The organism is Ruania zhangjianzhongii, assembly GCF_008000995.1.
Classification (GTDB): domain Bacteria; phylum Actinomycetota; class Actinomycetes; order Actinomycetales; family Beutenbergiaceae; genus Ruania; species Ruania zhangjianzhongii.
On record NZ_CP042828.1, the window covers coordinates 282,058 to 339,307 of the forward strand.

54 protein-coding genes (2 of these 54 running past the window's edge) are annotated in these 57,250 nt (G+C 68.5%); 24 read left to right on the plus strand and 30 right to left on the minus strand.

Translation table 11 applies throughout. The features are described 5' to 3' along the window. From FU260_RS01505 to FU260_RS01540, 8 genes are all read right to left on the minus strand, one after another. Window positions 1–174, minus strand: partial view of an ABC transporter ATP-binding protein gene (locus FU260_RS01505; protein WP_147919259.1) — the 5' end (the start) only. It extends 627 nt beyond the left edge of the window; only the first 174 of its 801 coding nucleotides appear in the window; it begins with the start codon at window positions 172–174; its stop codon lies beyond the left edge, outside the window. After that, window positions 171–1,496, minus strand: a complete 1,326-nt coding sequence (locus FU260_RS01510; RefSeq protein WP_147915455.1) for an ABC transporter substrate-binding protein — start codon at window positions 1,494–1,496, stop codon at window positions 171–173. Before FU260_RS01510 ends, FU260_RS01505 begins: the two co-directional genes overlap by 4 nt. Before the next feature lie 4 nt (window positions 1,497–1,500). After that, complete coding sequence (locus FU260_RS01515; RefSeq protein ID WP_147915456.1) at window positions 1,501–2,502, minus strand: branched-chain amino acid ABC transporter permease; 1,002 nt, start codon at window positions 2,500–2,502, stop codon at window positions 1,501–1,503. Continuing rightward, window positions 2,499–3,365, minus strand: coding sequence for a branched-chain amino acid ABC transporter permease (locus FU260_RS01520; protein WP_147915457.1), 867 nt, complete (start codon window positions 3,363–3,365; stop codon window positions 2,499–2,501). Before FU260_RS01520 ends, FU260_RS01515 begins: the two co-directional genes overlap by 4 nt. A 72-nt stretch (window positions 3,366–3,437) precedes the next feature. Then, complete coding sequence (locus tag FU260_RS01525; RefSeq protein ID WP_147915458.1) at window positions 3,438–3,803, minus strand: hypothetical protein; 366 nt, start codon at window positions 3,801–3,803, stop codon at window positions 3,438–3,440. Beyond that, window positions 3,800–4,777: a DODA-type extradiol aromatic ring-opening family dioxygenase gene (locus FU260_RS01530; protein WP_147915459.1), complete on the minus strand. Its 978-nt coding sequence runs from the start codon at window positions 4,775–4,777 to the stop codon at window positions 3,800–3,802. The genes FU260_RS01525 and FU260_RS01530 overlap by 4 nt, the downstream gene beginning before the upstream one ends. Before the next feature lie 42 nt (window positions 4,778–4,819). Then, on the minus strand, window positions 4,820–5,638 hold the full coding sequence (locus FU260_RS01535; RefSeq protein WP_147915460.1) for a citryl-CoA lyase: 819 nt from the start codon (window positions 5,636–5,638) through the stop codon (window positions 4,820–4,822). Beyond that, the gene (locus tag FU260_RS01540; protein ID WP_147915461.1) at window positions 5,638–6,843 is read right to left on the minus strand and encodes a CaiB/BaiF CoA transferase family protein; all 1,206 of its coding nucleotides are present in this window, start codon (window positions 6,841–6,843) and stop codon (window positions 5,638–5,640) included. Before FU260_RS01540 ends, FU260_RS01535 begins: the two co-directional genes overlap by 1 nt. A 258-nt stretch (window positions 6,844–7,101) precedes the next feature. Between FU260_RS01540 and FU260_RS01545 the strand changes: the two genes are divergently transcribed. From FU260_RS01545 to FU260_RS01580, 8 genes are all read left to right on the plus strand, one after another. Continuing rightward, the gene (locus FU260_RS01545; RefSeq protein WP_210418173.1) at window positions 7,102–8,562 is read left to right on the plus strand and encodes an amidohydrolase family protein; all 1,461 of its coding nucleotides are present in this window, start codon (window positions 7,102–7,104) and stop codon (window positions 8,560–8,562) included. Window positions 8,563–8,621: 59 nt separating this feature from the next. Further along, the gene (locus tag FU260_RS01550) at window positions 8,622–9,416 is read left to right on the plus strand and encodes an IclR family transcriptional regulator domain-containing protein (protein ID WP_147915463.1); all 795 of its coding nucleotides are present in this window, start codon (window positions 8,622–8,624) and stop codon (window positions 9,414–9,416) included. 577 nt (window positions 9,417–9,993) lie between these two features. Continuing rightward, window positions 9,994–12,684 carry a DUF7507 domain-containing protein gene (locus tag FU260_RS01555; protein ID WP_168211603.1) on the plus strand — a complete coding sequence of 897 codons (2,691 nt, stop codon included), beginning with the start codon at window positions 9,994–9,996 and terminating at the stop codon, window positions 12,682–12,684. Between the two features lie 92 nt (window positions 12,685–12,776). Beyond that, window positions 12,777–13,409: an alternate-type signal peptide domain-containing protein gene (locus FU260_RS01560; RefSeq protein WP_147915465.1), complete on the plus strand. Its 633-nt coding sequence runs from the start codon at window positions 12,777–12,779 to the stop codon at window positions 13,407–13,409. An 82-nt stretch (window positions 13,410–13,491) separates the two neighbouring features. Then, a complete protein-coding gene (locus tag FU260_RS01565; RefSeq protein WP_147915466.1) occupies window positions 13,492–14,082 on the plus strand; it encodes a signal peptidase I in 591 nt (196 codons plus the stop codon). A gap of 34 nt (window positions 14,083–14,116) precedes the next feature. Beyond that, on the plus strand, window positions 14,117–14,719 hold the full coding sequence (locus FU260_RS01570) for a hypothetical protein (protein WP_147915467.1): 603 nt from the start codon (window positions 14,117–14,119) through the stop codon (window positions 14,717–14,719). Beyond that, window positions 14,716–15,465 (plus strand): hypothetical protein, encoded by a 750-nt coding sequence (locus FU260_RS01575; RefSeq protein WP_147915468.1) that lies wholly within the window; start codon window positions 14,716–14,718, stop codon window positions 15,463–15,465. Before FU260_RS01570 ends, FU260_RS01575 begins: the two co-directional genes overlap by 4 nt. Before the next feature lie 3 nt (window positions 15,466–15,468). Further along, window positions 15,469–16,317, plus strand: a complete 849-nt coding sequence (locus FU260_RS01580) for a hypothetical protein (protein ID WP_147915469.1) — start codon at window positions 15,469–15,471, stop codon at window positions 16,315–16,317. Between the two features lie 263 nt (window positions 16,318–16,580). On the opposite strand, the gene FU260_RS01585 is transcribed toward FU260_RS01580, so the two are convergent. From FU260_RS01585 to FU260_RS01605, 5 genes are all read right to left on the minus strand, one after another. Next, complete coding sequence (locus FU260_RS01585) at window positions 16,581–16,910, minus strand: L-rhamnose mutarotase (protein ID WP_147915470.1); 330 nt, start codon at window positions 16,908–16,910, stop codon at window positions 16,581–16,583. A 53-nt stretch (window positions 16,911–16,963) separates the two neighbouring features. Then, a complete protein-coding gene (locus tag FU260_RS01590) occupies window positions 16,964–17,923 on the minus strand; it encodes an aldo/keto reductase (protein ID WP_147915471.1) in 960 nt (319 codons plus the stop codon). After that, window positions 17,923–18,813 carry an amidohydrolase family protein gene (locus FU260_RS01595; RefSeq protein ID WP_147919260.1) on the minus strand — a complete coding sequence of 297 codons (891 nt, stop codon included), beginning with the start codon at window positions 18,811–18,813 and terminating at the stop codon, window positions 17,923–17,925. The genes FU260_RS01590 and FU260_RS01595 overlap by 1 nt, the downstream gene beginning before the upstream one ends. A 2-nt stretch (window positions 18,814–18,815) precedes the next feature. Then, entirely contained in the window at window positions 18,816–19,613 is a 798-nt protein-coding gene (locus FU260_RS01600) for an SDR family NAD(P)-dependent oxidoreductase (RefSeq protein WP_147915472.1), read from the minus strand. Window positions 19,614–19,698: 85 nt separating this feature from the next. Further along, window positions 19,699–20,547 (minus strand): fumarylacetoacetate hydrolase family protein, encoded by an 849-nt coding sequence (locus tag FU260_RS01605; RefSeq protein WP_147915473.1) that lies wholly within the window; start codon window positions 20,545–20,547, stop codon window positions 19,699–19,701. Window positions 20,548–20,664: 117 nt separating this feature from the next. On the opposite strand from FU260_RS01605, the gene FU260_RS01610 reads away from it, so the two are divergent. Together FU260_RS01610 and FU260_RS01615 are read left to right on the plus strand one after the other, a co-directional pair. After that, on the plus strand, window positions 20,665–21,357 hold the full coding sequence (locus tag FU260_RS01610; RefSeq protein ID WP_147915474.1) for a FadR/GntR family transcriptional regulator: 693 nt from the start codon (window positions 20,665–20,667) through the stop codon (window positions 21,355–21,357). Between the two features lie 146 nt (window positions 21,358–21,503). Then, a complete protein-coding gene (locus FU260_RS01615) occupies window positions 21,504–22,448 on the plus strand; it encodes a nucleoside hydrolase (RefSeq protein WP_235912140.1) in 945 nt (314 codons plus the stop codon). Window positions 22,449–22,509: 61 nt separating this feature from the next. Here the strand turns inward: FU260_RS01615 and FU260_RS01620 are convergent, their stop codons facing one another. Then, window positions 22,510–24,666: a GMC oxidoreductase gene (locus tag FU260_RS01620; RefSeq protein WP_147915476.1), complete on the minus strand. Its 2,157-nt coding sequence runs from the start codon at window positions 24,664–24,666 to the stop codon at window positions 22,510–22,512. 84 nt (window positions 24,667–24,750) lie between these two features. After that, on the minus strand, window positions 24,751–25,719 hold the full coding sequence (locus FU260_RS01625) for an AraC family transcriptional regulator (protein ID WP_147915477.1): 969 nt from the start codon (window positions 25,717–25,719) through the stop codon (window positions 24,751–24,753). Window positions 25,720–25,861: 142 nt separating this feature from the next. On the opposite strand from FU260_RS01625, the gene FU260_RS01630 reads away from it, so the two are divergent. Continuing rightward, on the plus strand, window positions 25,862–26,686 hold the full coding sequence (locus FU260_RS01630; RefSeq protein WP_147915478.1) for an NAD(P)H-dependent oxidoreductase: 825 nt from the start codon (window positions 25,862–25,864) through the stop codon (window positions 26,684–26,686). A gap of 37 nt (window positions 26,687–26,723) precedes the next feature. Here the strand turns inward: FU260_RS01630 and FU260_RS01635 are convergent, their stop codons facing one another. Next, window positions 26,724–27,098, minus strand: coding sequence for a winged helix-turn-helix transcriptional regulator (locus FU260_RS01635; RefSeq protein ID WP_147915479.1), 375 nt, complete (start codon window positions 27,096–27,098; stop codon window positions 26,724–26,726). 77 nt (window positions 27,099–27,175) lie between these two features. Between FU260_RS01635 and FU260_RS01640 the strand changes: the two genes are divergently transcribed. Next, window positions 27,176–27,586: a RidA family protein gene (locus tag FU260_RS01640; RefSeq protein ID WP_147915480.1), complete on the plus strand. Its 411-nt coding sequence runs from the start codon at window positions 27,176–27,178 to the stop codon at window positions 27,584–27,586. Window positions 27,587–27,686: 100 nt separating this feature from the next. Here FU260_RS01640 and FU260_RS01645 read toward each other — a convergent pair whose 3' ends face one another. Continuing rightward, the gene (locus FU260_RS01645; RefSeq protein ID WP_147915481.1) at window positions 27,687–28,634 is read right to left on the minus strand and encodes a DUF4352 domain-containing protein; all 948 of its coding nucleotides are present in this window, start codon (window positions 28,632–28,634) and stop codon (window positions 27,687–27,689) included. A 104-nt stretch (window positions 28,635–28,738) separates the two neighbouring features. Next, entirely contained in the window at window positions 28,739–29,536 is a 798-nt protein-coding gene (locus FU260_RS01650) for a DUF4352 domain-containing protein (protein ID WP_235912141.1), read from the minus strand. A 172-nt stretch (window positions 29,537–29,708) separates the two neighbouring features. On the opposite strand from FU260_RS01650, the gene FU260_RS01655 reads away from it, so the two are divergent. The 7 genes from FU260_RS01655 (at window position 29,709) to FU260_RS01685 (ending at window position 38,008) form a co-directional block, all read left to right on the plus strand. Next, a complete protein-coding gene (locus FU260_RS01655; protein ID WP_147915482.1) occupies window positions 29,709–30,917 on the plus strand; it encodes a sensor histidine kinase in 1,209 nt (402 codons plus the stop codon). A 137-nt stretch (window positions 30,918–31,054) separates the two neighbouring features. After that, complete coding sequence (locus tag FU260_RS01660; protein ID WP_235912142.1) at window positions 31,055–32,317, plus strand: extracellular solute-binding protein; 1,263 nt, start codon at window positions 31,055–31,057, stop codon at window positions 32,315–32,317. Beyond that, complete coding sequence (locus FU260_RS01665; RefSeq protein WP_147915484.1) at window positions 32,314–33,270, plus strand: carbohydrate ABC transporter permease; 957 nt, start codon at window positions 32,314–32,316, stop codon at window positions 33,268–33,270. The genes FU260_RS01660 and FU260_RS01665 overlap by 4 nt, the downstream gene beginning before the upstream one ends. After that, window positions 33,270–34,118 (plus strand): carbohydrate ABC transporter permease, encoded by an 849-nt coding sequence (locus tag FU260_RS01670; RefSeq protein ID WP_413038326.1) that lies wholly within the window; start codon window positions 33,270–33,272, stop codon window positions 34,116–34,118. Before FU260_RS01665 ends, FU260_RS01670 begins: the two co-directional genes overlap by 1 nt. A gap of 27 nt (window positions 34,119–34,145) precedes the next feature. After that, on the plus strand, window positions 34,146–35,441 hold the full coding sequence (locus tag FU260_RS01675) for an ABC transporter ATP-binding protein (protein WP_147915486.1): 1,296 nt from the start codon (window positions 34,146–34,148) through the stop codon (window positions 35,439–35,441). Window positions 35,442–35,484: 43 nt separating this feature from the next. Then, window positions 35,485–36,150, plus strand: a complete 666-nt coding sequence (locus FU260_RS01680) for a response regulator (protein ID WP_147915487.1) — start codon at window positions 35,485–35,487, stop codon at window positions 36,148–36,150. Window positions 36,151–36,241: 91 nt separating this feature from the next. Then, a complete protein-coding gene (locus tag FU260_RS01685; RefSeq protein WP_147915488.1) occupies window positions 36,242–38,008 on the plus strand; it encodes an RNA-binding domain-containing protein in 1,767 nt (588 codons plus the stop codon). Between the two features lie 24 nt (window positions 38,009–38,032). Here FU260_RS01685 and FU260_RS01690 read toward each other — a convergent pair whose 3' ends face one another. Then, the gene (locus tag FU260_RS01690; protein ID WP_147915489.1) at window positions 38,033–38,911 is read right to left on the minus strand and encodes an NAD(P)-dependent oxidoreductase; all 879 of its coding nucleotides are present in this window, start codon (window positions 38,909–38,911) and stop codon (window positions 38,033–38,035) included. A 170-nt stretch (window positions 38,912–39,081) separates the two neighbouring features. Here FU260_RS01690 and FU260_RS01695 point away from each other — a divergent pair, with 170 nt between their 5' ends. Together FU260_RS01695 and FU260_RS01700 are read left to right on the plus strand one after the other, a co-directional pair. Further along, on the plus strand, window positions 39,082–40,131 hold the full coding sequence (locus tag FU260_RS01695) for a D-2-hydroxyacid dehydrogenase (RefSeq protein WP_147915490.1): 1,050 nt from the start codon (window positions 39,082–39,084) through the stop codon (window positions 40,129–40,131). Between the two features lie 11 nt (window positions 40,132–40,142). Beyond that, window positions 40,143–40,952, plus strand: a complete 810-nt coding sequence (locus FU260_RS01700; RefSeq protein WP_147915491.1) for an IclR family transcriptional regulator — start codon at window positions 40,143–40,145, stop codon at window positions 40,950–40,952. A gap of 134 nt (window positions 40,953–41,086) precedes the next feature. On the opposite strand, the gene FU260_RS01705 is transcribed toward FU260_RS01700, so the two are convergent. From FU260_RS01705 to FU260_RS01750, 10 genes are all read right to left on the minus strand, one after another. After that, window positions 41,087–41,956, minus strand: a complete 870-nt coding sequence (locus tag FU260_RS01705) for a sugar phosphate isomerase/epimerase family protein (protein WP_147915492.1) — start codon at window positions 41,954–41,956, stop codon at window positions 41,087–41,089. Window positions 41,957–42,004: 48 nt separating this feature from the next. Continuing rightward, a complete protein-coding gene (locus FU260_RS01710; protein ID WP_147915493.1) occupies window positions 42,005–43,129 on the minus strand; it encodes an ABC transporter permease in 1,125 nt (374 codons plus the stop codon). Next, entirely contained in the window at window positions 43,126–44,133 is a 1,008-nt protein-coding gene (locus tag FU260_RS01715) for an ABC transporter permease (protein WP_147915494.1), read from the minus strand. The genes FU260_RS01710 and FU260_RS01715 overlap by 4 nt, the downstream gene beginning before the upstream one ends. Then, a complete protein-coding gene (locus FU260_RS01720) occupies window positions 44,130–45,632 on the minus strand; it encodes a sugar ABC transporter ATP-binding protein (RefSeq protein WP_147915495.1) in 1,503 nt (500 codons plus the stop codon). The genes FU260_RS01715 and FU260_RS01720 overlap by 4 nt, the downstream gene beginning before the upstream one ends. A 96-nt stretch (window positions 45,633–45,728) precedes the next feature. Continuing rightward, the gene (locus FU260_RS01725; protein WP_147915496.1) at window positions 45,729–46,769 is read right to left on the minus strand and encodes an autoinducer 2 ABC transporter substrate-binding protein; all 1,041 of its coding nucleotides are present in this window, start codon (window positions 46,767–46,769) and stop codon (window positions 45,729–45,731) included. Further along, window positions 46,766–47,605 carry a DeoR/GlpR family DNA-binding transcription regulator gene (locus FU260_RS01730; protein WP_168211604.1) on the minus strand — a complete coding sequence of 280 codons (840 nt, stop codon included), beginning with the start codon at window positions 47,603–47,605 and terminating at the stop codon, window positions 46,766–46,768. The genes FU260_RS01725 and FU260_RS01730 overlap by 4 nt, the downstream gene beginning before the upstream one ends. A 281-nt stretch (window positions 47,606–47,886) precedes the next feature. Next, window positions 47,887–49,623, minus strand: coding sequence for a glycerol-3-phosphate dehydrogenase/oxidase (locus FU260_RS01735; RefSeq protein WP_235912143.1), 1,737 nt, complete (start codon window positions 49,621–49,623; stop codon window positions 47,887–47,889). A 159-nt stretch (window positions 49,624–49,782) separates the two neighbouring features. Then, window positions 49,783–51,042, minus strand: a complete 1,260-nt coding sequence (locus FU260_RS01740; protein ID WP_147915498.1) for a sugar ABC transporter permease — start codon at window positions 51,040–51,042, stop codon at window positions 49,783–49,785. Next, a complete protein-coding gene (locus FU260_RS01745; protein ID WP_147915499.1) occupies window positions 51,042–51,860 on the minus strand; it encodes an ATP-binding cassette domain-containing protein in 819 nt (272 codons plus the stop codon). Before FU260_RS01745 ends, FU260_RS01740 begins: the two co-directional genes overlap by 1 nt. A 31-nt stretch (window positions 51,861–51,891) precedes the next feature. After that, window positions 51,892–52,971 carry an ABC transporter substrate-binding protein gene (locus FU260_RS01750; protein WP_147915500.1) on the minus strand — a complete coding sequence of 360 codons (1,080 nt, stop codon included), beginning with the start codon at window positions 52,969–52,971 and terminating at the stop codon, window positions 51,892–51,894. Window positions 52,972–53,165: 194 nt separating this feature from the next. Between FU260_RS01750 and FU260_RS01755 the strand changes: the two genes are divergently transcribed. From FU260_RS01755 to FU260_RS01765, 3 genes are all read left to right on the plus strand, one after another. Then, window positions 53,166–54,149 (plus strand): sugar-binding transcriptional regulator, encoded by a 984-nt coding sequence (locus tag FU260_RS01755; protein WP_147915501.1) that lies wholly within the window; start codon window positions 53,166–53,168, stop codon window positions 54,147–54,149. A gap of 74 nt (window positions 54,150–54,223) precedes the next feature. After that, complete coding sequence (locus FU260_RS01760) at window positions 54,224–55,045, plus strand: DeoR/GlpR family DNA-binding transcription regulator (protein ID WP_147915502.1); 822 nt, start codon at window positions 54,224–54,226, stop codon at window positions 55,043–55,045. Between the two features lie 475 nt (window positions 55,046–55,520). Beyond that, a complete protein-coding gene (locus FU260_RS01765) occupies window positions 55,521–56,612 on the plus strand; it encodes a phage baseplate protein (protein WP_147915503.1) in 1,092 nt (363 codons plus the stop codon). A gap of 73 nt (window positions 56,613–56,685) precedes the next feature. On the opposite strand, the gene FU260_RS01770 is transcribed toward FU260_RS01765, so the two are convergent. Beyond that, a protein-coding gene (locus FU260_RS01770; protein ID WP_168211605.1) for a glycerophosphodiester phosphodiesterase crosses the window boundary here: on the minus strand, window positions 56,686–57,250 show its 3' portion. 149 nt of this gene lie beyond the right edge of the window; only the last 565 of its 714 coding nucleotides appear in the window; its start codon lies beyond the right edge, outside the window — the gene reads right to left on this strand; its stop codon occupies window positions 56,686–56,688.

Here is a 57,250-nt window from a genome sequence, read left to right on the forward strand (position 1 = left end):
GCCGTTCGGGCCGATCACGGCCAGGCGGCCACCGACCGGGACGGTGACGGACACGTGGTCGACCACGGTGAGGGCGCCGAAGGACTTGGTGAGGCCAGTCAGCTCCAGAGCCGCCGCCACCTTCCGCGGCGCGGGGCCGGGTGGCGGCGGCCCCGCAGCCGTGGCGGCGCTCATTGGCCGGTCACGCTCTGCGAGAACGGTGGGTTGTCCAGGTACTCCTCGGGATCGTAGGTCCAGAACTGGCTGACCCCTTCGAATGTCTCGTTGACCGTGTTCCAGAGGGCGCCGTCCTCGCGCAGTTCGACCTCGCGGATGAACACCGGGCCGACCATGTTGTTGTACTCGTCGAAACTGATGCTGCCCATCGCGCTGTCCTCCAGGGTGACCTCGCGCATCGCGGTGACCAGGTCCTCACCAGTGGGGGCGGCCGAGGCCTCGGCGAGCACTTCGGCGAGCACTTCGGCGGCGGTGTAGCTGGCCGCCGCGTACACCGAGGGGATCCCTGAGTACTGCTGCAGGTAGGCCTCGGTAAAGGCCGCAGTGCCGGGCGAGTCCGAGCCTGCGGCGAAGTAGCTGACCGAGTGCAGCCCGACGGCGCTCTCGCCCATGTCGCTGAGCACGGTCTGGTCGGCCCCGCAGCAGTTCAGCAGCACCGGGATCTGGTTGAACAGGTCGAAGTCGTTGCCGGCGCGGATGAAGTTGGCGCCATCGTTGCCGCCACTGGTCCCGGCGAACACGACGTCCGCCCCGGAGCCGATCAGTTCAGTGACATAGGTACTCATGTCTGTGGCCGTAGCCGGGTACCAGAGCTGGTCCACGACCTCGCCGCCGGCGTCGGTGAAGGCGCTGACGAAACCGCCGCAGTTCTCCCAGCCGAAGGCGTAGTCGGGGCAGATGGTGGCTGCAGTGCGGTGCCCCTCGTCGTGGGCCCACTGACCGCCGGGGAACGTCGCCTGGCTGCCGGCCAGCGCACCGACGCGCAGGACGTGCGGGTTGCGCTCTCGTTGAGTGAGGTCGTCAGCCGCGGTCTGGGCGATGTTGGCCACGCCCTGCTGGTCGAGGTAGTCGGCTACTGCCAGCCCGTTGTTGGCGAGGATGGGTCCGACGACGACGTCGACATCCTCCTCGGTGACCAGCCGCTGGGCCTTGGTCAGTGCAGTCTCGGGGTTGCTGGCGTCATCCTCGACGATCGTGCGCACCTCGAAGCCGCCGACAGTGGATCCGTTCTCCTCCCAGTACAGGTCCCAGCCCTGCTGCATGTACGAGCCCATGTTGGCGGCGAAGCCGGTGGAGGAGACCAGCAGGCCCACGGTGAACGGCTCGGCGTCGGAAGCGGCTGGGTCCTCGCCCGGCCCCTCGGATCCCGCGGAAGCGTCTGGATCGTCGTTCTGGGCAAGGCTTTCGCTCGGTGCGCAGCCGGCAGCCACCACCGCTAGGACGGCGAGGGCGGCGGCAGCGGTTGCTGCTCTCGGCCGACTTCTGTTGATCACTCGCATCTGTCTACCTTTCCGGGTGGTTGCTGCTGAGGACGTGCGGGTCGGCTGGGTGAGCCGCCTCCTCGTCGGGCACGGGAGGGGTGCGGTCTCGCTGCCGGCGCCGGCGCAGGCTGCCGACCAGGCCGGACGGCGCGAAGATGACGGCGAGAATGAACAGCAGGCCGAGGATGAGCTGCCAGCGCTCGACGTAGCTGGACAGGATGTGCTCGATCGCTACCACGATGCCAGCGCCGACGAGCGGCCCGAGGGTGGTGCCGAGCCCACCGAGCACGATCATCACCACCGCGAGCGCCGACCGGACGACACCGGCGGAGTCCGGGCTGATGAACTCGGTGTTCCAGACCGTCAGTACCCCGGCGAGGCCGGCGACCAGCCCGGAGAGGACGATCGCAGTGAACTTGTAGGCCGCGATGTTGTACCCGAGCGAACGCAGCCGAGAGTCGCTGTCCTTGACCCCGCGGAGCACCAGCCCGAACGGAGAACGGGAGACGAGCATCAGGGCGAGCAGAGTGAGGACGAACATGAGCAGGACCAGGAAGTAGTACTGCCAGTACTCGGCAACCGCTGCTGGGCGGCGGATACCGGTGAGTCCGTTGTCCCCACCGGTCACCGACGACCAGCGGAATGCGACCCCGTAGCAGACCATCCCAGCCGCGAGCGTGACCATCAGGAAGTAGATGCCTTTGGTGCGCATCGAGATCAAGCCGTAGATCACGCTGGTCAGGAGGGTCAGGCCGAGCGCGAGTAACAGCTGGGTGGCCAGGCTGTGCCCGGCGCGGCTCGACCAGGCGACGCCGTAACCTGCGGCAGCGGCAATCCCGGCGTGCCCCATGGACACCAGTCCGGCCTGGCCGGCGAGCAGGTTGACGGCCATCGCCAGCAGCGCCGCGGTCAGCACCAGGGTGACCAGCGAGACGTAATAGCTGGGCAGGACGTACGGGAGTGTGAACGCGAGCACGAGCGCGGCAAGGATGGAACCGAGCTTGATCGCCGTCGCCCGCCTCATGCGACTCTCCCGAAGAGGCCTGCTGGCCGGAGCACCAACACCAGGGCCATCGGTGCGAAGATGGTGAAGTAGGACAGCTCCGGGATCCACACCTTGGCGAAGGTGTCGATCAGCCCGATCAGGATGGCGCCGATCACCGCACCTTTGATGCTGCCCAGGCCGCCGATGATCACCACCACCATCGCGAACAGCAGGATGTCGATCCCGGTATCGGGGCTGAGGCTGAGCATCCCCGCTCCGATCGCACCAGCCAGCCCGGCGAGGACGGCTCCGACGACGAACACACCGGTGAAGACTCGGTCGATGTTGATGCCCATCGCTGCCGCGGTCTCCCGGTCGTCAACGCCGGCGCGCACGATCGCGCCGACCGTGGAGTAGCGCTGCAGCAGGAAGAGCGCGATCCCCACGATGATCGTCACCCCGATCACGAACAGCCGGTACCAGGGGTAGGCGAACGAGCCGATCACCAGCGCCCCCGACGGCGCTCCGCGTGCGGCAGGTAGTGCCATCGGGCCGCCCTCGAAGGACATCAGCAGAAGGTCGGAGAGTACGAACAGCACGCCGACGGTGAGCAGGACCTCCGGCATCTCCTGCCCACGGATCCGGCGGAGCAGACCAGTCTCGGTGACCAGGCCGGTGGCCGCGGTGGCCGCTGTCCCGGCGAGGACTCCGATCCAGAAGCTCCCGGTGAGACCGACGGTGAACACTGCCACGTAGGCACCGACGAGGTAGAAGGCACCGTGGGCGAGGTTGGCGATCCGCATCAGCCCGAAGACCAAGGTGAAGCCACTGGCCATCAGGAACAGGAGCGCACCGAAGCTCAGACCGTTGAGGGTCTGTTGCGCCAACGCGATCAGGTCCATCGATCAACCTCTTTGTGTCTGCTGGACGGGCTCCGGCAGTGCCTCAGACGGCACCTGCGGCGGAGAAGTAGCTCAGAGCGCCACTGACGGGTAGTCCTTTCCGAGCCAGTGGGAGAGCTTGGTGGCCATCTCCTGCTGGAACGCCAGTGGACCCTTCTCCCGGGCGTACTCCTCGTCATAGAGCGCGATGAAGAGGGTCAGGTTGAGGAAGAAGTGCACGCCGTACTCGAACAGCCACACGTAGTCGTGCGTGGCCAAAGCCTCGCGCTCCTCGTCGGTGAAGGACAGCCAGCTGGTCTGCTCGGCAGCGTTCAGCCAGCAGCCGACCTCCTTCTCCCACTTCTCGATGCTTCCCCGCGGGTCGTTCTTGTACCGTTCCACCCACTCCGGGTCCCGGTCGATCGTGTACAGGAACTTGTTCACGTAGTACTTGCTCATACCGGCGCACCTTCCTTCGCCTGGCCGGTATCGCCGACAGCCCCGCCACCGGCGTAGACCGGTCCGGTGCTCCCGCCCGAGACCGCCGCTGCCGCGGCCGCCGCTGCCGTCATCGACTCGGTCGGATTCGGGTACCAGGTCATGAACATCTCCCGGGTGTGGAACAGGTCGAGCTGGTCCACGTACGCGGCCTCAGTGTCCGGGCCGGCGATGCCCATCATCAGCAGCAGGTCCATAAACCCGTGCGTGGCGTTGCCGGCTCCGGCCATCGAGGCATGCGTGACGTTCGCCAGGACCGCGTCCACATTTCCGGTGGACAGCCACTCGATCGCATTCGCGTCGAACTCGGGATCCGGGCCGTGCTCGCCGAACTGCCGTGGCCCGCCCAGCTCCAGGGAGAGGTGCCCGGTGCCGATCGCAGCCACCTTGAGGTCGGAGTCCCAGGAGTCGATGATCTGCCGCACCGCGCGCCCCACCTGCCAGAACCTGCGCGGGGACGGCATCGGTGGCACGAAGATGTTCGTGTACAGCGGCACGACCGGGAGATCCGCCTCCGGCCGCACGGTGATGATCGGGCAGATGATCGAGTGGTCGATCTTCAGCTCGTGGCTCACCGCGAAGTCGAAGTCGGCATCCATCAGGCCCTGATGCATGAACTCGGACAGCTCCGGGTGCCCGGGCAGCGTGTACCTCGGCAGGCCGAACTCGCGCACCTCGTTGTAGAAGGTGGCGTCGTAGGTCGCCTGTTTGCCGATCAGGAACTGCGGGTAGTTGTCCAGGAAGAACTGGTGGAAGTGGTCGGCGCCGACCATCACCAGCACGTCGGGCTCGGCCGCGGTGAGGGTCTCTCGGTAGGCCTCGACCTTGCGGCGCCACTGCGCCGCGTACGGCGGCTGCTCCTCCGGTGGGGAGGTGGTCGCCTTGTAGTAGAAGGGGTGGTGCGTGCTGGCCAGCACTGCGGTGAGCTCAGCCATACCTGCTCCTCGGTGCGTTCTCGAAACGGTGAGACGGAAGTATCAGTCGGGTGCGCCGTCGTCGGCGTGATAGACCGCGTGACGGTCCACGTGCATGTACACATCATTGGCGATCGGGGTGCGGCGCTCCTCGGCGAGCTGCCCGAGCAGCCCCGCGGTGCGGGCGAGCAGGGCGAAGCCGCGCAGCAGGTCCACCGGCAGGCCCAAGTCGGCGAACGCGGCCCCGCACACCCCCGCCCCGTTCAGCGGCAGCGGCTTACCGAGCGCGGTCTCGCTCATCCGCCCGACCGCCTCGAAGAGGCGCAGATGCGCTCCCCGGGCGCCGGACTCCTCGGCGATCGCGATCAGCCGGGGCGTGCGCGGGTCGCCGCTCTTGTGCACCGGGTGGCCCAGGCCCGGCACCAGGCGTCCGTCGGCACGACGATCGCGGATGGCGGCCAGGGCGAGCTCGTCCCAGCCTGCGTCGTCGGTGGGCAGATCGCCGGAGTGGGCGGCGAGCGCATCGGCGAGGAATCGGCCAGTGTCCTCGGTGACGCCGAGGAACCGGGATCCGCCACCGAGCAAACCGGCGGCGATCGCCCCCTGCAGCGACTCCGGGGCGGACAGGTAGGTGAGCCGGGCGGCGATGGCGGTGGGGGTGAACCCGTGATCAGCCAGCGCCACCAGCGCGGCCTCGAAGACCCGCAGCTCACCAGGGCTCGGCCGGCGCATCGCGACCAGCCAGAAGGCGAGCTCACCGAAGCTCACCTCGCCCATCAGTTCCCCTGCCAAGTCGTGCCCGAGCAGGTGGATCTCCTCCGCGGTCGAGGTGCCGAGCGCGGTCGGGTACTGCCCAGTGGGGTGCTGCTGATCGGTGGCCATCAGTGCCCTCCCGCCGGTGTGGCGGCCGGCCGGGTGGCGAGCCAGTCCCGGACCTCGTCGGTGTGCTCGCCCAGGCGCGGCGGCGGCAGGTCGTAACGCGGGGGAGTGGCGGAGAAGGTGACCGGGTGGCGCACTCCGGGGACCGCGTCGTCGCCGGAACCTACCTGCACCACCGGGTCGAGGCCGAGCTTCTTCGCGTACTCCACCCCCTCGGCGATGGAGTTGATCGGCCCGCTCGGTACGCCCGCGGCGTTCAGCCGCTCGAACCAGTGCTCGGCCGACTGGGTGCCCAGCCGTTCCACCAGCAGGGGGCGGAGCTCCTCGCGATTGGCGGTGCGGTCGCCGTTCTCTGCGAATCTGGCGTCGTCGGCCACCTCGCCGATGCCGAGCACCTCGCACAGCTTGCGGAACTGGGAGTTGTTGCCGGCGGTGATGATCAGGTCCGCGTCCGCCGTCGGGAGCGGCTCGTACGGGAACAGGCTCGGGTGGGCGTTACCCATCCGGTGCGGGGTGACGCCGCCGCCCACGTAGGCCATCGTCTGGTTCACCAGACCACTCATGGCCGAGGCCATCAGGCTCGCTTCCAGGTGCTGACCCTGCCCGGTGGCGTCCCGGTGCCGCAGCGCGGCCAGGATCGCGATCGTGGAGTGCAGCCCGGACATCACGTCGAACACCGAGATGCCCGCCCGGTACGGCGGCCCGCCCGGGTCCCCGGTCAGGCTCATCAGCCCGGACATCGCCTGAACGATCAGGTCGTAGCCGGGCAGATGAGCACCTTCGGCGCTGCCGAACCCGCTGATCGAGGAGTAGATGATCGCGGGATTGCGGTCGGCCACGGCGGTGTAGTCCAGGCCGAACTTCGCCAGCCCACCGGGGCGGAAGTTCTCGATCATCACGTCCGCTGCGGCCGTCAGCGCATGGGCAGTGGCCAGATCCTCGGGGTCCTTGAAGTCCAGCACCACCGACTTCTTGTTCCGGTTGATCGAGGCGTAGTAGGTGGCCACACCGTCGGGGCGGACCGGCGGCACCCAGGTGCGGGTGTCATCCCCGCCGGGACCCTCCACCTTGATCACCGTGGCACCCAGGTCGGCGAGCAGCATCGTGGCGTACGGGCCGGCCAGGATGCGGGAGAAGTCGGCGACCACCACGCCGTGCAGGGGGCCATGGCCGGCTGGTGTGCCGGCGCCCCCGGGGGTGCTGGTCATGGAGGTCCTTCCCATCGTTGGAGAGCCCTCGGTCACCGTGGAACAGGTCGACGGCGTCCGTCAAGCGGACAGGTGTCCGTTGATGTGATTCTGGGCTGCTCGGCGAGCCCTGTCAAGAGTGTCCGCCCTGACCTGCGGACCGCGGACCAGGCCACGGGGCACCTCTTGACATCGGTCTGGAGCGAGGCGATAGTACGAACGTGGCCGCTGGGCGGACATCTGTCCGAAGTGGCGTGACCTGCGACGATGGAGGTACCCGTGGAAACCAACGATGGCCGACCGGCTGATCTGCCGACCGATCGCCCGGTGCTGTTCCGGGGTGGAACCGTGCTGACCATGGACGATGCGCACACCGTGCTGACCGACGCGGACGTGCTCGTCGTCGACAAGGTGATCGCCGCCGTCGGGCAGCGCCTGGACGTGCCCGAGGGCACAGTGGAGATCGATGCCCGGGGAGGCATCGTGATGCCGGGCATGATCGACACACACCGGCACCTGTGGCAGACCGCGATGCGCGGCTATGGCGCGGACTGGACGCTGACTCAGTACTTCGTCTGGTACTACCTCGAGCACGGGATGAAGTTCCGGCCCGAGGATGTCTACGCCGGCAATCTGCTCGGTGGCCTGGAGGCGCTCGACGCGGGCGTGACCACCACGGTGGACTGGTCGCACGGGCTGCGCACCATCGACCACGCCGAAGCCGCAGTGGACGCCCTGGAGGAGGTGCCCGGCCGGTTCGTGTTCGGCTACGGCAACATCTTCGCCGGACCGTGGGAGTGGGCCACCGCGCCGGAGTTCAGCAACTTCGTGCAACGCCGGCTGCGCGGCAGCGACATGCTCGGCTTCCAGATGGCTTTCGACGTCACCGGTGACCCGGCCTTCCCGGAGAAGGCGGCGTTCGAGGTCGCCCGCGAGCTCGGTGCCGGAGTGACCACGCACGCAGGGGTCTGGGGTGCCACCAACGACGACGGCATCCGGCTGATGCACGAGCACGGATTCATGACGCCGGAGACGGTGTACGTGCACTCGGCGACCCTGAGCGACGACTCCTACCAGCGCATCGCCGCCACCGGCGGATCGGTCTCAGTCTCCAGCGAGTCCGAGTCCAGCTGCGGACAGGGCTACCCCTCCAGCTGGGCGATCCGCGCGCACGGCATCCCGGTGTCGTTGTCGATGGACACCAGCGTGTGGTGGAGCGGGGACCTGTTCTCCGCGATGCGTGCCACCCTCGCCTCCGACCGGGCCCGGGAGCACCTGGAGGCGCACGCGAACGGGGATACGGTCACCAACATCGCGCTGCGCGCCGAGCAGGTGGTCGACTGGGCCACTCGCGGTGGAGCGAAGACGCTCGGACTGGACGCGATCACCGGCAGCCTCGAGGTGGGCAAGAAGGCCGACGTGGTGCTGCTCAAGAACGACAGCTCGCCAGCGATGTTCCCGCTGCTGAACCCGTACGGGCACGTGGCCTTCCAGGCGCAGCGCGCCGATGTGCACACCGTGGTGGTCGATGGGCGGGTGGTCAAGCACGAGCACCGGCTGCTCGGTGACCACGTGGCCGGAGCCCGGCGCAGCATCGAGGACACGGTCGGCTACCTGCAGTCCACCCTCGGTGCTGAGGGGTGGGCCGAGGGGATGAGCCCGGACATCCCGGAGACGAAGATTCTGGACAACCCGTACATGTACACCGAGTACCGCAGCGCCGCTACCCGCGGGCAGTGAGGGAGCCGATCCGAGGACTACGCTTCACCTCAGCAGCCGGCGCATCGATTGGAGAGCACATGGCGCGGGAGGGGCGTGGCCCGGATTTCATCGAGGCGCTGTCGCGTGGGCTGGACGTGCTGCGCGCGTTCGACGCCGAGCGGCCGGTGCTCTCGTTGAGCGAGGTGGCCCAGCGGGCCGGTCTGGCCCGGCCCACGGCGCGGCGGATCCTGCTCACCCTGGTCGAGCTCGGCTACGTGCGCTCGGCCGATGGCGGGAACTCGCTGACCCCGCGGGTGCTCGAGTTGGGGATGGCGTACGTGAGCTCGCTCGGGCTGTGGGACCTGGCACGCCCGCATATGAAGGACCTGGTGGCGCAGACGCACGAGTCCTCCTCGATGTCCCAGCTCGACGGGTCGGACATCGTCTACATGGCGCGGGTGGCAGTGCCGAAGCTGATCGCGCTCCGGGTGGATATCGGCACTCGGTTCCCGGCAGCTCGCACCTCCCAGGGAAAGGTGCTGCTGGCCTGGAAAGATCGGGATGAGGTGGAGGCGATCCTGGCGCTGCCGACCCGGTCCGGCCTGCCGCCGGAGCCGGCAGTGGCGGATTTCGAGCAGCATCTCGCGCTGGTCCGCGAGCAGGGCTATGCGTATGCGGATGAAGAGTTGGCACCGGGCATCCGGTCCGTGGCCGTTCCGGTACGAGATGGCGACGGCGTAGTGCGGGCGGCAATGAACGTCACCGTACACGCCGCTGAAACTAGTGGGGATGTGGTGCTCGGGGAGCACCTGCCACATCTGATCGAAGCGGGCGAGCGGGTCAGTCGCGACTGGGCGGCTTGGCAGGCGCGGCCGATCGTCGACATGGTCTGATTCAGAAAGACTGCTTACTTCTGGACAATTTTCACTTCGCCATAATGCCATTATCGCGAAGTATTTCCTTTGTGTATTAGCGTAAAGACCGATTCATTGTCGCGGCCAACGGCGGCCATTTGCGGCGAAATTCGGTTCTGAGGTCCCCGGTGCGCCCGGGGTGAGGCCGCTGCCGCGTGCCTCGGGGCGACCCCCGCTGGACAGGGTGAGCCGATCGCGACCGGGGTCGCCCACGATCGGCTGTCTCGAAGTGCGGTCACCATGGCGACGGGGTCGTGAGGTCGGGCAAATCCTTGTGCTCGCAACGGAAACAGGTTGTGTTGAGCGCGCCCCATGCGGCCGATGCTCTGACCTGCACGTTTGGCTGATCCGCTCACCCTGGGCCTCACCCCGCTCACCCTGAGGGTCACCCCGCCCTCACCCTGACCTCACCCTGTAGATGAAGAATAAATCATCCACCATTCCGAGAGGATTCGCTTGTGGGCAGTCATTGCCGATGGATATACATATGTCTTGCCGGGTTCGTTTCGATGCGAACCGGGGGATCAGAGAGTCGCCTTGTTTGAGGGAGAGATTCGTGAGGCACGTTTATAGGCATGCTCGCTCTACGCGACGCAAAGCCGGCTGGGGGAGCAGCGTTGCTGCACTCGGGGCGGCGCTGCTGGTGGTCGGGCTGACCGGCCCGGCCTCATCCGCGGATGCCGCTCCGGAGGACCCGACGGCGGTCGAGCAGAGCACCGCCGCAACCGAGAGCCAGATGGCTACGGATGCGGACGCAACGAGCACCGAGGACCAGCCGGCCGCGGAGGAGCAGCAGGTCAACGGCGACCAGCCGGCGACCGCGGCCGGCGAGGGGGACGCAGCTGAGACCGACGCGACTGAGGCACCGGTGGACGCTGCCGCCGAGCCGGTGCGTTCGACGTTGGCAGTTGAGGTTACCGATGAGGCGGGCGCGGCTGTTCCGGGTGTGGGCTTCGAGCTCTGGCTGGAGTCGAACGGCAGCACCGGGCTGCAGCGCAGCGACGACACCGACGCAGACTTCGACTGCACCACCGCGGGCGACGGCACCTGCATCGCCGGTGCGGACGCCTCCGGCGCAGCACAGCTCGACGCGGGCACCTATTACTGGGTGCAGACCGAGACCCCCGACGGCTACCAGGCTCCCGAGGACGGCGGCGAGCCGGCCGCGACCATCACTGACGACGAGGCCGGCACCGTCCTCGACCCCACCGAGGTGACCCTCGCCGCCGTCGAAGAGGACGAGGGCGAGGTGTCCGACCAGGCCACCGACGAGACGGCAGCTGCAGACGACGAGGATGCGGCTGAGGTGGATGCGGACGAGTCAGACTCGGACGAGGAGACCGCCACGGACGGCGAGCGCACCGCCACTGGTGGGTCCGACCGCCCGGCAGCACTGAACTCCGAGGACGGTGCGATGGCACCGATGTCGGTGCCGGGCGCCAGCTCGACTGACGGCACCGCCGTGATCAACGTGAACGTCGGGGGCCTGCGTACCGGCACTGCCTCGAACGCCGTCAGCGGCCTCGAAGGTGTGACGTTGCGGCTCCACACCGGCAACAGCAACGGTCCGAGCAACCCGGTGAACGAGGACTGGGCCGAGTGCGCCTCCGACAGCGAGGGCGACTGCTCCTTCACGGTGCCGGAGACGCAGCCTGAGGTCGGCCATCAGGGCGAGTGCATCCGCGGGTGGCTCATCTGTTGGGAGTACGAGTGGATCGTCACCCAGCCCGAGGGCGACAACTACGACACCCGCTTCTGGGTACTCCAGGAGTCCGCGTCCGACGGCTGGTACGCCAACGATGAGCTCGTGGTCGGCCAGAACAGCCACAGCTCGAGTAGCTACCAGTTCCGCACCGGCAGCCAGCTGCGCGCTGGCCAGACCTACGAGTCCGGCAGCGACTTCATGGCCTCGGGCGGCCAGCAGACCTCCAGCGGCATCTGGCAGAACTCCATCGCCAACCCGCAGCTCCCGCAGACCTGTCAGGACGGTCTGAACGTCGCCCTGGTGCTGGACCTGTCCGGTTCGATGGACAGCTACCTCGGAAACCTGAAGAACTCCGCGAACGGCTTCGTCAACGCGTTGGCCGGGACCAACTCCTCGGTCGCCCTGTTCACCTTCGCCGAGAGCGCTCCGCGTTCCAGTGGAACCAACGGCCAGAACTACCCGTTGATGGCGATCGACGCTGGGAACAACCAGCAGACGATCAGCAACCGCATCAATGCCTACAGCAGTGGCGGCGGTACCAACTGGGACTCCGGTCTCTACCAGGTGGCCCAGTCGAGCACCCACTTCGACCTGACTGTGGTGATCACTGACGGCAACGCCACCTACTACCGGAACGGCAGCAGCACCGGTGGCAACGGCAGTACTACCAACTTCCGGGAGACTGAGTACGCCACCTTCTCCGCGAACGCGATCAAGGCGGACGGTACTCGGGTGCTCGCCGTCGGTGTGGGCGACGGGATCAGCGGCAGTGCAGCGAACCTGTCCGCCATCTCCGGGCCGACCCCCTACTCCTCGGGTACCCCAGCGAACAGCGCCGACTACTTCCAGTCCAGCTGGCAACAGCTCGCCTCGGTGCTCAGCGATATCGCCAAGGGCGCCACCTGCCAGGCGACCATCGACGTCACCAAGTTCACTCAGACCTACGGCTCCACCACCTGGGAAGAGACCCCGGGGTGGGCGTTCGATGCCGAGCAGCAGACCGGCACCAGCACCTTCGCCAGCATCGGTGACGGCACCACCGGCACCGAGGGCTCGGTCGAGTTCACCGTTCAGTTCGACACGATGAACGCCACCACCACGGTCCGCCTCACCGAGGTACCCAACGCCGCGCAGCAGGACCTCGGCTGGGAGCTGGTCGCCGACCGGGCGACGTGCACGGTGAACGGCGCGGGAGTCGATGTCGAGGTCAATGCCTCCGGGCTCTCCCTGACGATCGCCGAGATCGGCGTCAACGACCACGTCAGCTGCGACTTCTACAACCGGCAGGTGCTCACCCCGGACATCGAGGTGGTCAAGCACGGCTGGGACGCTCAGGCCAACGAGCTCACCTCAGGCAGCTCCGTGGTCAGCGGAACCGTCATCACCTGGACCTACGAGGTGACGAACACCGGCGAGACCACGCTGCACGACATCGCCGTGGTCGATGACCAGGTCGGCACCGCCAGCTGTCCAGCAACCACGCTGCCGCCCGGGGAGTCGATGACCTGCACCGCCAGCGGCCCGGTCACCGCACTTCCCTGACCCCTTCATACCCCTCCAGACCCAGCAGAAAACCCAAGGAAACCCGGTCCAGGCCAGTCACGGCCTTGATCACCAATAACCAAGGAGACACCATGCAGAAGAAGACCACCGGCGTTATCGCCGGCATCGCCGGAGCAGCCCTGCTGATGGGCGGCACCACCTTCGCGCTCTGGAGCGACAGTGACACCGTCGATGGTGCCCAGATCAGCTCCGGAAACCTGGACGTCGCCGTGATCGGCGACGCGGGCTCGCAGTGGAGCTGGAAGGACATCTCCGCCGACCGCACCGACAAGTCGCACGAGATCGACCTGGCCGACTTCCGGATCATCCCGGGTGACGTCATCGAGGGCACAGTTGCTCTGGACGTCGCCCTCGAGGGGGAGAACATGGTCGCGGCCCTGGGTGCCGAGCTCGGCGCAGCCAGCGGCGAGCTCACCAACCTGGACATCGACGTCGCCGTGACCGACAGCACCGGTGCTCCGGTGACGCTCAACTCCGGCGGCACGATGGTCCTTGCCTCGATGGACAACGGCAACCCGGACTCGCAGACGATCACCACCGTCGGCACCGCCCTCGATGACGCTGCAGACGTCACGGTCACCGTCACGGTGACCTTCCCGGCGAGCACCGGCGGCCAGGACCACGTGACCGAGTCCATCGCCCTCGACGGCGCCACGATCACCCTCGACCAGGTGCGCAGCGGCGTCGACGGCTACATCGGCTGACCGACTGCCGGGTAGGGGCGGCCCGTCCGCCCCTACCGGATGACCTCCACCCGACCACCTCATCACCGCACGAGGAGCACCCATGGCCACCACCGCCGTCGAACCGGAGAGCCGCACGGCTGACACCGGTGCGCCGCGCCGCACGGTGAGCTTCTGGCGCTCGGCGCTCACCGGAGCGTTCAGTGTGCTCGTCCTGGCGATCCTCGCCCTGGCGCTCGCACTGGCCGTGGTGCCACGGGTGATGGGAGGTGAGGCACTCACCGTCCTCACCGGGTCGATGGAACCTACCTACGCCCCCGGCGATGTCGTCGTCTCCGTTCCGCGGGACGACTACGGCGTCGGGGACGTGGTCACCTTCCAACCGGTCTCGAACGACCCGACCCTGATCACCCACCGGATCGTCGCCGTCCAGCTCGGCGGCCCCGACGGAACGACGTACATCACCCGCGGGGACGCCAACGGCGCCAGCGACGACCCGATCGAGGCCGAGCAGATCATGGGCGAAGTCGTCTACGACGTGCCCTACGTCGGTCACCTGGCCCTCGCGGCCGGGGAGCACCGGAACGCACTCATCGCGATCGCCGGCGCAGCCCTGATCGGCTACGGGGTCTACTCCGTGGGCTCAGACCGGATCGGCAAACGCCGCCGCAAGAGTGCGGAGGCCACGTCGTGAACCAGCATCATCAGCACGAGGGGAGAGCAGTGCAATGAGGACCAGACGGCGCCTGCCGCTGCTGGCCGGAGCAGCCTTGCTGGCCGGGATGGTCGCCGGAGGCGGAACGTTCGCACTCTGGAACACCGAGGCCACCACGCCGGCGAACATCATCACCAACGGCAACCTGGACATCGAAGCCGGCGACATTCGTTGGGACGAGACGTCCGCGGACGTCGCCAGTCCGCAGACGGACCTTGACCCGGCAGACTTCCTGGTGCGACAGGGAGACACGATCCAGGTCAGCTACGAGTTCACCACCCACCTGCAGGGCGACAACATGCTCGGCCAAATCGAGGTCGACTGGGCCGACGCACCGGCTCTGCCCAGCGGGGTGAGCGGCAGCTACCAGCTGAACGACTCCGCCGGCGCCGAGCTCGCGACAGCTCCGCTCGGCACGGTGGTCCGGCTCGACGACGCTGCGCAGCAGCTCGACGCCGACGACGCCGGCCGGGCCGACACGTACACACTGACGATCGACCTCGACTTCGCCGACCTGGATGACCGGTTCGGCGCAGACAGCGCCGCGGCGCTGGCCGACCTCGGCACCTTCGACGTCGAGCTGCACCAGGTCCGGACCGGGGAGGGTTTCCAGTGAGCACGAACACGACATCCCGGGCGCGCTCAGTGGCCGTCGTGGCCACCTCGGCGTTGCTCGGCGGAGCACTCGGCCTCGGCGGCGCCTCGTTCGCGCTGTGGGAGGACGCGGTCAGCTTCGACGGGCAGATCGCCAGCGGCTACGAGTACTTCGCCGCCGGCCGGGGTGAGGCGAACGCCTCCACAGTGGCCGACTCGGCGATGACCGCGGTCTCCGACGCGGTCGCGCCACCGACTGGGGAGACCGCCGCCGTGACCATTGGCACCGCGGACGCTCAGATGCTCCTTGAGGACCACGAGCTGGCGGTCCCGCTGCGCACCGACTCCCTCAGCCAGGGCAACAAGGGACTGCACTACACCCTCGCGGAACCCGACTGGGGCGACGGCATCTTCGGCGCCGCAGACGTGTTCCTCTTCCCGGTGGCCACCGCCGCTGACTGCACTGTGGACAACGCCCCGGCCGATCCGCCGGCGGAGCTGTCCTCCACCCCGGTGGCCGCGGACTACTCCGACGCCACCACGCCGACCACAGAGTACTGGTGCTTGGTCGCCGCCCTCGGCGCCCTGCCGGACGAGGGCGATTACACCAACGAGGTCACGGCCACGGGAACCGACCCGAGCGATACCGAAGTCAGCGACACCGACACCTGGTCGGCGGACGTGACTTCGGCGATGGACCCGGCCGACGAGCCCGACCATGAGATCGCCGTCACCTATCAGACCTTCCGACCGGGACAGGAGCCATAAGCCATGAGCACCCGATTCGGCCTGCGCACCGCTGCGGCTGCCGGCCTCCTCGCCGCCGTACTGACCGGCGCGACCGTTCTGCCTGCCTCCGGTACCGTCGACGACCGGTCCGACGCTGACTACACCCGCTCGATCCAGCTCTCCTGGGACGGCACCGAGTACGCCGACCGCACCACCGAGAACTTCCTCGGCACTCCGGTGGCCATCCCTGGCGACAGCGCGACTCGTATGCTGCGGGTCCGCAACGACGGCCCCACCGACGCCACCTTCCGAGCCACGATCACCAACGTCGGCCTGCTCGACCCGGATGCCTTGGACGTGCAGCACCAGCCGGCACACGTTGCCCCGGAGGGCGAGTACGCCGGAGCCGGAGACCAAGGAAACTTCTACGACGACCTGCGGATCGACTGGGACTACGGCCTGGGTGAAGCGGGGAGCGACTCGGTTGGTGATCGAGCCTCGATGACCATGCTGGATGAGGACGGCTCCACAGTGATCGTGCAGATCCCCCTCGCCCAGGGCGAGCTGGTCTGGATAGATCTGACGTACGAGCTGCCGCGTGATGCCACCTCAGGTAACCGCGCCAACGTGTCCGATCGCCTCGCCTCCCTCCAGATGGTGCTCGAGCTGGGCGGCTCCTTCCCCACGGCGGACACACCGCTTCCCGATGGCTCCACGGCTCCGCCCGTGACTGCGGACGCGCCGCCAGGCACCCAGACGCAGCCGTCGTCGATGCCCGAGACCGGCGCGGACCTGCGTTGGCCGGCGCTCGCGGTGGCCGTGCTGCTGGCGCTCGGCGCCCTGTTGGTACGCGCCTCCCGGCGTAGAGAGGATGTCCGCGGTCATCACTGATCCTCCCCCGGTCGCGCAGCATGCTGCGTGGGTGATGACCACGGCTCGGGACCCCGACTACTCTCCCCCGAAGGGGTCCCGGTAGGGCCCGCGAACCGATCGGTTCGCGGGCCCTACGTCGTCTCGGGATATGCCAAGGCCATCCGGCCAGACGGGCGTCTGAACACCATTGTGCAGGCAGAGCACCCAACGGGCGGTCCTCAGCCTGCGGATCGGTGCTCAGTCGGGCGTATAGTCCGCGCGCGGAGGTGAGTCGTTCGCGATCAGGACGTGGGCGGCTTGGCGGGCAGCTGCCACACCTGGTGCAGCCCGGCGTCGACGCCGCTGTAGTCGTCCTCGACGGCGAGCAGCTCGGCCATCCGGGCCTGCCAGGTCACGTTCGCGGGGTGGTCCCGCAGCGCCGCCCGCATCGCCTGGTAGTCCTCGACCTCCAGCAGGTGGAACAGGTCCAGGCCGTGCCGCCAGATCCGCCAGCTGTGCACCCCGGCCGCGCGCAGCGCCGGATCCAGCTCGTCCGGGATCCGTGCGTGCACCCGGTCGTACTCGGCCTCCTTGCCCTCTTTGAGCACAGTGTGCAGGGCGATCTGCTCCATCAGGTCCTCCCGTTCTTCTCGGTCATCTCAGTTCTCCCGCCCGACGGCGGAGCTCACCGGGGCGGGGCCACCTCGCCGAGCTCTGCCCACACCTGAGGCGGGACCGCCTCGCCGTAGCGGGCCACGTTCTGCGCCACCTGTTCCGGGCTACTCATCCCGAGCACCACACTGGCCGTGGCCGGGTGACGCAGCCCGTGCTGGATCGCCAGCGCCGGCAACGTGGTGCCGTTCTGGGCAGCCAGAGCGGCGATCCGGCGGGCCCGGTCCACTACGTCGGCCGGGGCAGCCAGATAGTCCAGCGTGGCATCGGCCGGAACCTCTTCGCGGGCCAGGATGCCGGAGTTGAACACGCCGGCGAGCACCACCGGGCGGCCTGCGGCAGCCGCCACCACGCCGGCGAACCCGGCCTCGCGCAGTAGCGTGTACCGGCCGGCGAGCATCGCCGTGTCGATGTCGTAGTCGGCGAACGCCGCGACCACCGTCGCCGGATCGTTCGTGCCCACCCCCACGGCAGTCACCAGGCCTTCCGCGCGCAGGGTGAGCAGAGCCTCGAGCCCGTCGGCCAGCGCACCCGGCACTGCGGAGACGTCCGGATCGTGCAGGTAGGCGATGTCGATGTGGTCCAGCCCGAGCCGGGTCAGGCTCTCCTCGATCGACCGGCGGATGCCACCTGCGCTGAAGTCCCAGACCCGATCCAGATCGCCCGGCACGTCGAACATGTCGTCGTCCCGTGGCAGCGGCGGAAGGCGCGGCACCAGTAGCCGGCCCACCTTGGTGGAGAGGGTGAACTCGTCCCGCGGCCGGCCGGCCAGGGCGCGACCGAGCCGGCGTTCGGACAGACCCAGGCCGTAGTGCGGCGCGGTGTCGAAGTACCGGATGCCCGCGTCCCAGGCGGCGTCCACACAGGCCTCGGACTGCTCGTCACTGATCGCGGAGTACAGGTTGCCCAGGCAGGCGGCACCGAAGCCGACCTCGGTGAGGGCGAGGCGATCGGTGAGGGCCCGCGCGCGCACTACGTCCGATTCCGATGTGCTGTGTTGGCCCCCAGGCGGTAGGTCCGCTGCGCGGTGCCGGCGAGGATCGCCGCCCGTTCGGCCGGGGCCAGCGGGGTGATCAACTCGGCCACGGCGGCCAGCCAGCGCCCCGCGCCACCGGTGAGGCGCACCACCGGCCAGTCGGTGCCCAGCAGCAGCCGGTCCGGGCCGAACGCCGCCAGGGCCGTGGCCACCACCGGTTCCAGATCGGCCGGTGTCCAGGTGGCGTGCTCGGCGCCCATGGTGATCCCGGAGAGCTTCGCCACCACGTTCTCGCGGCGGGCCAGCGCGGTGACCGTGGCCTGCCAGCGCGCGAGCGCAGCGGAGTCCAGGATCGGCGGGTTGCCCAGGTGGTCGAGCACGAACCGCACCTGCGGGTGCCGGTCGGCCAGCGTCACCGCCTGGTCCAGCTGGTCCGGGCGGAGCACCAGGTCCACTGCCAGACCCGCAGACCCGAGCGCCGCGATCCCGGCGGCCAGGCTCAGCAGCGCCTCCGGGTCCGGGTCCTGGTGGGACAGGTGCCGGATGCCCACCAGAGCACCGGGGGAGCGGGCGTCGATGCCGGCCAGCTGGGCGGGCACATCGGCGCGCAGGTCCACCCAGCCGACGGCGCCAAGCACGCTGCGGTGGTCCACTGCCGCGCACAGCGCCAACGTCTCCGCCGGGCTGTGGGCGGACTGCACCAGCACCGTGCCGGCGAGGCCACACTCCTCGCGCAGATCGGTGAGATCGGCCAGGGAGAAGTCCCGGTCGATCGCCGCCATCGTGCCGGAGTCGATCCACGGCTGCGGGGTGCTGGCGCGATGCCACACATGCGCGTGCGCATCGATCACCGGTGTCTCGGCGAAGGGTGCCTCGGCGAACGGCATACTCACGCCGGTCGCAACCGCAGAGCGTCCATCCCGCCGTCGATCGCCAAGGTCACCCCGGTGGTGGAACCATTTCTCGGGCTCGCCAGGTAGGCGACCGCCTCGGCCACCTCGGCCGGGTCCACCAGGCGCCCGTGCGGCTGGCGGCTCTGCAGCGCGGCGCGCTCGGCCTCGGGGTCGGCGGCGGAGTCCAGCAGCCGGTTCACCCACGGGGTGTCCGCGGTGCCCGGGCTCACGCAGTTCACCCGGATCCCCTCGCGGATGTGATCGGCGGCCATCGCCCGGGTCAAGCCCAGCACCGCGCCCTTGGAGGCGGAGTACAGAGCGCGTTGCGGCAGCCCGGCGGTGGCAGCGATCGAACTCACGTTCACGATCGCGGCAGCGGGGGAGAGGCGCAGGTGTGGCAGCGCGGCGCGGCTGGTGCGGACCATGCCCATCAGGTTCACATCCAGCACCTGGTGCCACTGCTCCTCGGAGCCGTCGGCCACGGTGCCCTGCGCACCGATCCCTGCATTGTTCACCACCACGTCCAGTCGGCCCCAGGCGCCGATCACCTGCTCGACGGCGGCGCTCACGCTGGTCTGGTCGCTCACGTCGGCGCGCAGCTCCAGCCAGGTGCCTTCCGCCGCGCCAGCGGCAGTGCCCGCTCCGGGCTCTGCCACGGTGCGGTCCAGGATCGCCACCCGAGCTCCGCCGTCGTGCAAGCGTTGCGCGACCTGTGCACCGATCCCCGAAGCACCTCCAGTGACCACGGCCACCAGCGACTCGAACTCACCCGTGCCGGGCGCCGCCGTGCTCATGCTGTGCCTCCGTTGCTTGGGTGCTGCGGTACCTCGCTGCAGTACAGCTCGTGCCTCGGCGTCCCTTCGCGGGGGCTCCGCGCCCTCATGCTTGCCCCATCACGGTGCGCTGCCGGCCGAGACCTTCGATCTCCACCTCCACCACGTCACCGCTGCTCAGGTACGGGAACCGGCCGGACAGTGCCACCCCCTCCGGGGTTCCGGTGAGGATCACATCACCCGGGTCGAGCGCCAGGTACTGGCTCAGGTGCCAGACGATGTAGTCGACGTCGAAGATCATGTCCGCGGTGCTGGAGTCCTGGCGCGGCTCGCCGTTCACCCAGCTGCGCAGGCGCAGGTTCTTCGGGTCGACCTCGTCCGCGGTGACCAGGTACGGGCCGAGCGGGGAGAAGCCCGGTGCGGACTTGCCCTTGCTCCACTGGCCACCGGAGACGGCGAGCTGGAAGTCGCGCTCGGACAGGTCGTCGGAGGTGACGAAGCCGGCGATGTGGGCGCGGGCCTGCTCCGGGGAGTCCAGGTAGAGAGCGCGGGTGCCGATCACCACCCCCAGCTCCACCTCCCAGTCGGTCTTGGCACTGGCGCGCGGGATGTCCACCGGATCGAACGGGCCGGTGAGGGTGTTCGCGGCCTTGAAGAACAGGATCGGCACCTCCGGCGGCTCGGCCCCGGACTCGGCGGCGTGCGCGGCATAGTTCTGGCCGATGCACAGGATCGAACCGGCTCGGCTGATCGGGGAGCCGATGCGCAGGTCCGCGGCGCCGGGCAGCTCGGGCAGGGTTCCGGCGGCGACCGCCTCCCGGATAGCCTGGAGCGTGCCTGCGCCCAGGTGCTCACCATCGAGGTCGGGCACCACCGTCCGCAGGTCGAACGTGCCCTGGTCGGTGATCAGGGCGGGGACCTCGTTGCCAGGGGTGCCGAGGCGGGCGAGCTTCATACGGTCTCCTTGCGCGGGAGCGGTAAACATCGGATGTATGGACGCTACGCTAACCGGTTCTCGCGGCGGAGAGCAATGAATGTCCACGTGATGGCGCGCGAAGATAGGATGATTCGCGTGGCAGTCACCGATGCGGCAATCAGCGCGATCAAGGAGATGATCGTCGTGGGCGAGCTCCGCCCCGGGCAGCGGCTGCCGCCGGAGAAGGAGCTGGGCGAGCGGCTCGGCGTGTCCCGGAACTCGCTGCGCGAGGCGGTGAAGTCGCTGGAGCTGATCCGGGTGCTGGACGTGCGCCGAGGGGATGGCACCTACGTGACCAGCCTGCGCCCGGAACTGCTGCTGGAAGCGATGAGCTTCGTGGTGGACCTGCACCAGGACGCCTCGGTGCTGGAGATCTTCGCCGTCCGGCGGATCCTGGAGCCGGCCGCTGCTGAGCTGACGGTGGCCATCATCGAGGATGCGGAGCTGGACGCACTGGCCGCGGAGATCGAGGGGTTCGGTGAGGACGCCTCGGTTGAGGAGCTGGTGGCGCACGATCTGGCCTTCCACCACCGGATCACCGCCGCCGGCGGGAACGAGTACCTGACCAGCCTGCTGGACGCGCTCTCCTCCTCCACTGCGCGGGCCCGGCTGTGGCGGGGGATCACCCAGGACCGGGTGGTCACCCGGACGCTGGCCGAGCACGCCGCGATCGTGGCAGCGCTGCGCTCGCGAGACCGGGAGCTGGTCCGGGCCGCCCTGACCGTGCACATCGGAGGCATCGAGACCTGGCTGCGCTCCGCCGTCGAGCAGGACCCCCAGACCCGCTGAAACGATCCATGCGTTACCTGCTGCGCAAAATCGGCACCCCGGGTATCGCGCACGCGGGACAGGTATCGAAGGGGTTCCGGCCGCCAGTGCGGGGCAGGTGCCCGAGTCAGCACCGTGGGCCGGGTGTGATGCGGCAGGATCGTGCTGTGCGCACACCGATCATCCTGGACGTAGACACCGGCATCGACGACGCGTTGGCGCTGATGTTCGCTGCCCGGCACCCAGACCTGGAGCTGCGGGCGGTGACCTGTGTGAGTGGCAACACCTCGCTGACCAACGTGGTAGCGAACACCTGCGCCGTGCTGGACCTGGTGGGCGCCGAGAACCTTCCCCTGGCGGCCGGTGCCGAGCGGCCGCTGATCGAGCGGCCCCGAGATGCCGCGTCTGTGCACGGTGCGGACGGTCTGGGCAACCTCGGTCTGCCGCCCAGCGACCGGCCGGTGGAGCATCGGCACGCGGTCGAGGTGCTCCGGGAGGTGCTCACCGAAGCGGACGAGCCGGTGACGATCGTTGCGCTGGCACCGCTGACGAACCTGGCGTTGCTGTTGCGGATGTACCCGGCGGTGGCCGAGCGGATCGCCCGCGTGGTGTTCATGGGCGGGTCGGCGTCGGTGGGCAACGCCAGCCCGGTCGCGGAGTTCAACATCTGGCACGATCCGGAGGCCGCCGCGGTCGTGATCAACAGTGGGTTGCCGTTGACCATGTACGGGCTGGACGTCTTCCACCAGGTGGTGGTCGAGCCCGGTGAGGTGGCCCGGCTGGCGGACTCGGTGGACGTGGTGGCACGAGCGGTCGGACATCTGCTCGGCTTCCAGGCCCAGTCCGAGGAACCGGCGCTGCGGCTGATCGGCGATGCCGGTGCGGTGTGCGCGCTGGTGGCACCGGAGCTGATGCGGATCGAGCGCTGGCCGGTGCGGGTGGAGCTGACCGGGCTGAGCCGCGGACAGACCGTGGTGGACCGGCGCACCCGGGCGGGGGAGGACCGGGTGCACGGCACTCCGGGTGTCTGGCCGGAACTGGACGTGGTGCTCGGCGCGGACGGCCCCGCCGTCGTGGAACTGTTCCTCGAGACGCTCGGCTGCCGCGGGTAGCCCCTCGCGAAAGTTATGCCGGTGAGCCTTCTCGGGACGGCGGGCACAATTTTCCCGCTAGTTAATTATGGTGCGGGGCGGGCGGCCGGCGGCGCAGGGCGGAGCGGGTGAAGAACCACGCGAATCTCGCGGCGGCGTACAGCCGGCGGGCGCGGGTGAAGCCCTGCCCCCGGATCGAGGCCAGGAGCCGGACGAGGTCCCGGGTACCGATGGCGAGCATCATCCGCTCGGCGTCACCGGGCGCGGCATCGGCGGCAGAGATCTCGGTGCGCAGATGGGTGAGGCCGTACAGGAGCGCCAGCGGGTTCCGGGAGCGCACGTGCTTCTGACCGGTGAGCTGCCAGGCGCGGCCGTTCGCGTCGTCGAAGCGCAGGTCGTAGGACATTGCCTCATCCCGGCCGTCGGGGAACAGGGAGAGTGTCCCACTGAGCTCGGCCTGCGCGGTGATTCCGTCGATATCGATCAGCCCCCGCATGGCCACTGTGTGCTCGGGTTCGGACAGGAACCGATCCATGCTGGCGATCTCGGCAGTCAAGGACATGCTGGTGTGCCGGCGGGCCCGCCGAGTGGTCATCATCCGCTCGCGGAACAGCACGCCGTTACCTTTGGTAGCCGCGTGAAGCTCGGCCGCGAACGTGAACGCGGCATCCTCGGGCACGCGGGCCGGTGTGACGGCAGACCACTCCGGCGCCCGCCAGTTCGGCTGACCGGCCTGGCGGATCAGGTTCTCGATCGAGCGTTCGGCGACGGCGAGGATCGTGGCGGAGGGGTTCACCCCACTCGCCGCGCCAAGGACCGAGCCGTCCATCACGACGAGTCCGGGATAGCCGTGCACCTCGCCGAACTCGTCCACCACGCCGGAGTCGGCATCCATGCCGTGCCGCACCCCGCCGAGGGGGTGGACGGTGATGGTGCGGCGGAGCAGGGTCCAGGTGAGCGGCTGGGAGAGACGTGCTTTCAGCAGGCGGGCGAGGAGCGGGCCCACACGTAGCTGGGATCGGTAGAGCAGGCCCTGCCAGCGGTTCCGCCAGGACAGCATCACCTGCCCTTTCCGGTCCAGCTGCAGGGTTCCGTTGCCGGAGTCCTTCCCCATCGAGAGCACGGCGAAACTGCGGCGAGGGTCCGCCGCCCGGATCCGGCGCCGCCACCACAAGCGGGCTCGCTGCCCCGGCACGAGAGCGTCGAACAGGTGGCGGACCACCGGGGGAACCGCGCCCTCCTGCACCTGAAACCAGACCGACCCTCGCCCTTCGGGCACGTCGAGCACAGTGTTGGTGGTAATGGTCGGGCCGGTGGTCATGTCCTCCTTGCCTGGGCGGAGCTGGGCCAGGGTGAGGAAGTCGCCGTTCCCGGAGAAGCCTTGTCCGAGGTGCTGGGACAGTCCTGGAAGTGTGCGGTGCACATCGCGGGACCTGAGCAGGAGCTCGGTGGTGGCCACAGTCCCGGCAGCGAGCACGACTCGGGGCGCCGTCCATTCACGTGCCGGGGCGTCGGGATCGGAAGGGGTCGAGACCATCACGGCGTAGCCGCCGTCACGTGGTTCGATCCGGTGCACCTCGGCATCGGTGATGGCCTGAGCACCGGCGCCCTCCGCGGCAGCCAGATAGTTGTAGTCGAGGGAGTTCTTCGCTCCGTGGTTGCAGCCGATGACGCACTCGCCGACGAACGCGCAACCGCGCTGGCGTACGCCGTGCCGGTTCGGTTGCCAGGTATCTGGATCGCCAAACGTGACGGCGAGGTTGGGCCGGATGGTCCTTTCTGGGAACCTCTGCATCAGGTCTTCGATCAGGCTGGTCCGCGGGGGAGGCGCACCGGTGCGAGGATCCTCACCTACGGGTGAGACCCCGAGCATGTGCGCGGCGAGGTCGTAGTAGGGGTCGAGGACCTCTCGCCGCTGATGGGCGGGCCAGCGCCCGTCCAGCGCATTGTCGAAGGGCCGGGCAAAGACGTTGGCGTAGACCAGGGACCCCCCTCCCCAGCCCGCGGCCTGGACACTGGCCATGCGGTCGAGCCAGCGGATGTCGTAGAGCCCGCTGTCCTTGTGCCACAGCCAGCCGTCCTCCAGGCGCGGCTGGCGAGGAAACTCGCCGGGCACCCAGCGCCGGCCGCGTTCGAGCACAACGACGGACAAGCCTGCCTGCGCGAGCCGGGCGGCGGCGACCGCACCGCCGAAACCGCTACCGATCACGATGGCATCGGCGGCGAACGTCTCACTCATGGGGATCCTTCGGAGGGGGTGGCGTTGCTCGCGCACTGTGCGCGTCGGGCGCAGCACCTGCCAGCGTAGTCATCGACCGTTGGCTCACGTCGTGACGGGCTGCCCGGTGCCCGGGCGCACCCGGGTGCGGTACCGGCTCGGGCGGATGCCGTACTCCCGGGTGAAAGCGGCACTGAAGGCGTAGGCGCTCGAGTAGCCGACCTGCCGGGCGATGGACTCGAGGGTGTCATCGCCGTCCTGCAGGAGGTCCGCCGCCAGGCACAGCCGCCAGCCCGCGAGGTAGGAGATGGGAGGCTCCCCCATCACCTCGGCGAACCGGCGGGCGAAGGTCGCCCGGGACACCTGTGCCCGGTGTGCCAGCGTCTCGACGGTCCAGTCCTGTGCGGGCTGGGCATGGAGGGCACGGAGCGCAGGACCGACCACCGGATCGCCGGCGGCTCCGTACCAGCCCGGAGCCGAGGCCTCGGGCAGGGCGAACCAGTCCCGCAGTGCGCCGATCAGCAGGACGTCGAGGAGCCGGTCGAGCACGGCCTGCTGGCCGGGCTCGTTGTTCTCGATCTCGCTCTCGAGGAACTCCAGTGCTCGCGATCTCTGTTGCGCTCGCGGCACCACGAGCAGCGGAGGGAGGGCACTGAGCAGACGCTCAGCGATCCGACCCGAGGTCGGGAAGGATCCGGCCAGCAACGCGTGCCCGGCAACCAGGGGCGAGGCGCCATCCTCTCCGCTGCCGAGACGTTCGCCGTCGAGGAGACGTCCCGACGCGTTGTCGCGGATCCCACTGGCCGTCAGGACGCAGAGAGGGTCGCTGCCGCCATCCGGGTCGCTGGCCAGGAGAGCACTGCCCCGCCCGGTGAGGACCGCAAGATCTCGGGAGTTGAGGTGCACCGGGTCGGCACCGTCGCGCAGGATCCACCCGTCGCCGCGGAGCATCGCCGCGACGGTGATCGTGGCGCCGGCCTCGACACAGACCGACCAAGGTGCGGTGAGGAGGTTCTGTCCGATCAGTGCGCCCGAGGCGCGAATGTTGTCGAGCACTTCGGTCAATGTGTCCACGTCGACAGGCTAGACGATGGCGCATCTGATCCAGTGTTCGGAGCATTCTCCGTCTCATGAATGGGGTATGGACTGGTCCGGACCGGCGGAGCTAGCCCGGCGCTCAGACCCCGCTCCGCACCCACCACACCGGAGGTTCCCCTTGTCCGTCGATCACCCGCCCACCCCGCGTTCTGCCCTGTGGGTCCTTGCCCATCCTCGGCACGAATCCCTGAACGGCCACCTGTACCGCACCGGCGTCGAGACCCTAGCCCGGGACCGCGACGTGATGACCTCGGATCTCTACGCGCAGCGATTCGATCCGGTCCTTGGCGAGCGGGATCTGGGTGAACTGGTCGGCGAGCCGGGGAATCTGGCCGAGCTCGCCGGCCAGGCCTACGCCCGGGGCCAGGCGCCGCCGGACGTCCAGGCCGAACACGAGAAGCTCGCCCGCGCCGAGCTGCTCGTGCTCCAGTTCCCACTCTGGTGGTACGGGCCGCCCGCGATCCTCAAGGGATGGCTGGACCGCACCTTCACGGACAGCTTCGCCTACGACAACGAGATCGATCCGGTGCATGGTTTCCCCCGGCGGTACGGAGATGGCGGACTCACCCGCCGCAAGGCGCTGATCGTGGTCACCGTGGGCGAGGACGAGCGCACCCTGGGGCCACGCGGAGTCAGCGGGGACCTCGACTCTCTGTTGTTCCCGCTGACCCACGGTGCGCTCTGGTACGTCGGCATCGAGGCGCTGGACCTGCACATCGTGCACGACGCGGACAGCCTCGGCGCGGGCGATGTGGACCGTGAGATTCGACGCCTGCAGGAACGTCTCGCGCGAATCACCACCGAACCGACGCGCCCCTTCCGCCGCCTACGCGACGGCGACTACCCCTCCGACCTGCGGGCGCTGCATCCAGGCCTGCTGCCGGGCTGCACCGACCTGGACATCCACCGCGCGGCGGCTGAGGCGAGCAGGAAGTCGGCCTGAGCGTCACGGCCGGCTGGATGGCTTCGCCCAGGTACTTCTAGTTCTCCTCGTCGAACCGATCGCGGGCTGCCTGCACTTCCGGGAGGGTGCTGGCGGTCCACTGCCAGAGCGCGTCGATGAGGTCTTGCAGGGTGCGGCCCAAGGCCGCGATGCGGTACTCGACGGCGACCGGTCGCGTGCTGATGATGATGCGTTCGATCATGCCGTTGCGTTCCAGCCGGCGCAGGGTTGCGGTGAGCGACTTCTGCGTGATGACGGGGATCGCGCGGCGTAGTTCGTTGAACCGCTGCGGCTGTTCGCACAGCGTGTCCAAGACCTGCAACGACCACTTGTCGAGTACCTCGTCGAGCAGTCGGCGGTGTTCGGAGGTGAGCTGATGCGTCACCGGGTTGCTCGTCGCGGTTTCGTCCATGTCACCTAGTCTCGTTGAAGTGCCTTTTGGATACAAGGTATTCCTGGGATACCACATATCTCAGGAGAGGACACCTCATGGCAGTCGAACTGTTCAGCCCGGACGGCATGTTCCAACCGGTCCCGTATCACCACGTCTCGGTCGCCTCGGGCACGCGCCACGTCCATGTCGCCGGACAGATCGCTCGGACCGCGGACGGCGAACCGGTCGCGACCGGCGACCTCGCTGGTCAGCTCGCGCACGCACTGCGGAACACCGCCCGCGGGTTGGCCGGGGCAGGAGCGACGTTCGCCGACGTCGTCCGGCTGCGGATCTTCGTGACCGACTGGCAGCCCGAGAAGTACGCCGACTTCGTGGCCGGGATCGAACAGGTCGCCGAGGAGCTTGAGCTGCCGGACGCCCTGCCGCCGCTCTCGGCAATCGGTGTCGACTACCTCTTTGAGCCGGACGTGCTGGTTGAGGTTGAGGCGTACGCGGTCCTGGCCTGAGGCCCGAAGGCTCGGTCAGGAACCCGGCTCTCGCGGACGCTCCTACCGTCGTGGAACCGTTCAGCGAGACGCACGGCTGCCGGCCAGAGCGAGCTACGGCTCATTGCAACGAGATCTCCACCTCGCTGTAGGAGAACCACGACCCATCGGAAAGGGTGATGCTGGCCGGGGTGGCGTCGGTGGGGATATCGAAGACGAGTACACCGGCGGTGGTGTTGCCCGGGTTGATATCGGTCACGAAGAAGCCCTCGTCCTCGTCCAGATACATCCACGCTCCCGAGTCGGAGGAGTGCTCGCGGCCCTCGGTGTCGATGAGGAGTTGGTCGCCGTCGTAGAAGGTGGCTTCCTCGCTGCCGGTATTGGTCACTGTGACCTCCACCAGCACGTACTGGCCCTGCGCCTCTTCGCTGAGGAAGCCGTCACCGATGGATTCCTGCCCGGTCTCCACTCCGTCGACGACGAACTCCAGCTCGCCGGCGCGGGCGGCGTCCCCGATGCCGAAGGTGAGCTCGGGCTCCTCTGACGGCTCCTCGGTGGGTTCCGCCGAGGCATCCTCGGAGGTGTCCTCCGACGGTTGCTCGGTCGGTTCTTCCGAGGGTTCGTCCGGTGCAGCGCCGGCAGTGGGGTCGTCCGGATCCGTCGTCGACGGGGCGACAGCCGCCGGGTGGTTCGGGTCGTGGGGTCCAGCGGTTGCCGAATCGTCCTGCCCGGGATTGGCCACGATGGCGACCAGCAGCACAGCGGCGATGGTCAGGCCGGCCGAGAGGACCGGGTGTCGGGAGAACCACCCACGCCGAGGCGGCGGCACCGGTCGAGGCGCTCCGTACGGTGGACGAGTGCCCGCCCCGGGGTGTTGGAACTGACCCTGTGGGTAGTACTGACCTCCCTGTGCCTGGGGCCGGCGGTAGCCGGGGCCGGGCTGCTGGGCGTACCCGGGGTGCGGGCCGTAGGGTGCCGGCGCGCTGCCGTAGGGCGGGTAGGGGCCTGGCTGCCCGTACGGACCGGGCTGCTCCGGCGGTGTGCCGTACGGCTGGTGGTAGTCGTTCATCGGGATCTCCTGATCGAGGCAGCGATGAGGCGGCCGGTCGGGCGGTTCAATCCCCTCCCGGCCGCCAACACCGCACAGTGCGGTAAGCGCGGAAGCGGGCCGGGCTACTGCAGAGTGACGCTCACTCCGCCGGAGAGCATCGAGTCGTGCAGCTCCACTGTGGCCGGCACAGCATCGGCCGGGATGTCGAAGACGAGTACGCCGGAGGCGGTGTTGCCCGGGTTGATCTCGCTGATCAGCAGGGCATCGTTATCGGCGACGTAGATACCAGCCTCGGAATCTGCGGAATGCTGGCGGCCCTCGGTGTCGAGCATGGCCTGGTCAAAGTCGGAGAAGAACTGGGGCTCATCGCCGGTGTTCGTCACATCGAGGTGGACCAGCACATACTGCCCCTGCGCTTCGGCACCGAGGTACTCATCCCCCACGGCCTCCACGCCGGTCTCGACGTCACTGACCACGAACTCGAACGTGCCATCCGGCGCTGCGTCACCGATGCCGGGCGCATTGCTGGCCGGCTCTGCGTCGGTCGGCTCAGTATCAGCCGGTGCACCAGCGAGCTCGTCGGCGGCTTCCCCACCGGTGTTCGGCGCGCTCTCCTCCTGGGCAGTGCCACCAGCAGCAGTGGTGTCATCGTCACCGCCGCCGTTGAGCGCACCGATGCCCACCACCAGCGCCACCACCGCCCCCAGCCCGGTGAGGACCTTGTGCCTGGCAAACCAGCTGCGCTTCGGCGGCTGAGGGGCAGGCGGCACCGGTGCGCCGGGCTGGGGCTGCGCGGTGTACGCACCCTGCTGGGCGTACTGACCTTGCTGGGCGTACTGGTCCGGTGTGCTGTAGCTCGGCACGGGTTCGGGCTGCGGGGACTGCGGCGGCATCTGGCCACTGGGCGGCTGGGTACTCATCGGGAACCTCCTGATCGGGACGAGCCCAGTACACGCTGTGCGCAGGGGTCGGCACATCGCCCGTTCGCCCAGACCTGGCTGGCCGATCGGAGGAGCCTGACCGGTGCCGTTCTGGCCGATCGAACGATGCCCGCACGCCGGTGTCGGCCCGTACGGTGTGGGCGTGGAGGTCATGCGCGCGCCCATCCGGCGGCCGCCGATCTGGCGGACCGCGCTGCTCATGGTGCTCTGTGCCTTCGCCTCCACCTCCACCCTCGTCTTCTCCGAGCTCGGCGCCTCCGCCGAGCCGGGAGCCGGTGTCCTGGTGTTCCTGGTGGCGATGCTCGTCGTGCTCAGCCTGGGCTGGCGGCACCGGGCACCACTGGCGGTCACCCTCGTGGCCGCAGCCGTCGCCATCGTGCTCCCGATCGGCACGTCGACGGCGTTGGTCGCCCTGGTCTCGTTGTTCATCCGGCGTTTCGACAAGTGGCTGTGGTGGGCGACGGCGGCCGTCGCCGTGGCCACGTCCGTCACCTTCGTGCGGGACCTGGTGGCGCCGACGATGGAGTCCTCACTGCTGAAGACGCTTCTCGGGCCCCCGGAGGCTCCGGTGAGTACACCGGTGGACCTGAACTGGTGGGTGGCGCCGATCATGGTGGCGCTCACCATGGGGACGGCGATCGCCGCTGGGCTGGTGCGCCGGGACAGTCGGCGCTCCAGCCTTGCCAACCGGCGAGCCCGGGCCGCTGGGCGGCAGAGCGCCAAGCTGGGCGATGAGCTGGCTCGCCAGGTCGAACGGCACCGGATTGCCCGCGAGGTGCACGATGTGCTCGGCCACCGGCTCTCCCTGCTGAACCTGCATGCCGGCGCCCTGGAAGTGAACGCCAGCGACGATGCGAAGCTCGCCGAGAGCGCGGCCCTGGTCCGCGCCAGTGCAGCGCAGTCGATGAACGACCTGCGCTCGCTGCTCACCATGCTCCGAGAGGACCCGGACCAGGACCCGACCATGCGGGACCCCTCCCTGGCGGATCTTCCGGAGATCATCGACGAGACGGTGGCGGCCGGCGCGGTGGTGAACTCCGTCGTCGTTCTCGATGATGCCGAGTCGGCAGACCCCGCGCTCGCCCGCGCCGTCTACCGGGTGGTGCAGGAGCTGCTCACCAATGCCCGCAAGCACGCACCCGGGGCGCCGATCCAGCTGCGCGTGTCCGGTGGCCCGCAGCGGGACCTCACGATCGATGCCCGCAACGCCTACCTCGGCAGCGGTGACTCCTCCGGCTCGCGGCAGGGCCTGCAAGGGATCGCCGAACGGGTGGAGCTGCTCGAGGGGCGGCTCAGCTATGGAACGGAGAACGACGGCGCAACGTTCCGCGTCACGGTCCGGCTCCCCTGGCGGTCCTGATCGCCCCAGTGGGTCAGCACGGTCGCTGAGGCTCCGGTCAGGCCGGGCTGACCACTCTCCGGATGCACGACCCGGGCCGATGGTGTTTCCTGATCATCACCTGGTCATGGCAGACCGGAGCTGTGAGGAGGAGGGACGTGCGACGACCGCAGGCGGCAGCCGCCGTACTGGCTCTGGGGCTGACCCTGGGGCTGGCAGCGTGCAGCGATGACTCCGGTCCACCGGTGCTCACCTGGTACATCAACCCCGATGACGGCGGGCAGGAAGCGATCGCGGCGCGCTGCACCGAGGAAGCGGGCGGCGAGTACCAGATCCAGACCTCGTTGCTGCCTCGAGATGCCTCCTCGCAGCGTGAGCAACTCGCCCGGCGGCTGGCTGCCGGCGACACCTCGATCGACATCATGAGCCTGGACCCCCCGTTCATCCCGGAGATGGCGGCAGCCGACTTCCTCGCCCCGGTGCCGGACAACCTGCAGAGCACCGACGACGTCGTGCAGGGTGCCGTGGACTCGGCCACCTGGGACGATGAACTGGTCACGGTGCCGTTCTGGGCGAACACGCAGCTGCTCTGGTACCGGGAGTCGGTGGCCGAGGAGGCCGGGCTGGACATGGACCAGCCGGTCACCTGGGAGCAGATCATGGACGCCGCCGCCGAGACGGACACGCTGCTCGGGGTACAGGGGACCAAGGCGGAGTCCCTCACCGTCTGGATCAATGCCATGATCGCCTCCGCCGGTGGGGAGATCATCACCAACCCCGAAGCCCCCGCGGACGAGGTTCAGCTCGACCTGGACTCGGACGCCGGTCGGGCCGCGGCCGAGATCATGTCCCGGATCGGTACCGAGGGTTTGGCCGGACCAGGGTTTCCCACTGCGGACGAGAACGCCTCGATGAACCTCTTTGCCGGGGACAGCGGCTCGTTCATGGTGAACTGGCCGTTCGTGTATCCCGCGATCTCCGGCTCGGACCCGGATCTGATCGACGACATCGGCTGGACCATCTATCCCAGCGTCGATGAAGGCACCGAAGCGGCCCCGCCCGTGGGTGGCATCAACCTAGGGGTCAGTGCCTTCTCCGAGCACGGAGACCTCGCCTATGACGCGGTGGAGTGCATCGTCCAGCCGGAGAACCAGGCCGAGTATTTCGTCACCAACGGGAACCCGCCGTCTTCGGTCAGCGCCTATGACGATCAAGCAGTGCTGGATGAGTTCCCGATGGCCGAGACCATCCGGGAATCGCTCGACCAGGGCGCCCCTCGGCCACAGACGCCCTACTACAACGAGGTGTCCATCGGGCTGCAGGAGACCTGGCACCCACCGGGCTCGATCGACCCGGAGACCACACCGGCCGAGTCGGCCGAGTTCATCACCGCCGTGCTGCGAGACGAGAGGCTGCTATGACCACGTCGGCATCTGCAGCCGAGAAGGCTGCCGCGAGTAGGCGGAAGAAGCGCTCGGACCGGTCGCGTTCCGAGGGGCGCCTGGGCTGGTACCTGGCCGGCCCCGCGTTCGTGATCATGCTCCTGGTGACGCTCTACCCGATCCTGCAGGCGCTGTGGGACTCGTTGTTCAGCCTCCGGCTCACCGCACCGGACGAGACCGAGTTGATCTGGTTCCGCAACTACCAGGTAGTCCTCGGTGACCCGACGTTCTGGCAGTCGCTGTGGGTGACGGTGCTGATCACCGCGATCACCGTGGCGATCGAGCTCGTGCTCGGCTTCATCCTCGCGATGGTGATGCACCGGGCCGCCACCAAGCTGCGCGGGATCGTGCGGACGGCGATCCTCGTGCCATACGGAATCGTCACCGTGGTCTCGGCATTCGCGTGGTTCTACGCCTTCGACATCAACTCCGGCGGCTACATCAACAACTGGTTCGACTGGCTGCCCGGGATCACCGAGGACCTCAACTGGTTCGCCGGGCAGGGCACGTCGCTGTTCGTGATCATCGCTTCCGAGATCTGGAAGACGACGCCGTTCATCTCCTTGCTGCTGCTGTCCGGGCTGGCGCAGGTACCGGGTGAGCTTGAGGAAGCCGCCCGGGTGGACGGCGCCACCGGCAGCCAGGTGCTCCGCCGGGTGATCCTGCCGAACATGAAGGCGGCGATCATGGTGGCGGTGCTGTTCCGGGCGCTGGAGGCGTTCCGGATCTTCGACAACGTCTACATCATGACCAACGGCGCCAACAACACCGAGGTGCTCTCGCTGCTCGCGTACAACACCTCGATCGGCCGGCTGGAGATCGGGCTCGGCTCAGCGATCTCCGTGCTGCTGTTCCTGTGCGTGCTGATCATCGCTTTCATCGCGATCAAGGGCTTCAAGGTGGACCTGGCGGGGACGAGGGGTGAGCGCTGATGGGTGCCATGTCGACGAAACAGAAGATCGGCTGGATAGCGATCACCGTCGTGGTCCTGCTCTGGTCGCTGTTCCCCGTGGTCTCGATTCTGATGACCTCGTTCAAGACCCAGGCGGGCCTGTTCTCCGGTCGGTTCCTGCCGCCGGAGTGGACGCTGGAGAACTACGAGACCATCCTCGCTCCGGGCGGCAGCGCCCAGGACCTGTTCCTGCCGGCGCTGCGCAACTCGATCGGCATCTCGCTGATCTCCACGTTCGTGGCCGTCGTGCTCGCGATGTTCTGCGCCTACGCGATCGCGCGGCTGGACTTCCGCGGGAAGAAGCTGATTCTCACCACCGCGCTCGCGGTCTCGGTGTTCCCGGTGGTCTCGATCGTGACCCCGCTGTTCAACCTGTGGCGCACGATCGGGCTGTACGACACCTGGATCGGCTTGATCATCCCCTACCTCTCGCTCACCCTGCCGATCTCCATCTGGACCATGACCGCGTTCTTCCGGCAGATCCCGTGGGAGCTGGAGCAGGCGGCGCAGGTGGACGGTGCCACCCCGTTCCAGGCGTTCCGCAAGGCGGTGGTGCCGCTGGCCGCACCCGGGGTGTTCACCACCGCGATCATCGCGTTCTTTATCGCCTGGAACGACTTCGTCTACGGCATCTCGCTCACCTCCACCGAGGCGGCCCGGCCGGTGCCGGCAGCATTGTCGTTCTTCACCGGCGCATCCCAGTTCGAGGAACCGACCGGAGCGATCTCCGCCGCCGCGATCGTGGTGACGGTACCGATCGTGATCGTCGTCCTCATCTTCCAACGCCGGATCGTCTCCGGTCTCACCCAGGGCGCAGTCAAGGGCTGAGGCACGCAACGGATCGAAGGAGTCCCCATGGCATCGATCAACTTGGACAACGTCGTCAAGACCTACCCGGACGGGTTCACCGCCGTGAAAGGTGTGAGCCTGGACATCGCCGACGGCGAGTTCGTGATCCTCGTGGGTCCGTCCGGCTGCGGGAAGTCGACGCTGCTGCGGATGATCGTCGGGCTGGAGGACATCACCGACGGTGAGCTCCGGATCGGCGACAAGGTGGTCAACGACCTCGCCCCCCGGGACCGCGACCTGGCGATGGTGTTCCAGAACTACGCGCTCTACCCGCACCTGACCGTGTACGAGAACATCGCGTTCCCGTTGCGGCTGGCGAAGGGTCAGTTCAGCGAGGAGGACGTCGACGAACGGGTGCGGCGGGCCTCGGCACTGCTCGAGCTGGACGAGCACCTCGAGCGCAAGCCGGCGAACCTCTCCGGTGGTCAGCGTCAGCGGGTGGCGATGGGCCGGGCGATCGTGCGTCAGGCGAAGGCGTTCCTGTTCGACGAGCCGCTGTCCAACCTGGATGCCAAGCTGCGCGGGCAGATGCGCACCGAGATCTCCCGACTGCAGCGCAGCCTGGCGACCACCACCGTCTACGTCACGCACGACCAGACCGAGGCGATGACGCTCGGTGACCGGGTGGCTGTCCTGCGCCGCGGCGAGCTGCAGCAGGTGGCCAGCCCCCGCGCGCTCTATGACCAGCCGGTGAACCTGTTCGTCGCCGGCTTCATCGGCTCGCCACCGATGAACTTCCTCCCCGGGATCGTCGAGGGGGACCAGCTGAAGCTCCCGATGGTGGACGTACCACTGGACGAGCGGTTGCGGGCGGCCGTGGGTGAGCACGAGCTGGTGATCGTCGGCATCCGGCCGGACGCGTTCGAGGACCGCGACACCCTCGACGAGGAGAAGGTCAGCGGCGGTCTCACTTTCGAGGCCGATGTGGACGTCACCGAGTGGCTCGGTGAGGTGCTCTATGCCTACGTACCGTTCGAGACCCATGACGCGGTCCGCGGCCAGCTGGAGGAGTTGGACCGTGATCTAGACGGTGAGGGTATGCGCACCCAGCTGATCGTCACCCTCGATGCGCTGAGTGGCGTCCGGGCGGGCGACAGTGCTGAGCTCTGGTTCAACCCGGCCTCGATGCACGTGTTCGACCCGGAGACCGGCGATAACCTCACCCGGGACGACCAGCGTGCCGCCGAGCTCGACGAGGAGGCCAAGCAGCAGCGCCAGCGTGCGCTGGACCGGGCGAAGAGGCGGGCCGCGCGGGACGCGGAGCGCTCCGGTGGCGGTGCGCAGGAGCGGGCGACCGCCTGAACGAACGCCTGCAGGTGTCAGTGCCCGCCCCTAGCATGGGCCCATGTCCAGGCCTCACCGCGTACTGCTCGTCGATGATGACGCGATGGTGCGCACCGGTCTACGCATGATCTTGCAGTCCGCCGACGACGTCGAGGTGGTGGCCGAGGCCAGCGACGGCGACGAGGTAGTCCCCGCCGTGCAGGCGCATGCCCCCGACGTGGTGCTGATGGACCTGCGGATGGCCCGGATGGATGGCGTGGCGGCCACCCAGGCGGTACGTGCTCTGGTGGACCCGCCCCAGGTCGTGGTGCTCACCTCCTGGGACGTCGACGATGCGGTGCTGCGCAGCCTGGTCGCCGGCGCTGCCGGGTTCCTGCTGAAGTCCGCAGGTCCGACCGAGATCGTCGATGCGGTGCGTGCGGTGGCCGCGGGGGACGCCGTGCTCTCCCCGCAGAGCACCCGCCGGGTGCTCGACCACATCGCCCAGGAGTCCTGCGCGACCGAGCGGCGACAGGCCGAAGACCTGGCGGTAGCGCTCAGCGGCCGCGAGCGAGACGTGACCGTGGCCGTCGGCCAAGGTCTGGGCAACGCGGAGATCGCCCGACGCCTCTACGTCTCCGAGGCGACGGTGAAGACCCACCTTGCGGCAGCGCAGCACAAACTCGGCGCACGCAACCGGGTGGAGGTGGCGGTGCTCGCCGAGCGTGCCGGGCTGCTGCGGGCTTAGTCCAACGAAAGGGATCCGGGTACCGGGTACCGGGTTTGGCGCCCCTTTGAGAGTTGTGACACAATGTCAGAACTCTCAAAGGAGGCTCAAAGTGACGCAACACGATGCCGTGCTCCGGGAGATTGAACGCGGGAGGACCTCAGCGTCAAAGTCAGAGACGGTCTCGCTCGACTTCAAGACTCAGAAACCTACTGCGAAGGAGGCATTTCAAGACCTCGCGGAAGCTGCCGTCTGCTTCGCCAACGCTGGTGGTGGCACGATCGTGGTTGGAGTTTCGGATACTGGCACTGGGAGCGCGGCTTTCGTTGGCACGACGCTCGACGCCCACCAAGTGCGTGCTCGGATCCATGAGCTTACTCAACCATCGCTGACAGTCGCAGCCGCTGAGGTGACGTGGGCAGGAGCGCGTCTGTTGGTCCTGGACGTGCCGGAAGGGCTGGATGTGTACTCCACGGGGAAGGGCATCTTCACCCAGCGTTGGAACGACCAATGTCTTCCTATGCGACCAGCCGATGTTGTCCGTCTCAGCGATGAGCGCAGTGGGGTCGACTGGAGCGCGCAGCCAACTGAGCGCGAGGTCGACGATGTTAACAGTCAGGCGATGCAAGTCATGCGTAGCCTGCTCAGGAGCAGTGGTGACCCAGCCAAGGAGCGGTTCGCCCGGCTGGACGATCGTGGGCTGCTTCAGGAACTCAACCTCCTGAGCAAGACAGCGCACCTCACCAGGGCAGCCGATTACCTCCTGTGCTCACCGGGTGAACAGACGGGGCACGAGGTGCTCGTCTATCAGCATCGACAGACGCGATCGGGGGAGGCGGATCAGGTGCGTCGCTGGCAGCCGCCCCTGCTGAGCGCCTTTTCTGAAGCGCTCCCGGTCATCTCAGCGCGAATCGGTTCAACTCCAGTCACCACGGCTCAAGGCCAACAGCTGGCCGTCGAGGACTACCCGCTGGTTGCCGTTCGTGAAGCACTCGCCAACGCGATGATTCATGGGGACTTGCGGGAGCGGCGCCCTGTCCAGATCGAGCACTCACCGGAATCTCTGTCGGTGAGGTCGCCTGGACCACTAGTTACTGGAATTACTCCGAGCAACATCCTTACCCACGGCTCGCGCCCGCGGTTTCCGTTATTAGCAAGCACGATGCGCGTGCTTGGCCTCGCGGAGGAATTGGGGCAGGGAGTAGACCGGATGTTCCGAGAGATGGTTCGCAGTGGGCGGTCTATCCCTATTGTGCAGGTCATTGGGGGTGAAGTTGCGGAAACTGGTGTCGACTTCGAAGGGGGGCCCGCCAACATCCGCCTCGCGAAGTTCGTCGCTGAACTGCCCGAAGCAGAACGGAGCGACACGGACACGCTGCTCATTGCGCATCTGCTGTGTCAGAAGAAGAGTCTGACCTCGAAGGAGATCGCACCGGTGATACAGCGCCCAGCCGCTGAAGCCGAGACGGTACTGCGCCGCCTGGCGCATGGCGAAGCCGGGATAATTGAGCCAACGGCTGGTACGGCCAACCGTTTGCATCCGAACTATCGCTTCACGGGTGCATCACTTGCGTCACTCGGCCCCGCCGTCGCTTACAGTCGACGGACTGGCACCGAGGTTGACCGCAAGGTCATCGAGTACGTCGCGGAGTACGGCACGATCAACAACGCGGCGCTTCAGCGGCTGTTCGATGTGGACGTGTATCAAGCGCGCGACCTCCTACGTGACCTCGTGGGTCGGGAGATCCTCGTGCGTGTCTCCGAACAGACGCGGGGAGTTGCCGTGAAGTATGGGCAGGGCCCGAAATTTCCCGTGAAGAAGCGCCGTAGGCGGTCATCTGTCGAGATGCGTCAGCAGGACTACGGCGCACTGTGGTGATGCCGCATTTGAGCGTCGATTACCTCAGCGCTCCGCGACGAACTTCCGGGTCACCGCGATGTCCTCGTCACCGAGTCCGCGCTCGGTCAGCTCACCGAACGCCGCGGACAGCGCGGGGAGCAGGGCCGGGTTCGTCTGCGTAGCGGTAGCGACGTCGGTGGCGAAGCTGAGGTCCTTGACCATGTACTTCGCCATCCCGGAGGCCGAGTAGTCCGCGTCCACCACCTTCCGGTGCCGCGAGCGGAGCAGCGTGCTGCCGGCATAGCCGCCACCGAGCAGGGTCCACATCTGCTCTAGGTCCAGCCCGGACCGCTCGGCCAGGACGCTCGCCTCGCCGATCGCCAGGATGGTGGCCGCGACCACCATCTGGTTGCACGCCTTCGCGACCTCGCCGGCGCCCAGCGGGCCCAGGTGCACCGGGTTGCCGCACGGCGCGAGTAGGTCGGTCGCCAGTGCCGCGTCCTCCTCGCTGCCACCGAGCATGATCGACAGCGTGCCGGCCTCTGCGCCGTCGACACCACCGGAGACCGGGCAGTCCAGCACCCGCACCCGGCCGCCGGTCTCTGTGTCCAGCCGCTCGGCCAGGGTGCGTACCGCGGTTGCCGAGGACGTCGACCCGATCATCAGCAGGAGGTCACCGGCATCGGCGAGCAGCCCATCGTCCCCGGCGAGCACCTGCTCCACCTCGGGTAGGTCGGGCAGCATGAGCAGCACGGCGTCCGCTGCCGCGCCGACCTCGCGGGCGGTGTCCACCCAGATCGCCCCCGCTGCGACCAGCTCCGGCTGCTCCCGCCGGGAGGTGATCACGACGGCGGTCCCCGCCTCGAGCAGGCGCCGCGCCATCGGCGCTCCCATGGCGCCGAGTCCGATGATCCCGACAGTGGTCTGCTGGCTGGCGTTCATGGCGTCTCCTGGGCGATCCGAGTGCGGCGGCAAGTATCCGGCCAGCCTACCCGGTGGCCAGTATTCAGGACAGTGTCCAACTGGTTGGAAGGCGGTTACACTCGGGCACAGTGCCGATCGAGGGGCGCGGTGTCTGAGTCGCGGCGTAGCGCCCGACCGAAGGAGGAGCAGTGTCAGAGAAGCTTCGCGTCGTGGTGGCGCTGGACCTGTCCGAAGAGCTCTGCGCCCGGATCGCCGAGCTGGAGCCGCGGTGCGAGGTGATCCGTGACCATCGGCTCTATCACCCACAACGGGTGGTCGCCGACTGGAGCGGCGACCCCGCGCACCAGCGCACCGAGGCTGAGCAGCAGGCGTTCGAGGAGATGGTCGACTCCGCGGACGCGCTGTTCGGAGTCCCGGACGTCGACTCCGCCGCACTCGCGCGGACGGTAGCGGCGAATCCGAAGTTGCGCTGGGTGCACGCCACGGCGGCTGGGGGTGGTGGTCAGGTCCGGGCTGCCGACCTCGACGACGACGCGCTGCAGCGGATCATCTTCACCACCAGCGCAGGGGTGCACGGTGGGCCACTGGCCGAGTTCGCCCTGTTCGGTGTGCTCGCCGGCGCCAAGCACTTGCCGCGGCTCGAGCAGCAGCAGGCCGAGCGAATCTGGACCGGCCGCTGGGAGATGCGCCAGCTGGACGAGCTCACCGTGCTGGTGGTGGGCCTGGGCGGCATCGGCCGCGCCGCGGCCGCCAAGTTCTCCGCTCTCGGCGCGACCGTCTGGGGCACCACGCGCAGCGGGGAGGCGGTCGACGGCGTTTCTCGCCTCGTCCCGATCGAGGACCTGGTCTCGGTGATGGGGGAGGTGGACGCGGTCGTGGTGACCCTGCCCGGCACTGACCACACCGAGGGGTTGATCGATGATGCGGTCTTCGCGGCGGCCAAGCCCGGCCTGATCGTGACCAACGTCGGCCGGGGCAGCGTGATCGACGAACCGGCGCTGGTGCGCGCGCTGGACAGCGGCCAGGTCGGCTTCGCCGCGCTGGACGTGTTCGCCGTCGAGCCGCTGCCCTCCGACAGCCCCCTGTGGAGCCACCCGAACGTCCTGGTGAGCCCGCACACCGCCGCGCTGAACCACAGCGAGCCGGAACGGATCGCCCGGCTGTTCGCCGAGAACGCCACCCGGCTGCTGGACGGACGCCCGCTGCGCAACGTGGTGGACACCGTCGAGTTCTACTGACCTCCCCCGCGATGACTGAGGACCAGGCTCGAGAACCGGGCCCGGCGCGCGAACCCGGTGCCGGGCGCGACCCTGCCCCGGCCGTGACGCGCAGCCTGCGCATCCTCACCCTCCTTGCCGAGTCCGGTGGCCGCGCGCAGACGCTCAGCGACATCGCCCGCACGCTGGACCTCGCCAAGTCCTCCACCGCGAATCTGTGCCTCGCCCTGGAGGAGGGGGACATGATCCAGCGCACTGCCGAGGGGTACCGGCTCGGACGCCGGACCGCCGAGCTCGGTGGCGCCTACGCCCTCCGGTTCAACCAGGTGCGGGAGTTCTTCGACGTCTGTGCCGCCTCGCCGGAGCTTGCTGGTGAGGTGGTCCAGATCGCCATGCTCGACGGCACCGACGTGCTCTACCTTGCCCGGCACGAGGGCCGGGCGCCCTACAGCCTGGGTACGCCCATCGGCTCCCGGCTCCCGGCTGCGCTGAGCGCTACCGGGGCCGCGATCCTGGCCACGATGGCCGAGGCCGAGGTTCGTGACCTGCTCGCCGAGGTGCAGGTCCAGGCGGTGACCGAGACCGGCCCACGCAGCCGTGCGGAGCTGCTCGCCCGGATCGCCGACGTACGCCGGCGAGGCTACGCCGTCGACCGGGAGGAGTCCTTTGCCGGGGTGACCGGAGTGGCGGTGGCGCTGCCCCCGGGGGCGCCGAGCGACCCGCTGCTCGCGATGGGGGCAGCGCTGCCCGCGGATACCGGTGAGGCGGACGTGGGCCGGATCGCGGCCGCGCTGACCGAAGCTGCCCGCCAGCTCACCAACCCGCTCGCCGTCCAGTCCTGACGTTCGCGAGCGCTCTACCGCGCGGCCGGCCCCGTCGCGCGGGTGAGGTTTCCGTCGCCGAAGGCCGGTCTGGCGACGGAAACCTCACCCCCGGTCGCCAGCTCCGGTCAGCGGCGCGCGTGGATGGTGGCGGCTCAGTGCAGGGCGATGGTCTCCACCCCACGGATGTGATCGCGGACGAAGCGGTTCGCGTGCGCGGCCAGGTCCGCCGAGTCATCCCACAGGTTGCGCCAGATGCCGAGCGTGTTCGAGAGTGCCTCGCTGACCACTGCGCTGGAGAAGGACTCGAACACCACCGGACCGTCGTACCCGAGCCGCGCCAGCGCCCGGAACGTCCCGTCGAAGTCCACCGTGCCGGTGCCCAGGTAGCCGCGGTGGCTCTCTCCGATGTGGAAGTAGCGCAGCCGGTCTCCGGAGTCGAGGATCGGCTCGATCATCCCGGACTCCTCGATGTTCATGTGGTACGTGTCCAGGTGCAGGTGCACATTGTCGTGCCCGATCTCGTCCAGGAACGTGAGCCCGGCGCGGGCCGTGTTGGCGATGTTGGTCTCGTACCTGTTCACGATCTCCAGGGACAGCTCCACCCCGGCCTGGCGGGCATGGTCACCCAGTCGGCGCAGGGCGGCCGCCGAGGTCGCCCTGGCCTGGTCGCTGGCGGGCACGAGGTACTTGGTCAGGGCGGAGTAGATCACCCCGCACAGGGCGGTGCCCCCGGCCTCGGCGACGACGTCGATCGCCTGGCGAACCAGGTCCTCACCCCGTTGGGAGGTCGCCTCGTCCGCACTGGACAGGTCCGTGGCCGGAGACAGCCCGAGCGAGGCGGACATCGCCAGACCGTGGTCGTCCAGGATGCGCTTGGTCTCGGCGCCGTCGATGCCGTAAGGGTCCATCAGCGGGACCTCGAGCAGGTCGAAACCGGCAGCCTGCGCGCCGGAGGCGGCCGTGACCAAGCCTTCGGTGTCAAAGGTGCCGGTGAAGACCAGTCCGTGAACGCCGATCTGCATGCTGTCCTCCTCTGGTGTAGCGCTCGCCGACCGAGCGCGGCGGGTGTCCTACTGGGGTTTCGTGGTGACCGGCACCGGGAGCTCCGGGGCGCCCGGATCCTTCCCCGGTCGGGCCCGCCGGGTGGGCAGCGCATCCACCAGCGAGGCACCGAGCAGCACCACAGCCAGAGCCAGGTACTGCAGCTGGGTGCCGGCGTTGCCGGGGACGACGATGAGGATCGAGGCGTTCAGCCAGACGATCAGCAGTGCCGCCAGCAGTACTCCGCTGAGCCGGCCGATGCCACCGGTGATCGCCACGCCGCCGAGCACGGCGATGGTGATCGCCGGCAGCGCCATCCCGGCGCCGCTGGTTCCGGCGTCCGGCCGGGCAGAGGCGAACTGGGCCACCGTGTAGATCGCGACCAGTCCACTGATCAGCCCGGAGGCCACGAACGCGAGCAGCTGGGTACGGCGGGTATCGATCCCCGCCCACTGTGCGGCAACGGCGTTCGTGCCGATGGCGTACAACGACCGTCCGTACGTGGTGCGGTTCAGCAGCAGCCACGCGATCACCGCCACCGGCAGGACGAACGTAAACATCCCGAGCGGTACCAGCGGCAGGTACGCCCCGATCAGCGGTAGCTCGATCGAGTCGGCAGCCGAGTACAGGCCGGCGATGTTCGCACCGGAGATCGGGCTCGCCCCGGTGATCACCAGCGCGATCGACTGGAAGGCGTAGTAGGTCGCCAGCGTGGTGATCAGCGCGGGATAGCCGAAGTACGCCGTCAGTACCCCGTTGACCGCGCCGAGCAGTGCGCTGACGATCAGGGCCGCCACCACCGCCTGCACCAGCGGCCATCCGGCGTTCACGTACAGCAGCCCGAACACCATCCCGACCACGGAGACGATCGACCCGACGGACAGGTCGATGCTGCCCCGGCCGGTGGTGATCACGAACAGCTGCGCCAGCGCCAGCAGGGCCAACGGTACGTAGTTGATCAGCGATCCGACCAGGTAGTCGGAGTTGAACCGGCCGGTGGTGATCCCGGCTGCGTCCAGGGCCGTCATCGCGACCACGAGCAGCAGGATCAGCCCGAGCAGCAGCACATTCCGGTCACGAAGACCACCGGAGTCCACCCAGGTGCGGGCGCGGGCCACCAGGCCGCCGCGCGCACGGTCACTCTGCGCCGTCATGCTGCCCTCCTTGCCCGCTCGCGGAGTAGGTCGGTGCCCACTGCCACGATGATGAACACGCCGACGAACAGGAACGCCAGCTGGGAGGGCCAGCCGAGCTGGGTCACCCCGGTGCGCACGGTCTGCACCAGCAGCGCGCCGAGCAGGGTGCCCACCACCGAACCCCTGCCGCCCATGATCGAGGTGCCTCCGATCACGACGGCGGCGATCACCTCGAGCTCTTTGCCGTTGCCCACCGACTGGTCCAGCGTGGCGGTGCCGGTCGCGATCGTCATGCAGGCCGCCAGACCCACCATCAGCCCGGTGATCAGGTACACCGAGACCAGCCGCGGCCGGACCGAGATGCCGGCCAGCCGGGCCGTCTCCTGGTCACCGCCGATCGCGTACAGGTTCCGGCCCGCGCGGGTGTAGCGCAGGAACCACCAGGCGGCGATCACGAGGACCACGGCGATCACGAACGAGTGCGGGACACCGCCGGTATTACCGGCTGCTCCTCGGCCGAACACGGCCATCGTGCCGGGGATGGCGTTCACCGTGCTGGAGTCGAACACCCGGTAGCCGATGTACAGGAACAGGTTCCAGGTGCCGAAGGTGATGATGATCGGGTGCACCCGGCCGTAGGCCACCAGCAGCCCGTTCACGGCCCCGAGCACACCGCCGATGGCCATCGCGATCAGCACAGCGGGGGCGAGCGGGAGGTTGAGGTTCACCAGCAGCTTGGCGGTGATCACCGAACAGACCATGATCATCCCGGCGATCGACACATCGATCCCGGCGGTGATGATCACGAACGTCATCCCGATCCCCATCAGGGCCACCGGCGCCACGCTCACCAGCAACGGGCCGATCGAGCCCACGCTGAGGAAGGAGGGGGTGAACAGGCCGAGCAGCACCCAGAGCACCGCGATCACGGCCAGCAGCACGACCTCCTGGCCGGTGACCACCGGGGGGAGGATTCGCCCGATCGCCTGCCGGCCGGCCGGGGCGGTTGCCTCGGTCGTCATGACGTCTCCTCTCCCACCTGTCCCGCGGCGAGCGAGAGCACTTCGGCCTGGCCCGCTGTGGGTGGCAGTTCCGCGGCGACGGCACCGGCCCGGAACACCAGGATCCGGTCCGAGATCCGGAGCACCTCGCCGAGGTCGGTGGTGATCACCAGGACCGCAGTGCCCTGGTCGGCGAGCTCGGAGATGATCCGGTGGATCTCCTCCTTCGCCCCGACGTCCACCCCCTGGGTGGGTTCGGCCAGCACCAGCACCTCCGGCCGCTCGACCAGCTGGCGGGCCAGCACCACCTTCTGTGCGTTGCCACCAGACATCGACCGCACCGGAACACGTTCGTTCGGGGTCTTGATCGAGAGCCGGTCGATCAGCTTCCGGGCGATCCCGCGCTCGGTGCGCGGGCTGACCCAGCCAGCCACGGAGGACAGCAGGGGAAGGGACCCGATACCGATGTTGAACGCGATCGACTGGAAGGAGAAGGTGCCCTGCTGCGACCGGTTGGACGGCACCATCCGTACCCCGCGGCGTTTGGCCTGGGCCGGGGATGCCGCCGGCTGGGTGTGCTCTCCGATCCGGATCGTGCCACTGGAGGTCTGCCGGATGCCGTAGACCACGTCCCCCACCTCGGCGGCCCCGGAGCCGACCAGCCCGTACAGGCCGACGATCTCGCCCCGGTGCACGGTGAGGCTGACGTCGTCGAACGCTCCCTCCAGGGTGAGGCCGTCCAGGACCAGCATCGGCTCGCCGGCATGGCTGGCGGTGCGCACTCCTTCGGCAAGCTCACCGCCGACCATCCGTTCGGCGATGACCCGGACGCTGAGGTCCTCGATCGGATCGGAGGAGACGGTCTTGCCGTCCCGCATCACGGTGACCGTGTCTGCGATCTGGAACAGCTCGTCCAGGCGATGGGAGATGTACACGATCGAGACGCCGTCGGCGGCAAGACGGCGGATCACGCCGAAGAGCACGTCGATCTCGTTCTGGGTGAGGATCGCGCTCGGCTCATCCAGGATCAGGACGCGGGCATCCTCGAGCAGCGCCTTGGCGATGGAGACCAGCTGCTGCTGAGCGATGGACAGATGCCGCATCGGCAGCGCGGCGACCCGTCGGTCCAGGCCGACCAGGTCGAAGAGCTCGAACATCCGCGGCGCCTGGGCTTTCCAGTCGATCACCAGGCCGGAGGTCATCTCTCGGCCGACGAAGAAGTTCTCCGCCACGGACAGGTCCTGGAACAGGTGAGGTTCTTGGTAGACGGTTTGCACACCGAGTGCGATCGCCTCTCCGGTACCGGCGATCTGCACGGGTGCGCCGTCCATGCTGATCGTGCCGGTATCGGCCTGCTCGGCACCGGCGAGGATCTTGATCAGGGTGGATTTACCGGCGCCGTTCTCCCCGACGAGGGCATGGACGGAACCGGGCGGAATCACCAGGTCGGCGTGCCGAATCGCTCGGACGCCGCCGTACCGCTTGGCGATGTCGTGCATCTCCAGTCGTGGCTGGGTCATCGGGATCCTTGGTGCGTCTCGTACTCCCGCAGAGGAGGGGAGCGCCGCCGTCGCGAGGCGGTCGGGATGCCACCTCGCGACGGCGGAGGGCCGGGGTCAGTAGTCGTAGTCGCCGGCGTTGTCGGCGGTGATGATCAGCGGTGGGCCGAGCAGCAGCACACCGGTGTCAGCGTCGTAGGTGACGCCGTCGATGCCTTCCACGGACGGCTCGGCGGGGATCTCCTCACCATTGGCGAGCTGTACGCCGGCCCAGCCGGTCAGGTAGCCGAGGGCTTCCACATCCCACAGCACTGAGGCGCTGGAGGCACCGGACTCCAGGTAGGGCGCCATCGCCTGTGGTGTGCCCAGTCCGACGGTGAAGACCTCCCCGATCCGGCCGGCGTCGGTGACCGCCTGGGCCACACCAGGTGCGGAGGAGGTGCACTCGCCGATCAGCCCGGTCAGGTCCGGGTTGGCGTTCATCAGGTTGGTCGCCATCTGGGTGGCCTGCGCCTGGTCCTCACCGGCGTAGACGATGTCGACGATCTCGGCGTCCGGGTAGTCGCTGGCGGTGTACTCCTCCTGCACTGCGATCCAGGAGTTGAGGTTGGCGGCGGTCTCTCCGCAGGAGACGATCGCGTACTGGCCGCTGCCACCCATCGCGGTCATCATCTCGTCGGTCAGCGCGGTGCCGATGCCTTCGGCGTCAGCCTGGTTGACGAACAACTCCCGGACCGAGTCGGGGGCGTCGGTGTCGGTGGTCGCCACCGCGATGCCCGCCTCCTGAGCCTCCTCCAGCACCGGTGCCATCGAGTTCGGGTCGTTCGGGGCCACGAACAGCACGTCCACGTCCTGTTGGATGAAGGACCGGACGATCTCCGCCTGGGCGGCGGCGTCGGCATCGGTCGGCCCCTGGTAGAGCCACTCGAAGCCGAGCTCCTCGGCGGCCTGCTGGCCGCCGGTGTTCATCGCCTCGAAGTACGGGATGCCCTGCAGCTTCGGGACGAACGCGACAGAGATGTCACCGCCCCCTCCGCCGCCTTCTTCGGAGCCGTTGCCGCTCGGGTCCTCGCTGTTCCGCTGGGTGCAGCCGGTGACCGCGAGGGCAGCTGTCGCGGTCATCGCCGCGACCATCGCTAGCTTGCGGGAGGTCTTCATCTCGGGACTCCTTCGCTGTTCGTCGTGCTTGTCGATGCCCCGGTGGTTCGGCCCCCCGGGGTGGGATCGTGCGGGTGATCGAGCGGAGCCCGGGTGACCGGCACCCCGACGGCGGCCCACTCGTGGACGAACTCCTCTCCGGCAGCACTGTCGGTGATGAGCTCGGTGAGTTCGCTCGGCTGGGCGAACGGATACAGTCCGAAGCCGGTGATCTTGGTGGCGGCGAACACGCCGATCACCGCCGCGGCAGCCCGGATGAGGATCTTCTTCGCTTCGGCCTCCTCCGGGGACAGCTCCATCAGGCCAGCAGTGGGGGAGAGGCCGAAGGTGCCGACGAACGTGGTCATGATCCGGCCCCGGTCGGCCAGGACGTTGTCCATCGACCCGACCAGGCCGGCGCTCTCCCGCCGGAGGACGCCGCCGGGCATGACCACGCGCGCGTCACTGCGAGTGTGGAAGAGCATCGCGGTCGGCAGGGAGGAGGTGACCACCACCAGCCCTCGGCGCCCGAGCAGCTGGGTGGCGAGGTGGTGGGTGGTGGTCGAGGTGTCCAGCGCGATGACGTCCCCATCGCTGACCCGGCCGGCGGCCTCGACCGCGATCGCGCGCTTGGCGCGGGCGTCCACATGCATCCGCTCGGTGAAAGCACCCTCACCCTTGCGCCGGGGAGGGCGTGCCCCGCCGCGGGTCCGGTGCAGCAGGCGGCGCTGCTCCAGCTCACGGAGATCTTTGCGGATGGTCACCGAGGAGACGCCGAGCTCTTCAGCGAGGATGTTCACCTGGACGGAGCCGCGCGCAGCCAAAGCATCGAGGATGCGTTGGTCACGGGCCGTCATCGTCCACTCCGTCGTTGGAGACCTTATGGACACGATAGCGAACGAAAGTCCAATGTGAAGGTTACGAAACCATAACGAAAGCGCGGTGAGTGTCGCGTGCGCCGGGTACTTGTGCCGATGCCGCACGCATTCGAACACCCCTAGCGCATTCGAACCACGCGAGAAGCGGGCTCCCATGGGCTAAGGGTGTTCCAATGGGCGGGCGAGGCGGGCGAGGCGGGCGAGGCGGGCGCGGCGGGCGCGGGCGAGTGGTGCGCGCTGGGCGACGGCCAGGGCTTGCCTCAGTCGTCGTCGAGCGGCACCAGCGGCACCAGGTCTTCCACCACCAGGCGCGCCGCTTCGGCCTCAGCGTCGGTGAGCGTCCCGAGGGCGGCCTCCTCGGCGGCGGCCAGCTGCGTGTAGGAGTCGATCTCCGTGCGCGTGGTGGCCTCGTCCCAGCCGAGCAGCGGAGCGATGATCGCGGCGATCTCCTCGAGGGCGGCGAGCCCCCGGTCGCGGGACTCGTAGAACAGGCGGAGCCGGCGCATCACCACGTCCTCCAGGTGCAGAGCACCCTCGTGCGTCACGGCCATCACCACCTCCGCTCGCAGGTACGCCGAGGCGGACTCGAGCGGCTCAGCCATCTCCGGGTCGCCGGCCACGATGTCGGTGATCGCCGAGATGTCCGCGCCGTACCGGCCGAGCAGGTGCTCCAGCCGCCCGCGGTTCCAGCCGTACCGCGCGGCGATCTGCGGGGCCTGCCGGGTGACGGCCTTCAGTCGGGGCGCGCCGACCAGCGGTGTGTCCGGGGTGACCGACGGGTTCGCCTTCGCCCGGGCCGGGCCGAGCGCATGGTCCACGGCGTGCTCGGCCATCAGCCGGTAGCTGGTCAGCTTCCCCCCGGAGATCACGGTCAGCCCGGGGGAGGGCTCGACCACCGTGTGATCGCGGGAGACCTTCGTGGAGGAGCCGGCGTCGCTGCCGGGCTGGACCAGCGGGCGCAGTCCCGCGTAGACGCCGATCAGGTCGTCGAAGGTGAGGTCCGAGGAGAGCACGTCGTTGGCGTGATCGAGGATGTAGTCCACATCCGCTCGGGTGGCCACCGGGTGCAGCCGCTCCTGCTCCCAGGGAGTGTCGGTGGTGCCGATGATCCAGTACCGCTGCCACGGAATGATGAACAGTACGGACTTCTCCGTGCGCAGGAACAGGCCGGTCTCACCCTTGATCCGCTCCTTCGGGACCACCACGTGGATGCCCTTCGAGGCGAGCACCTGCAGACCGCCGTCCCCCTCGGCCAGGCCCTGGGTGTCCTCGGTCCAGACCCCGGTCGCATTGATCACGTGCCGGGCGTGGATCATGTGCCGCTCACCGGTCTCCAGGTCCACCACCTCGGCCCCGGTCACCCGGCCGCCCGGCCCGGTGAGGTAGTCCACCACCTGGGTGCGGGCAGCGGCCTGGGCGCCGAACGACTGCGCGGTGCGCACCAGGGTCATCACCAAGCGAGCGTCATCGACGCGAGCGTCGTAGAACTTGATCCCGCCGACCATCTTGTCCGCGCGCACGTCCGGGAACAGCTTGCGCACGCCGTCGCGCGAGTAGTGCTTCTGCGTGGGCACGACCTTGCCCCGCATACCGATGACCGCCATCGCGTCGTAGAGGCCGATACCCAGGGCGCTGTAGATCCGCTCGATCACCGGCTGCTTCAGCGGCCAGATGAACGGCTGCGCCTTCACCAGGTGCGGGGCGGTCTTGGTGAGCAAGATGCCGCGCTCGCGCAGGCCCTCGGCCACCAGCTTCAAGTCCAGCTGGTAGAGGTAGCGCACGCCGCCGTGCACCAGCTTGGAGGAGTACGACGACGTACCGCCGGCCCAGTCCTGCATGTCCACGATGCCAGTGCGCAGGCCGCGCGTGGCGGCGTCCAGGACGATGCCGGCGCCGGTCACTCCACCGCCGACCACGAGGACGTCCAGCGGCTCCCCACCGCTCATCGCGGCCAGGGCCTCGGTGCGGGATTGGGCTGTCAACGCTGAGCTGGACACATTCTCTCCTGTGCAATTTCCCGACGGCGATTCTCGGCTTGGCCTCGATGGTCCCGCGGTGCGCACTGACGTGCAATCACATCGCACGAACGTGCATCGGCGTGACCAGGCGATGGCCGAGTGGTCACCGCGGGCCGACTGGCCGGCCCGCGGTGAGGTCTAGGCGACGCCGTGCGAGGAGCGGGAGCGGCGGGCCACCGAGTCGAGGATGACGGCGATCAGTAGGACTACACCGGTGACCATGAACCGGATCGAGGAGTCGAGGTTCAGCAGGACCAGACCGTTGGAGATCGACTGGATCACCGCCACTCCCAGCAGAGCGGCAAAGGCCCCGCCGCGCCCGCCGAACAGGCTGCACCCACCGATGACTGCCGCGGCGATCGCGTTGAGGTTCACATCACCAGTGCCGGTCGTCGCGCTGGCCGAGGTCAACCGTGCCGCGGCGAGCACTCCGCCCACAGCGGCCAGGCCGGAGCAGAGCACGAAGCAGGACCGGTAGACGGCCTTGACCTTGATTCCTGCCCGTCGCGCCGCCTCCACGTTGCCGCCGACCGCATAGACGGACCGGCCCCAGCGAGTCCGGGTCAGGGCGTAGTGCCCGATCAACACGAGGGCGATGAAGAAGGCGAACATGTAACCCACTCCGCGCCCTTGGTTGAGCAGCACTGCACCGATCGCCAGGCCCACGCCGAGCAGCACCGCGCGCACCACGATCGCCGGTGTGCCCGCTGCGGACAGGTTCGCCGCCCGCCGCTCGCGGGCGCGGGCGAAACCGGTGAGGAAGTAGCCGAGAGCCGCTGCCACCACCAGCAGATAGGACAGCCAGGCTGGGAGGAAGAGCCCGGAGGCGAACTGCACCAGGAAGGAGTCGAAGGGCAGGTTCACCGCACGGCCGTACGGCGAGAGCACATACAGCTGCAGGCCTTGGAAGCCGAGCAGTCCGGCCAGGGAGATCACGAAGCTCGGCACACCGAACCGGTTGAAGATCAACGAGTAGAACCCGCCGATGAGGCAACCGGTGAGCGTGGCGCCCAGAACGGCGAGGGCGAGCGGTAGTCCGAGACCGACGTAGAAGATCGCGGTGACCGAGGCGGCGACGCCGCTGACCGATCCCACGGAGAGGTCGATCTGCCCGACGAGGAGCACGAAGACCACGCCGAGGGCGATGACGCCGGTGGTCGACGCCTGCAGGGTGAGGTTCACCAGGTTGCGTGCGGAGAGGAAGTTGTCGTTGAGCACGAACATCACGCAGAAGATGATCACCAGGCCGGCGACGACCGGCAGGCTGCCGAGGTCACCGCGCCGGATCCGGTTGGCGAAACCTCGCCAGTGGCCGGTCAGTCCGACCTGTGCGGTCAACCGTTCGTCGATCAGGTCGCTCGGCGTTCCTGCGGGCTGGCGTGGAGCTGAGCGGTTCATCAGGACTCCTTCTCGTCGCCGGTCCGGTCGGTCCGGTTCGTCGTGCGAGTGGCCCGTTGGGTGACGACGTTGTCAGTGGCTCCGGTGATCGCCGCCACGATCTCCTCCGACGTGACCGCCTGGGCGTCGAAGACCCCGTTGTTCCGGCCGAGCCGGAGCACGGCGACTCGATCGGCCACGGCCTTCACGTCCACCATGTTGTGGCTGACCATGATCACCGCCAGACCGCGCTCGCGGAGGCGTTCTACCAGGTTCAGGACCTCAGCGGTCTGCTCGACGCCGAGCGCAGCAGTCGGTTCATCGAGGATGATCAGCTGCGGGTCGCCGAGTAGGGAGCGGGCGATGGCCACGGTCTGTCGCTGTCCGCCGGAGAGCGAGGCGACCGGAATCCGGACGGTGGGAATCTTTGCCGAGAGCTGGCGGAGGAGCTGCCAGGACCGCGTCTCCATCGCGGTCTCGTCCAGTCGGAGGGGCCGCAGCTCCTGACCGAGGAACAGGTTCTCGACGACGGTCAGGTTCTCGCACAGGGCCAAGTCCTGGAAGACCGTGGCGATCCCGAGCTGCTGTGCCTCGGCCGGGTTGGTGATGCGCGCCTCCCGGCCGAGGAACGTGAACGACCCCGAGTCGGCCCGGTGCACCCCGGAGAGCATCTTCACCAGGGTCGACTTGCCGGCGCCGTTGTCCCCGACGATCGCGAGCACCTCTCCGGCGGCGACGTCGAGGTCGACATCGGCCAGGGCCGCCACTGCACCGAAGGACTTGCTCACGCCGCGCAACGTGAGTACCGGTGAGCCGGGGGTGGGTGAGGTTGCAGTCATGCGGCCCCTCGAGAGCTGCCGTTCCGGTCGATCACTCGATGCCCAGCTCGGTACAGTCGTCGGCGAAGTCATCGGTGCACACCTCGTCGACCGTGTACACGCCGCCGTCGAAGATGATCTCCTGGACGTTCTCCTGGGTGACCACCGTGGGTTCGAACAGCTGGCTCGGAGTGTCGAACAGGGTGGTCTGCGGCTCCGGGGTCTCGCCCTGGATAAAGGTGTACGCGACCTCGGCGGCCGCCTCGCCGACCACGACCGACGGCTTGGAGATGGTGTTGTACTGCGTCCCGGCGATGATCCGCTGGATCGCAGCGACCTCGGCGTCGTTGCCGGTCACCGGTGGCAGCGGATCCATTCCCGCTGACTGCAGCGCGGCGATCGCGGCCCCGCCGGTACCGTCGTTCGCAGCGACCACGCCGATGATCTCGTCGCCGAACTGGGAGATGGCGCCGTCGGTGAACTCCTGAGCCTGGGGCGGCTGCCAGTTCGGGGTGTCGAACTCGGCCAGCTCTTCGTACGGGCCGTCGTCGACGACGGAGTCCACCCCATCGCGGATCAGCCCGGCGGCGGCATCGGTGGGCGAGCCGTTGATCTGCAGCACCCCGCCTTCGGCGCCGGTCTCTTCCAGGTGGTCGTACAGCGACTGAGCGATCGAGGCTCCGATCGCCTCGTTGTCGTAGGAGATGTAGTAGTCCGCCGGTAGGTCGGGGATCGGGCGGTCATAGGCGATTACCGCGACGCCCTGGTTCTGGGCGTTCTGGACGAGTCCGGCGGCAGCGGCGGTGTCGACCGGGTCCAGGACGATCACTTCCGCACCGTTGGCCAGCGCTGCCTCGAACTGTGCCTGCTGCTGATCGACGTCAGCGTCGGCGTTCTGGTAGTCGACCTCACAGTCGGGGCAGAGCTCGGCCATCTTGTCGATGAACGCCGGTGCATCCTGCTCGTCGTAGCGGGTCGAGTTCTGGTCCGGCATCAGGAATGCCACGTGGGCGCTCTCGCCACCACCGCCGCCTCCGGCGCCGTCACTCTCGCCGTCAGAGCTGCACCCGGCGAGCAGCAGTGCCGCTGCTGCCGCCGCCGTGATGACGTACTTCGCTCGCTTGCCGTTCATCGTCGAACTTCCTTCCGCAGTGGTGACGCCAGTGCGCGCCTGCGCGGCCTCCTCGGTGAGACGTCGGAGCTTCTGGCGATGGCCGACATGCTAGAGCCGCGGAGAACGGATGTCCAGCACGATCCTTCACGGGGCGGGATTGCCCTGTACAGTCGGCCGTGACCGACCGGCCCGGAACTCAAGGTGGAGTGCATGTGACGTCAACATCCGCCCGACCCGCACGTGCGGGGACCTCAGCGCAGCCGAGCCAGCACGATCCCTCGGTGGTGCTGCACGCGGCGCAGCTCTACTACCGGGACGAGCTCACCCAGGACGTCGTCGCGCAGCGGCTGAGCGTCAGCCGTGCCACGGTCAGCCGCCTCCTGGCCGAGGCCCGGCGGCTCGGTATCGTCCGCATCGAGGTGGTCCCGCCGGAGCAGGCCGATGACGCCGACCTGGGCGAGCAGGTGGCCCGCCATCTCGGCCTGCAGCGGGTCTGGGTGGCGCGCAGCGTTCGCGGGATCAGTACGGGCGCCTCGCTCGCGCCGCAACTCTCCGACGCGCTGGCCACGGCCAACCTCCGCCCCGGTGACGTGTTGCTGCTCGCTGCCGGGCAGACCCTGCACGAGGCGGCGCACACTCAGCTTCCGTCCATGCCGGGAGTGCTCACCGTGCCAGCGGTCGGTGGGATGGAAGAGCCGGACGCCTGGTATCAGAGCAACGAGATCGCACGGCATGTGGCCGAACGCATCGGCGGCCGGGTGAAGCTGCTCAATGCCCCGGCGCTGCCGAGCGCGCAGCTGCACCAGCGACTGCTCGACGAACCGAGCATCCGGCGGGTGACCGAGCTGTGGAGCCAGGCCCGGTGCGCCGTCGTCGGCGTCGGCGCACCGCCGGCGGTCCGCCGGTCCATCGCTTCCTCCGTCCCGCTGGCTTCGGAGGCGTTGCGGTCGGCAGTGGGTGACCTGTGCCTGCGCTTCTTCGACCGCGCGGGTGCGCCGGTCGTCTTTCCCGGGGGTGAGTACGTGTTCTCCGCGGACCTCGAGCTGCTCCGCCGGATTCCGATCACGATTGCCGTGGCGGCCGGGCGGGAGAAGATCGAGGGGATCGTCGCCGCCGCCCGAGCCGGCTACATCGACGAGCTGGTCACCGATCGCCAGAGCGCGTCGGACCTCCTGGAACAGGCGCCGCCAGCCTGACCTGATCGCCGCCGCCCGGCCGGGGCTGCGCTACCGTGGGACCCCGGAGAATCGCAGGACGAGAGGACGCCTGGATGGCCTCGGCAAGTGCTGGCCGGCAGATCTCAGCGCGTAATCGAGCGCGCACGGAGCGCCAGCAGACCATCGCCGACTACGTGCTCGCCAAGGGGGTGGCCACACCCAACGAGCTGACCGAGGTGGCCGGTGCGAGCCTGATGACCGTGCACCGCGATCTTGATGAGCTCGCCCGCAAGGGGTTGCTGCGCAAGTTTCACGGCGGGGTGTCCGCCCAGCCGTCCTCGGTGTTCGAGAGCAGCTCGGCGTACCGTCTCAACGTCCAGTCCGAGCACAAGGAAGCGCTCGCCGCAGAGGCGCTCCGGCGGATCGACGCGGGGATGTCGATCATGCTGGATACCTCGTCCACGAACGTCTTCCTGGCCCGTCTGATCGCTCGCCGGGAACCGATGCAGCTGACGGTGATCACCAACTATCTGCCGATCCAGCAGACCCTGCGTGGCTGCGAGGGTATCGACCTGATCGTGATCGGCGGTAGGTACAACGCGAACCATGATGCGTTCTTCGGAATGGACGCTGTCGCGATGGCGGACTCCCTCCGGGTGAACCTCGCTGTGCTCAGTACCTCCGCGATGACCGCGGAGGAGACCTACCACCAGGACCAGGACATCGTCACGATGAAGCGGGCGATGATGTCGGCTGCGGACAGCCGCATCCTGTTGATGGATCCGACCAAGATCGAGCGCACTGCCCTGCACCGGCTGGCGCCCGCCGAGGCGTTCGACGAGCTGCTCCTCACCGATCCCGGCGAGACCGAGTTCGTCCAGGCAGTGAGCGAGCGGGTGGCCACGACGGTGGTTCCACTGACAGGCACGCTGTGACGATGCGGTCGCCCCTGCGGTGCGTCAGAACGCCTGGATGATCTGCTGCGTCAGGTGATTGAATTATCCCACTGATGGGAGCTCATCGTCGTGTCCGGATTGATGGTCGGGCTCGCGGCCGATCAGGTACTGCGAGCTCAATCTTGTGCGGATACCGCAGTCCTGGCCGGATTCTTCGCACTTTTCCTGTGAGAGAACTATCTGATTTCCGAGGCAGTGGTGGTATAGGCTCACCGTGACGGTGCCGCGCCGGCACCGCTACCCACGATGGAGAACACTGGCGTTGGCTCCTCAGGACGTGACCCCCGCCGCGGTCGGCACCGCCCGCCGTCAGGCGTCGAATCACGCGAGCGCAGATCGGGGCAACGTCGACTCCGCACAAGGGCGGTGGCCGTCGGCGCACTCCGTGCACGAGGCGCCTGATCCAGGCGCACCCACGAGGGAGAGGATGGAAATGACGCAACGTTCGACAGGGATGAATCGTCGACAGTTCCTGCGTGCCGGGAGCGCGGTCCCGCTCGCTGCGGCGGGAGTCGGGGCAGGACAGTCGATGGCCGCCGGGGCCACCTCCCGGCACCCCCGCGGTCCACGCCCCATCGACGGCGTGATCGATCACTCGTCGCCAGGGACCGCGTTGTTCACCAATCAGTACCTCGCGTCCGTGCGCACCGTGATGCAGTCCTTCGCCGTCGATCCCCAGGCGGGCCACGTCTACGTCCTGCAGATCGTGCAGGCGAACACCCCGCTCCCCGGCGACGAGCCAGGCGATGAGGCGTACGCACGGCGAACCGAACGGGGTGACCTGGCGCTGACCAAGCTGGACAGTGCCGGCAACCGGCTGGGCCAGATGTACCTCAAGTTCTTCGGCCATGGCGTGTCGATGGGCTTGGAGCGCGACGGCGACCAGGTCCACCTGTGGACCGAGATCGACACCCTCCCGAACGCCGCCGGCGACGGCCGTGGATCCCGGCTCACCCGGTTCCAGTTCTCCGATGGCAGCGTGCTGGACGCCGAGCGGGATTCGAGCCTGTACCGCCGGGAGCTGATCGCCGGCGCGACCGAGACCACCTGCAATATCGACCCGGTCAACGACCGCCTGGTGATGCGCTACCTCAAGGACGGAGAGTTTCGGTACGCGCTCTTCGACCTGGACCACGTCAAAGAGGAACGGTCGAGCTACCAGGCCCTGTTCGACGTCGGAACTCCAGCAGAGGTCGATGGCACCTTCCAGGGCTACGCGAGCCTGGGAGACCACCTCTACATGCTGGTGGGCAACGGCTACAACGACGACAACCCGCGCCCGCCCGAGGGAACCGGGAACGCCGCGCTGACCACGCTGCGGTGGAGCACCGATGAGGTCGAGGCGCAATCCGATGAGCTCTCCGGACTCGAGCTGTACCGACGTGAGCCGGAAGGGCTCACCGTGGCGATCGTGACGCCCGGCCACTCCGGGAACGAGCGCCGGGGTACCGCACGGCTGTACTCCGGCTTCGCGACCAGCGCGCACGAGAGCTATGACGCAGACCGGCTCTGCAGCATCTTCTATCGAAGCGGCCGCCGGCGCTGAGCTGTGACCGCACCGCTGTCGGATGCCTCGAGCTCGCGTCAGTCTGGCGAGCCCGAGGCATCCAACAGGTGGGTCAGTTCGTCGGGACGAGGCCCTCAGCGGTCACCCGGAACCCTGCCGCACCGACGATCCGGGGATCGTCGGCGGTGAACCCGTCGGCGCCGAGCTCGACCGCCCGGCGCACCTGATCGGGAGTATCGATCGGCCACACGTCCACGCGGAATCCGCGCTCGTGTGCGGTCTGCACGAACTCCGGATCCACTCCGGCGATCCCGACCAGCACTCGACGGGCACCGAGCCCAGCCGCGCGGTCCAGCAGCTCGACCGACGACTCCTTGCTGATCAGCCCGACGCACACCTCGGGAAGCAGCGTGGCCAACCGGGCGACGTTCTCAGTGTCGAACGAGGTCGGTGCCAGTCGCGCGACGTCCTCCGGACGGTCCCGAAGGATGTCCATCATCGGGTCGATCGCCTTCGGGTCCTTGATCTCGACCTGCAGCGAGCCGGTGGTGGCCTCGAGCACCTCGGCGAATGTCGGGATACGCGCCCCGTCTCCGGCGTCCAGCGCCCGGATCTGCTCGAGGGTGAACTCGCCGACCGCGCCGGTGCCGTTCGTCGTCCGGTCGACAGTGGCGTCG

Coding starts and splice junctions, on each gene's coding strand:
- FU260_RS01585 (WP_147915470.1), bottom strand. CDS start 16,910: ATGGAGCAGATCGCCCTGCACACTGTGCTCAAAGAGGGCAAGGAGGCC.
- FU260_RS01565 (WP_147915466.1), top strand. CDS start 13,492: ATGGCCACCACCGCCGTCGAACCGGAGAGCCGCACGGCTGACACCGGT.
- FU260_RS01515 (WP_147915456.1), bottom strand. CDS start 2,502: ATGAGGCGGGCGACGGCGATCAAGCTCGGTTCCATCCTTGCCGCGCTC.
- FU260_RS01540 (WP_147915461.1), bottom strand. CDS start 6,843: ATGACCAGCACCCCCGGGGGCGCCGGCACACCAGCCGGCCATGGCCCC.
- FU260_RS01550 (WP_147915463.1), top strand. CDS start 8,622: ATGGCGCGGGAGGGGCGTGGCCCGGATTTCATCGAGGCGCTGTCGCGT.
- FU260_RS01710 (WP_147915493.1), bottom strand. CDS start 43,129: ATGACGGCGCAGAGTGACCGTGCGCGCGGCGGCCTGGTGGCCCGCGCC.
- FU260_RS01750 (WP_147915500.1), bottom strand. CDS start 52,971: ATGAACGGCAAGCGAGCGAAGTACGTCATCACGGCGGCGGCAGCAGCG.
- FU260_RS01715 (WP_147915494.1), bottom strand. CDS start 44,133: ATGACGACCGAGGCAACCGCCCCGGCCGGCCGGCAGGCGATCGGGCGA.
- FU260_RS01745 (WP_147915499.1), bottom strand. CDS start 51,860: ATGACTGCAACCTCACCCACCCCCGGCTCACCGGTACTCACGTTGCGC.
- FU260_RS01570 (WP_147915467.1), top strand. CDS start 14,117: ATGAGGACCAGACGGCGCCTGCCGCTGCTGGCCGGAGCAGCCTTGCTG.
- FU260_RS01595 (WP_147919260.1), bottom strand. CDS start 18,813: ATGCCGTTCGCCGAGGCACCCTTCGCCGAGACACCGGTGATCGATGCG.
- FU260_RS01530 (WP_147915459.1), bottom strand. CDS start 4,777: ATGGCTGAGCTCACCGCAGTGCTGGCCAGCACGCACCACCCCTTCTAC.
- FU260_RS01700 (WP_147915491.1), top strand. CDS start 40,143: ATGACTGAGGACCAGGCTCGAGAACCGGGCCCGGCGCGCGAACCCGGT.
- FU260_RS01640 (WP_147915480.1), top strand. CDS start 27,176: ATGGCAGTCGAACTGTTCAGCCCGGACGGCATGTTCCAACCGGTCCCG.
- FU260_RS01690 (WP_147915489.1), bottom strand. CDS start 38,911: ATGAACGCCAGCCAGCAGACCACTGTCGGGATCATCGGACTCGGCGCC.
- FU260_RS01725 (WP_147915496.1), bottom strand. CDS start 46,769: ATGAAGACCTCCCGCAAGCTAGCGATGGTCGCGGCGATGACCGCGACA.
- FU260_RS01665 (WP_147915484.1), top strand. CDS start 32,314: ATGACCACGTCGGCATCTGCAGCCGAGAAGGCTGCCGCGAGTAGGCGG.
- FU260_RS01670 (WP_413038326.1), top strand. CDS start 33,270: ATGGGTGCCATGTCGACGAAACAGAAGATCGGCTGGATAGCGATCACC.
- FU260_RS01655 (WP_147915482.1), top strand. CDS start 29,709: ATGCGCGCGCCCATCCGGCGGCCGCCGATCTGGCGGACCGCGCTGCTC.
- FU260_RS01680 (WP_147915487.1), top strand. CDS start 35,485: ATGTCCAGGCCTCACCGCGTACTGCTCGTCGATGATGACGCGATGGTG.
- FU260_RS01650 (WP_235912141.1), bottom strand. CDS start 29,536: ATGAGTACCCAGCCGCCCAGTGGCCAGATGCCGCCGCAGTCCCCGCAG.
- FU260_RS01580 (WP_147915469.1), top strand. CDS start 15,469: ATGAGCACCCGATTCGGCCTGCGCACCGCTGCGGCTGCCGGCCTCCTC.
- FU260_RS01720 (WP_147915495.1), bottom strand. CDS start 45,632: ATGACCCAGCCACGACTGGAGATGCACGACATCGCCAAGCGGTACGGC.
- FU260_RS01635 (WP_147915479.1), bottom strand. CDS start 27,098: ATGGACGAAACCGCGACGAGCAACCCGGTGACGCATCAGCTCACCTCC.
- FU260_RS01765 (WP_147915503.1), top strand. CDS start 55,521: ATGAATCGTCGACAGTTCCTGCGTGCCGGGAGCGCGGTCCCGCTCGCT.
- FU260_RS01600 (WP_147915472.1), bottom strand. CDS start 19,613: ATGAGCACGGCGGCGCCCGGCACGGGTGAGTTCGAGTCGCTGGTGGCC.
- FU260_RS01620 (WP_147915476.1), bottom strand. CDS start 24,666: ATGAGTGAGACGTTCGCCGCCGATGCCATCGTGATCGGTAGCGGTTTC.
- FU260_RS01605 (WP_147915473.1), bottom strand. CDS start 20,547: ATGAAGCTCGCCCGCCTCGGCACCCCTGGCAACGAGGTCCCCGCCCTG.
- FU260_RS01560 (WP_147915465.1), top strand. CDS start 12,777: ATGCAGAAGAAGACCACCGGCGTTATCGCCGGCATCGCCGGAGCAGCC.
- FU260_RS01525 (WP_147915458.1), bottom strand. CDS start 3,803: ATGAGCAAGTACTACGTGAACAAGTTCCTGTACACGATCGACCGGGAC.
- FU260_RS01740 (WP_147915498.1), bottom strand. CDS start 51,042: ATGAACCGCTCAGCTCCACGCCAGCCCGCAGGAACGCCGAGCGACCTG.
- FU260_RS01535 (WP_147915460.1), bottom strand. CDS start 5,638: ATGGCCACCGATCAGCAGCACCCCACTGGGCAGTACCCGACCGCGCTC.
- FU260_RS01675 (WP_147915486.1), top strand. CDS start 34,146: ATGGCATCGATCAACTTGGACAACGTCGTCAAGACCTACCCGGACGGG.
- FU260_RS01760 (WP_147915502.1), top strand. CDS start 54,224: ATGGCCTCGGCAAGTGCTGGCCGGCAGATCTCAGCGCGTAATCGAGCG.
- FU260_RS01645 (WP_147915481.1), bottom strand. CDS start 28,634: ATGAACGACTACCACCAGCCGTACGGCACACCGCCGGAGCAGCCCGGT.
- FU260_RS01510 (WP_147915455.1), bottom strand. CDS start 1,496: ATGCGAGTGATCAACAGAAGTCGGCCGAGAGCAGCAACCGCTGCCGCC.
- FU260_RS01730 (WP_168211604.1), bottom strand. CDS start 47,605: ATGACGGCCCGTGACCAACGCATCCTCGATGCTTTGGCTGCGCGCGGC.
- FU260_RS01705 (WP_147915492.1), bottom strand. CDS start 41,956: ATGCAGATCGGCGTTCACGGACTGGTCTTCACCGGCACCTTTGACACC.
- FU260_RS01520 (WP_147915457.1), bottom strand. CDS start 3,365: ATGGACCTGATCGCGTTGGCGCAACAGACCCTCAACGGTCTGAGCTTC.